Below are 56,795 nucleotides of genomic sequence, written 5' to 3'. Positions count from 1 at the left end.
GCCGTTCGGCGGTCTCGGCGAGGTCGGTCAGCGGGGACGCGAGCCGGTTGGCCTGGCGGATCGCGAGCAGTACCGCGGCCACCACCGCGAGCAGCGCGACCAGGCCGATGATCAGCAGCGTCCGGCCGACCTCGCGGGTGACGGAGGACCGGGGCTCCTCCATGCGCACGGTCTCGCCCTGCTCGCCCTGGGCGGTGGAGTGGATGACGTCGCCGGAGGGCCTGGTGCCGACCTCGATCGGCGGGTGCCCGGGAATGCCGATCACGGCGTACTGGCCCGCGGCCACCTGTTCGCCCAGGATCTCGGCGTTGACGGTCTCGTCGCCGAGCAGCCTGCTGTCGACGATGCTGGCCAGCCGCAGCGCCTCGGAGTCCACCCGCTCCTGCGCGCTGTTGCTGATCGTGCGGGTCTCCACGATCACCAGGGAGAGGCCGAAGACGGCGATCACGACGAGCACCACGGCGAGCGTGGACTGGATCAGTCGACGGCGCATGACCTCTTACCTGACGGTGCCCGGGCCCAGGGGGCCCGCACGGCGGACTCGGCTCTTCCCGGCGGACTCAGCTCTTCTCGAAGCGGAAACCCACGCCCCGCACGGTGGCGATGTAGCGGGGGTTGGCCGCGTCGTCGCCGAGCTTCTTGCGCAGCCAGGAGATGTGCATGTCGAGGGTCTTGGTCGACGACCACCAGGTGGTGTCCCAGACCTCGCGCATCAACTGGTCGCGGGTGACGACCCGGCCCGCGTCCCGGACCAGCACCCTCAGGAGGTCGAACTCCTTGGCGGTGAGCTGGAGTTCCTCGTCGCCCATCCAGGCGCGGTGGGACTCGACGTCGATGCGCACGCCGTGCGTGGCCGGCGGCTGCTGCGGCTCGGCGGCGCCGCGCCGCAGCAGGGCCCGGACCCGGGCGAGGAGTTCGGCGAGCCGGAACGGCTTGGTGACGTAGTCGTCGGCGCCCGCGTCCAGGCCGACGACCGTGTCGACCTCGTCGGCGCGCGCGGTCAGGATCAGGATGGGCACGGTGTGGCCCTCGGCACGCAGCCGGCGGGCGACCTCCAGGCCGTCCATGCCGGGCAGGCCGAGGTCCAGCACGACCAGGTCGACACCGCCCTGCATTCCGGCGTCGAGCGCGGTGGGTCCGTCCTCACGCACCTCGACCTCGTAACCTTCCCGGCGCAGTGCGCGGGCCAGCGGCTCCGAGATGGACGCGTCGTCCTCGGCGAGCAGTACACGGGTCATGGGGTGATGGTAGTCCGCCCGCGGCACCCGCTGGGGTGGCCTGCGGTGTGATCGACGTCCGGCGCTCTTACTTTCCGGCGCTATGGTCGCGCCCTTCCCGCGGTCGCGGTCACGAACCTTTCACCTCATCCGTGTCAGGCCCCTGACCTGGGATGCGATCCCTGAATAAACCTTCGAGAGGGCCTGCGCGGTTCCCTCATTTCCTGTGATCCGCGTCTCAAGTCCTTCCATATCGGGCACTGTCCTGCCGTATGGTGAGTTGAACGCCTGTAGCACGCAGCGGACCTTTGGCGCTCGTTCGACGCTGAGGGTCCCTTTTGCGTGCGGGCCGGTTCTCCCCGGCCTCGAAAGGAATGACCTAGGGCCGGGCCTCACTGGACGCATCGCCGCGTCGCGAGGCGTGGATCCCGGTGGCCGCCGTCCCTCGCTCCGAGACCCGGGGCGTACTCCCCTGGGCGTGGGGTGGACGACAGGTCCTGCCGGTGCCGGCCAGCCCCCCACCGGGCGCGCACCGGCTCGCCGTGGCGCGTCCCGATCAGCAAGGAACGACCATGGCGTCCAGCCTGACGAAGGACTCGGTCCGCCCGGGCACCCCCGGTTCCGAGAAAACCTTCCTCGGCCACCCCCGCGGCCTGGCCACTCTCTTCATGACCGAGATGTGGGAGCGTTTCTCCTACTACGGCATGAAGGCCCTGCTCCCGCTGTACCTGGTGGCACCGGGCGGCCTGCACATGAACGCGGCCACCGCGACCGCGATCTACTCGGTCTACCTGTCCCTGGTGTACCTGCTGGCGATGCCGGGTGGCTGGGTCGCCGACCGGCTCCTCGGCCCGCGCAAGACCGTCGCCGTGGCCGGCGCCGTCATCATGCTGGGACACGTGACCCTGGCGCTGCCCTGGAGCGGCAGCTTCTTCGCCGGGCTCGGTCTCGTCGCCATCGGTTCGGGCCTGCTGAAGTCCAACATCTCCACGATGGTCGGCCACCTCTACAAGGGCGCCGACGACCCGCGCCGTGACGGCGGCTTCACGCTCTTCTACATCGGCATCAACCTGGGTGCCTTCTTCGCCCCGCTGTCCATCGGCACCATCGGCGAGAGGGTCAACTGGCACTTCGGCTTCGCGCTCGCCGCGCTCGGCATGGCGCTGGGCCTGGCCCAGTTCCTGCTCGGCTCGCGCCACCTCAGCTCGCGCTCGGACATCGTGCCCACGCCGATGAGCGCCGAGGAGAAGCGGTCCACGCTGACCAAGGCCGCCGTGTGGGCGGGCGTGGCCATCGTCTTCTACGCGATCGTCGGCTTCTCGGGCGTCTACACCCTGAACTGGCTGATGGTCCCGCTCACGCTCGCCGGTGTGATCATCCCCGTCCTGGTCATCGCCCGCATCAAGCGGGACAAGGACCTCGACCGGGCCGAGCAGTCCAAGATGAGCGCGTACATCTGGTTCTTCGTCGCCGCGGCCGTCTTCTGGATGATCTACGACCAGGGCGGCTCGACGGTGTCGCTGTTCGCCGAGAAGTCGGCGGAGAACAGCGTCTTCGGCTGGCAGTTCCCGGTCTCCTGGTACCAGTCGGTCAACCCGGTCATGATCATGGCGCTGGCGCCGGTCTTCGCCTGGGCGTGGCTGGCGCTGGCCCGGCGGGGCAAGGAGCCGAGCACCGCGGTCAAGTTCGCGATGGGCCTGGTGCTGATCGGCGCGTCCTTCTTCCTCTTCCTCGTCCCGCTGGGCATCGCCGACGGCGGTCACAAGGCGGCGGCGCTGTGGCTGGTGGCGATCTACTTCGTCCAGACCGTCGGTGAGCTGGCCCTCTCCCCGGTCGGCCTGTCGGTCACCACGAAGATGGCGCCCGCCAAGTACGCCTCGCAGATGATGGGCGTCTGGTTCCTGGCCGTCAGCGCCGGTGACGCGACGACCGGTCTGCTCTCCATCGCCAACGTCAACCTCGACAAGACGGGCATCGTCGCGCTGGAGGCGGCGCTCGCGGTCGTCGCCGGTATCGCGGTGTGGATGTACCGCAAGCGGGTCAAGGAACTCATGGGCGACGTCCGCTGACGCCGCCCCCGGTTGACACCGGGAGCCGCCGCATCCGGGAGGGTGCGGCGGCTTTCTGGTTCGCGGGGAGGGTGAGGGAGCGCGGGGCCTCGCCATGCGGGACGCGGCCTCACCGTGTCGGGGGCGACGTCACCGTGCGGGGGAGCGATCTCGCCCGCCGTGCTGGGGGCGGTCTCGCCGTGCGGGGAGAGACCTCGCCGTGCAGGGAGGGATCACCGTGCGGGGCGGGATCTCACCGTGCGGGGAGCGGAGCGGACGACGGAGCGTACGGCGCCTTGGCCCGGGCTGCGGTCGGTGCCACGGCGTTCCGGGGCGGCCGGCGGGAGCCGCGGGAGCGGCCCGCGCGGACGTGCCTCAGCGGTCCCGCCCCGCAGGCGCCCGCCGTTACGCCGGTGCGCCCAGCTCCGCCCAGACCTTCTTGCCGGCGACGCCGGGGACGCGTACCACGCCCCAGTCGAGGCACAGGCGCTGGACGATGAACATGCCGTGGCCGCCGGGGCGGCCCGCGCGGTGCGGGGTCCGCGGGGCCGGCTGGCCGGATCCCCGGTCGGAGACCTCGATGTGGATCACCTTGTTGTCACAGGTGATCTCCATCCGGTCCGGGCCCTCGGCGTGCAGGCAGGCGTTGGTGACCAGCTCGGAGACGACGAGGAGGACGTCCTCGGCGGCGGCGCGCCGGTCGGCGGTCGCGGCGGGCAGCCAGCCCCACGCGTACAGCGCCTGGCGCGCGAAGTCACGGGCGAGCGGCACGACGCCACTCACGTCGTCGAAGCTCAGTCTGCGGACCTGGCGGCCTCCCGACGGGTTCGCCGGCACGGCCGCCGCACCCCCTGCGGGGGCGTCGTCGGCCGGCACGTCCCCCTCGGACGCCCCGGAAGCGCCGCTGGGCTCCGGGCCATGGTCGCCCGGCGAACAAGGCCGGGTGGTGCTCATCAGCGCTTCACCTCACCGATTCACCAGTTCACGATTCAAAAGTCACCACGTTCGTACATGACCGGGACACCATCGGTCGATCCGTTTCAGGATGACTCCTGCCCGACCGATCCCATGGAACACCCCCCGTTTTGCGGCACGCGGTGCGCGGCGCCCGGCGATCCGGCCGGAAGGATTCCGCAGAGTGCCGCGCGGCCGCGCGGAAGGGGTACGGAAGCGGAAGGAGCACGGAAGAAGACACGATGACGGCACAGCCGTCGGTCTCAGCCGTTCTCGTCGGTCGTGCCGGTCCCGCCGGACTGACCGGTCCCCTCGGTCTCGGCGGCCAAGGCGTCCTCGAGCGTGGCGTGCACGGTGAAGACCGCGTCCGCCCCTGTGATCTCGAACACGCGCGCCACCACAGGCAGCATCCCCGCGAGGTGCACACCTCCCCCGGCCGCCTCCGCCTTCAGGCGCGCCCCCAGCAGCACGTTGAGCCCCGTGGAATCGCAGAACTCCAGTCGGGAGCAGTCCACCACCAGGCGCGAGCGCCCCTTGTCCACACATTCTTCGAGCGGCTCGCGCAGCAGGTCGGCCGTGTGGTGGTCCAGTTCGCCCGCCGGTGTCACGACAGCACTGAAGCCCTCTTGCCGCACCTCCACCAGAAGCCGGCCCGACTGTGCGCTGCCGACCGTCCCGCGGTCCATGCCGTCTCTCACTCCCGGAGTCTTGGCTGCTGACTGACGCCCTCGAACACTACGCCTTCCCCGACCTCTCCGACACCCGAACAACCGCACACAAACGGACATATCCCCACAGAACGCACTTGCGATTGCGTCGGGAAAGCGGGTAGGGCTAGTAGGGACACGTAACCGACACGGCCGGCTTTGGAGGCGCCGCACACCGCAGTGCACGAACTGGCTTCGGCAGCCATATGCCGAGAACGATGGAGGACATCATGTCACCCCGGCTCGACGCCTCGCATACCCAGACGGCGACGTCGACACTCCCTCCGGACCACCCGCATCCCCTCGAACCCGTCGACCTCGAAGACGACGTATGCGCCGAGCGGGCCGCCCCGGCCGCCGATCCGTCCGCCGCGCTGGCCGGGCTCCCCGACATCCCCCCGTACGACGAAGTGGCCCCGGACGACGCCCGGGCCCTGTCCAAGACCCTCTTCGAGCGCCTCGAAGTCCTCGAAGAAGGCACCCACGCGTACGCGTACGTGCGCAACACCCTCGTCGAACTCAACCTGGCGCTGGTCAAGTTCGCCGCCTCCCGCTTCCGCTCCCGCAGCGAGCCGATGGAGGACATCATCCAGGTCGGCACCATCGGCCTGATCAAGGCGATCGACCGCTTCGAACTCTCCCGCGGCGTCGAGTTCCCCACCTTCGCGATGCCAACCATCATCGGCGAGATCAAGCGCTTCTTCCGGGACACCTCGTGGTCCGTGCGCGTGCCGCGCCGGCTGCAGGAGCTGCGGCTCGACCTGGCCAAGGCCGGTGACGAACTGGCCCAGCGCCTCGACCGCGCCCCCACCGTGGCGGAGCTGGCCCACCACCTCGGGCTGACCGCGGACGAGGTGGTGGAGGGCATGGCGGCGTCCAACGCGTACACCGCCTCGTCGCTGGACGCCCAGCCGGAGGACGACGACTCCGAGGGTGCCCTCGCGGACCGCATCGGCTACGAGGACCACGGGCTCGAAGGCATCGAGTACGTCGAGTCGTTGAAGCCGCTGATCGCCGAACTCCCCTCGCGGGACCGGAAGATCCTGTCCCTGCGGTTCGTCGCCAACATGACCCAGTCGGAGATCGGCGAGGAGCTGGGCATCTCGCAGATGCACGTGTCACGGCTGCTGTCGCGCACGCTGGTACGGCTGCGCAAGGGGCTGACGGTCGAGGAGTGACCGCCGGCCCGGCCCCCCGCGCGGGGGGCCGGTTCCCCTTGCCCGGCCGTCGCTCGTGTTTTTCGGGCTTCCGCCGTTCAGACCTCGCGTGTTTTTCGGCTTCCGCCGTTCAGACCTCGCGCACGCCGCGTCGCCACACCTGGCTCACCAGGGGTACGCCCGGACGGTAGGCCAGGTGGACGTGGCTCGGCGCGTCCAGGACGAGCAGGTCGGCGCGGGCACCGGGCGTCAGGCGCCCCACGTCGGTGCGGCGCAGGGCCGCCGCCCCGCCCGCCGTCGCCGACCAGACCGCCTCGTCGGGGGTCATGCCCATGTCCCGTACGGCGAGCGCGACGCAGAACGGCACCGAGGACGTGTACGACGAGCCCGGGTTGCAGTCGGTGGACAGGGCGACCGTGGCCCCGGCGTCCAGCAGGCGCCGGGCGTCGGGCCACTGGGCACGGGTGGAGAACTCCGCGCCGGGCAGCAGCGTGGCGACGGTGTCGCTGTGCGCGAGCGCGTCGACGTCGGCGTCCGTCAGGTGGGTGCAGTGGTCGGCGCTGGCCGCGTCCAGTTCGACGGCGAGCTGCACACCGGGGCCGTAGGACAGCTGGTTGGCGTGAATGCGCGGGTGCAGGCCCTTCGCGCGGCCGGCGGTGAGGATCGCGCGGGCCTGGTCGCCGTCGAAGGCGCCCTTCTCGCAGAAGACGTCGATCCAGCGGGCGTGCGGCGCGCAGGCGTCCAGCATCTCGCCGGTGACCAGGGCCACGTAGGCGGCCGGGTCGTCGGCGTAGTCCGGGGAGACGATGTGGGCGCCCAGGTAGGTGACCTCGTCGGTGTGCGCGGCGGCGATGCGCAGGGCGCGGGACTCGTCGGCGACGGTCAGGCCGTACCCGGACTTCGTCTCGAACGTGGTCGTGCCCTGCCGCAGGGCCTCGGCGAGGTGCCGGGCGAGGTTGGCCTCCAGTTCCGCGTCGGTGGCGGCACGGGTGGCCGCGACCGTGGTGCGGATGCCGCCCGCGCTGTAGGCCCGGCCGGACATCCGGGCGTTGAACTCCTCGGTGCGGTCGCCCGCGAAGACCAGGTGGGAGTGGGAGTCCACGAAGCCCGGGAGCACCGCCCGGCCGCCCGCGTCGACCCGGTTGTCAGTGGCGGGTGCTTTGCTTGATTCACCGGTCCACACGACGCGGTCGCCTTCGATGACGACGGCCGCGTCCCGGACCAGTCCGAGAGGGGAGCCGTCGCCGAGGGAGGGGTCGTTGGTGACGAGTACGGCGATGTCGGTGATGACGGTGCTGGTGCCGGTGTTCGTGCTGCTCATGGCGTCCTCGGGGGTGACGGTGGGGTTCAGCCGCGCAGGGCTTCGACGGCCGCGGCCAGCTGCGACGGCACGTCGGGGACGAGTGCGTGGGCCCCGTCGCGTACGACGTGACGTCCGCCCACGACGGTATGGCGCACGTCCGCCGCGCTCGCGGCGAATACGGCCGTCTCGGCGCCCAGCCGGGGCAGCGGGCCCGCTGTCCTGACCGAGTCCAGCGCGATCGTCGTGAAGTCGGCGAGGGCGCCGGTGGTGAGGCTGCCCGCGTCGTCCCAGCCGAGGGCGGCGTGACCGTCCTCGCCGGCCGCGCGCAGCAGGGCCGCCGCGGTCCAGTGGCCCCGGGTGCGGGTGCGCAGCCGTTCGTTCAGCTCCATCGCGCGGGCCTCTTCGAGCAGGTCGACGACGGCGTGGCTGTCGGAGCCGAGGCTGAGGGGCGACCCGGCGCGCTGGAGGGCGGGGGCCGGGCCGATGCCGTCGGCGAGGTCCCGCTCGGTGGTCGGGCACATGCAGGTGCCGGTGCCGGTGGTGCCGAGCAGGGCGATGTCGTCCTCGGTGAGGTGTGTGTTGTGCACGCCGGTGGTGCGCGGGCCGAGGACACCGTGGTCGGCCAGCAGGCGGGTGGGGGTGCAGCCGTGGGCGTGCAGGCAGGCGTCGTTCTCGGCGGTCTGCTCGGAGAGGTGGACGTGGAGCGGGGCCCGCCGCCCCTCGGCCCAGCGGGCCACCGTGGCCAGCTCCCGCGCGGGCACGGCCCGCACCGAGTGGACGGCCGCGCCGATCCGCGCGTGGTCCCGTTCCTTGAGAAGTGAACAGCGTTCGGCCCAGGCCTCGGCGGTCGTGTCCGAGAAGCGGAGCTGGTGTTCGTCGGGCGGCTGCCCGAAGCCGGCGGAGAGATAGCAGGTGTCCAGGAGGGTGATGCGGATCCCGGCTTCGGCGGCGGCCTCGATCAGGGCCTCGCCCATCGCGTTCGGGTCGGTGTAGCGGGCGCCGCCCGGGGCGTGGTGGACGTAGTGGAACTCGCCGACGGCGGTGATCCCGGCGAGCGCCATCTCGGCGTACACCGCGCGGGCCAGCGCGTGGTAGGTGTCCGGAGTGAGCCGGTCGGCGGTGGCGTACATGACCTCGCGCCAGGTCCAGAACGTGCCGGAGCCGACCTGGACGGTGCCGCGCAGGGCCCGGTGGAAGGCGTGGCTGTGCGCGTTGGCGAGGCCGGGGATCGTGAGCCCCCGCAGCGGTTCGGCGCCCGGCGGCGGGGCGGCCACGCCCGTGCGGACGGCCGCGATGCGACCGTCGCGCACGTCGAGTGCCACGCCCGGCTCGACGTGGGTGCCGAGCCAGGCGTGCTCCAGCCAGTACGTCCGTGTCCGCTCGGTGGTGGTCACGTGCGGGCCAGTCCTTCCAGTACGTCGGCGAGGGCACGCACCCCGGCCACGCAGTCGTCCTCGGCGGCGAACTCGGCCGGGGAGTGCGAGACACCGGTGGGGTTGCGCACGAACAGCATGGCGGTCGGAACGCTCCCGGCCAGGATGCCGGCGTCGTGTCCGGCGCCCGTGCCGAGGACGGGCACCTTCAGGTCGGTGTCGTGGCCGAGGATGCGGGCGAGTTCGTCGCGCAGGGCGTGGTCGAACTCGACGACGGGTGTGAAGGACTCACGGACCACGTCGAGGTCGATCCCGTGCGCCCCCGCGTACGCGCGCGCCGCCTTCTCCACGGCGGTGACCACGGTGTCCAGGGTGGCCTGGTCGGCGGCGCGGGAGTCGAGCCAGCCGCGCACCAGGGACGGGATCGCGTTGACACCGTTCGGCTCCACGGCGATCTTGCCGAAGGTGGCGACGGCACCGGCGAGTTCGGCCTCGCGGCGGGCGGCGAGCACCGTCTCGGCGTACGACAGCATCGGGTCGCGCCGGTCGGCCAGCCGGGTGGTGCCCGCGTGGTTGGCCTCGCCCCGGAAGTCGAACCGCCACCGCCCGTGCGGCCAGATCGCGCTGGCCACGCCGACCGGGTCGCCGGTCAGGTCCAGGGCACGGCCCTGTTCGACGTGGAGTTCGACGAAGGCGCCGATGCGGGCGAGGCGCTCCGGGTCCGGGCCGATGGCGTCCGGGTCGTAGCCGGCGGCCTCCATGGCCCTGGGCAGCGTGGTCCCGTCGCCGTCGGTGAGCCGGTGCGCCTGCTCGACGGTGAGCTGCCCGGCGGTCAGCCGCGAGCCGACACAGGCGAGCCCGAACCGGGCGCCCTCCTCGTCGCCGAAGTTGACGACGGCGAGGGGCTTGCCGAACCGGGCTCCCCTGCGGCGCAGTTCGTCGAGCGCGGCGAAGGCCGACACCACCCCGAGGGGCCCGTCGAAGGCGCCGCCGTCGGGCACGGAGTCCAGGTGCGATCCGGCCACGACGGCGTCCCCGGCGGCCGGGTCGCCGAGCCAGGCCCACTGGTTGCCGTTGCGGTCCAGCTCGTAGGAGAGCCCGCGCGAGCGGGCCTGCTCCTCGAACCAGGCCCGGCACTCGGCGTCGGCCGGCGTCCAGGCGAAGCGGCGGTAGCCGCCGGACTCGGCGTGCCGTCCGATGGGGGCGAGATCGCGCCACATCTCGTGGAAGGACTGCCCGGTCCGCATCTCCTGGCAGGACGGCCCGGGTCGCGGGCCGCCGGGCCCGGCCTCCGGCACGGTCACGCGCCCTCACCCTCGCGCATCGGCACGCGCACGCCCCGCTCGGCGGCCACCGACTCGGCGATGTCGTACCCGGCGTCCACATGCCGGATGACACCCATGCCGGGGTCGTTGGTCAGCACCCGGCGGATCTTCTCGCCCGCCAGCGCCGTGCCGTCGGCGACCGTCACCTGACCGGCGTGGATGGACCGCCCCATGCCGACCCCGCCGCCGTGGTGCAGCGAGACCCAGGACGCGCCGGAGGCCACGTTCACCATGGCGTTCAGCAGCGGCCAGTCGGCGATCGCGTCGGAGCCGTCGAGCATGGCCTCGGTCTCGCGGTACGGGGAGGCGACGGAGCCGCAGTCGAGGTGGTCGCGGCCGATGACGATCGGTGCCTGGAGTTCACCGCTCGCGACCATGTCGTTGAAGCGCTCACCGGCCTTGTCGCGCTCGCCGTAGCCGAGCCAGCAGATGCGCGCGGGCAGGCCCTGGAAGTGGACGCGCTCGCCGGCCAACTTGATCCAGCGGGCCAGGGACTCGTTCTCCGGGAAGAGGTCGAGGATCGCCTTGTCGGTCTTGGCGATGTCGGACGCCTCGCCGGACAGCGCGGCCCAGCGGAAGGGGCCCTTGCCCTCGCAGAACAGCGGCCGGATGTAGGCGGGGACGAAGCCGGGGAACGCGAACGCGCGCTCGTACCCGGCGAGTTGGGCCTCGCCGCGGATGGAGTTGCCGTAGTCGAAGACCTCGGCTCCGGCGTCCTGGAAGCCGACCATCGCCTCGACGTGCCGGGCCATGGACTCCCGGGCCCGGGTCGTGAAGCCGGCCGGGTCCTTGGCGGCGGCGTCGGCCATGTCCGCGAAGTCGACGCCGACCGGCAGGTAGGCCAGCGGGTCGTGGGCGGACGTCTGGTCGGTGACGACGTCGATGGGCGCGCTCATGGCGAGGAGCTGCGGGACCAGTTCGGCGGCGTTGCCGAGGACGCCGATGGACAGCGGCCTGCGCTGGTCGCGCGCCTCGGTGGCGAGCTGGAGGGCGTGGTCGAGGGAGTCGGCCCGCACGTCGAGGTAGCGGTGCTCGATGCGGCGGTCGATGGCGCGCGGGTCGCAGTCGATGCAGATCGCCACGCCGTCGTTCATCGTCACGGCGAGCGGCTGGGCGCCGCCCATGCCGCCGAGGCCGGCGGTCAGGGTGATCGTCCCGGCGAGGGTCCCGCCGAACTTCTTCGCGGCGACGGCGGCGAAGGTCTCGTAGGTGCCCTGGAGGATGCCCTGGGTGCCGATGTAGATCCAGGAGCCGGCGGTCATCTGGCCGTACATGGTCAGGCCGAGGGCCTCCAGGCGGCGGAACTCCTCCCAGTTGGCCCAGTCGCCGACGAGGTTGGAGTTGGCGAGCAGGACGCGCGGGGCCCACTCGTGGGTCTGCATGACGCCTACGGGGCGGCCGGACTGGACGAGCATGGTCTCGTCGGCCTTGAGGGTCCGCAGGGTGCGGACCATGGCGTCGAAGGAGCGCCAGTCGCGGGCGGCCTTGCCGGTGCCGCCGTAGACGACGAGCTTGTCGGGGTGCTCGGCGACCTCGGGGTCCAGGTTGTTCTGCAGCATCCGCAGGGCGGCCTCCTGCTGCCATCCCAGGGCGCTCAGTTCCGTACCGCGCGGTGCTCGAACAGGGCGGGGTCCTGACATGGGGCTGCCTCCTGGCGGTTGCTCCCGAGGGATCGTTACGGCTTCTATTCACATCCTGGACCGATGAATAGAGCTAGTCAATACGTTGCCGGGGCGACACGGGTGCGCGGGGATCGGAGACAGGACGGGGGCGAGGGCGAGGGCGGGAGCTGGGGCGAGGGCGGGGCAAAGGGGTGGGTGGAGGCGCGGATGAGGGAGGGGGCGCAGGTGAGGGCGGGGGTGCGGGCGCGGTGTCCGGGAAGGCCGCGTTCTGCGCGGTGCGCGCCGCGGAGGCGCCGGAGGTCCGGTGGCTCACCCCTGAGGGACGCACGGCAGGCTCACCCCTGAGGGACGCACGGCAGGCTCACCCCTGGGGGGAGCTGCGGTGACCCGCGCCCGGGGAACGAGCGGTGCGTCACTCCTGGGGGTCAGCCGACCCACATTAGTTCGTCGGGCGCATGTTCCACCGGAAAATGCCGTAACCCCCATGACCCCCGCACACCGTGCGTAGCGTCGGCATCACTCAGCCGAAACCCCAGGCGGGAGGGGAACGACCGTGCCCGGAATCGACGAGTGCCTACTGGAAGCCATGCGGCTGCCCGGCGCGCGGGGCGCCGCGCTGGTCGACTGGACGAGCGGGCTGGCCCTGGGCGCCGTCGGCGAGCCCCCGGGCGGCGACCACGAGACCACCGCGGCGGAAGCCGCAGAACTGGCCCGGCTGGCGGCGGAACACGGCGCGTTCGCCGCCGCCGAGGGCCCCGACGGCGATGAGCGCCCCCCGGTCGAGGACCTGATCGTCAGCAACCGGGACAGCTACCACCTGCTGCGCTTCGTGGACACCGGCTTCGACAGCAGCGTGTTCCTGCACCTGTGGCTGACCCGCGCGGAAGGCAACCTCGCCCTGGCCCGCATACGCCTAAGCGAGATGGCCGAGCGGCTGGTGCTGGGATGACCGTGGTCGACACCCCCGCACCACCCCCGCACCCCTCCCCGCCCCCGCTGCCGGTGCGGGACAAGGCCGACACCGAACGGGCCTGGGGCGGCGTCTCGCCGATGCTGACCCGCCTCGCCGCCGAGCGTGCCACCGGCCTCCTCGTCCGCGAACGCGGCACACTCCACCTCGACGAGGGCCGCGTGACATACGCCGAGAGCCCGTTGGCCCCGGGCCTGGACGTCCTGCTCACCGCGCACGGCACGCTGCGCCCGGAAGTCTGGCATGACGCCCTCTCACGGGCCGGCGGCCTCCCCGGCGCCGCGCGGCTCCTGCTGGCCGACGGCCGCCTGCCCGAGGGCGCACTGCACCTGTGCCACCTCGGCGCGCTCTACGACGCCGCCTACTTCGTCCTCGCGCCGAGCAGCACCCCGGGCCGTTTCCGCTACGGCACCGCGCACCGGCCCCGCGCCGTCCCGACGGTCGCGGTCGCGGCCTTGGAGCACGAGACCGCGCGCCGGCGTGCCCTGCTGGAGCGCGTCTGGCCCGACGCCCGGCCGGACAGCGCTCCACTGCTGCGGACGCCCGCCACCGCCGCCCCGCGGCTCACCGCTCGCCAGCAGGCCCTGCTGGACCGGGTCGACGGCACCCGCACCGCCACGGACCTGGCCCGGGAGCTGGGGCGGCAGGCGTTCCACACCCTGGTCGACGTGCGGCGCCTGGCCGCCGCGGGCCTGGTCGCGCCCCAGCAGCAGCCGGACCCCCCGCCCGGCCCACCGGCCGCGTACGCCGAGCGGACGCGGCCCGGACCGACTCCGACCGGACCGACTCCGACCGGACCGGCGTACACCGGACCGATGCCCGTGAACCCCGCGGACACCGCCACGACGACCACCGACGCGACGCCCCCCGACGTGACAACCACCGGTCCCACCCAGCCGGTAGTCGCCGTCGACCCCCACATCACGCTGCTGAAGAGGCTCAGGGATGCGCTGGAGGCCCTTTGAGAGGAGACACCGGATGGCAGCCGAGCCCGAGATCCTGGCGGAACTGCAGCGGTTGCGAGCCCGCGTCCCGCAGCTCACCGGCGCACTCGCCGCGAGCGTCGACGGGCTCGTCCTGGCCCACGACACACCGGGCGTGGAACCGGAGGGCCTGGCCGCCCTCACCGCGACCGCGCTCGGCGTGGCCGTGCGCATGGCGGACCTGACCGGCCGCGGCGCACTGCGCGAACTGCTCGTACGGGGTGTGCACGGCTACGTCGCCACCTACGCGGCGGGCCGCGGCGCCGTGCTGACGCTGCTCGCCGAGGACCGCGCCAACGTCGGCCGCCTGCACCTGGAAGGCCGCCGGGCCGGGACGCGCATCGGCGAACTGGTCGACGCCGCGATGGCGGCGGGCGGCCCCGCCGGAGCCCCGGCCAGACCGGCGAAACCGCCCGCGAGGGCCCCCGCCCCGCGGACCAGGACCCCACGCGCCACCCGCACCACAGGAAGCACCACCGGAAGCGCCACCGACAGCTGACAGAAGAAACAGAAGCAGCCAGCAGACAGCAGAAAGAGAGACCGGCCATGGCCAACACCGAGACCTGCCTTAAGGAAGCGCTCGCCTCCATCGAGGGCGCCACCGGGGTCGCGCTCGTCGACTACACCAGCGGCATGGCGCTGGGCACGATGGGCGGCAGCAAGACCTTCGACCTGAACGTCGCCGCCGCCGGCAACACCGATGTCGTACGGGCCAAGATGCGCACCATGGAACACCTCGGCCTCAAGGGGCAGATCGAGGACATCCTGATCACCCTGACCGACCAGTACCACGTGATCCGTCTGATCGCCGGGCGCGGCGGCAACGGCCTCTTCCTCTACCTGGTACTGGACGCGAAGCGGGCCAACCTGGCGATGGCCCGCCACCAGTTGAAGCGGATCGAGGAGGACCTGGAGGTCTGAGCCGTACGGCGCCGTACCGCCCTGCCGCCGGGCCTCCTAGACGAGGGCCGCGGTGCGGCGGCGGGCACCTCCGGGGGCCGCGTCGCCCGCCGCGGTGCCCGTGCTGCGGTAGCCCCTGACCGCCTTGCCCGCGGGGCGCCCGCCGCCGGGGCCGAGCCAGTCCACGCGCACCCACAGCAGGGCGTCCCCGGCCCGCTCGCGCCGCCCGAGCCAGGCGGCCTTGAGCCGCAGCCCGGTCCCGGCGCCCGCCAGCAGCATGCCGCCGGCCGCCGGCAGGACGAAGGAGCTGCCCAGTGCGGCCACGAACGCCAGCAGCAGCCACCAGCGGTGCCCCCGGCGCCAGGCGCGGGCGGTGACCGCCCGGTCCTGGAGCACGTCGTGCCGTCCGGCGCGGGCGGCGCCGTGGGCGAGCACGGTGTAGCGGCGGCGCCGGACGAGGGCCACGACGGCCGCGGTCACGAGGAACAACACGGCTCCCGACAGCACCCCGATCCGCCGCCCGGTCAGCCCCGGCGGCACCGCCCCGGCCCCTGCCGCGACCACCCCGAGCCACCACATCGGTGCCGCCCCGGCCCGTACGACGACGGCCACCCGGGCCAGTCCCCGACCTCCACGGTCCCCGCGCGTTCCGCGTGCCACGTGCTGCCTCCTTCTCGCCCCGGCACACTCGAATCAGTCCGGGCGGGAGGCTAGCGAGCGTTCGTGAGACGAGTCTGAGAGCAGCGGGGAGACCTCTCGGACCCGGGCCCTCCCAGACGCAGAGCGCCTCAGCCCTCTCGGGTCCCTCAGCCCTCTCTGGCCCTTCAGCCCTCTCGGGTCCCTCAGTCCCCAGGGACCCTCAGTCCCCAGGGCCTCTCAGTCCCCAGGGCCTCTCAGTCCTCGAAGAGGCCGCGCGCCGCCGCCTTCGCGTCGAACTCCTCCAGCCGTGCCTGCGCGTCGGGCAGGTCGTCGCACATGGCCTCGAGGAGCACCCGGCCCAGCAGCATCGGCGCGCAGGCGGTGTCGAAGGCGAGTCCGGTGCCGACGGCCGCGGGCAGCAGCAGGTCGGAGTGGCGGGCGACCGGCGCGAACGCCGAGTCCGCGACGGTGACGACGGCCAGGCCGGCTTCCTTGGCGTAGGCGAGGGTGTCCACCACCTCACGCGGGTGGCGCGGCAGCGCGAAGCAGAGCAGCGCCGACGCCCCGGCCCGTACGGCGCCGTCGATACGGTCCTGGATCATCGTGCCGCCCTCGTCGAGCAGCCGTACGTCCGGGTGGACCTTGCGGGCGAAGTACGCGAAGCCGTAGGCCTGGGAGGCCGCGGCCCGCAGCCCGAGGACGGGCAGCGGGCGCGAGGCGGCGAGGAGGCGGCCCGCCTCCCGCACCGGCCCGGGATCGGCGAGCGCCTCGGCCAGGTGCCGCAGGTTCTCGATCTCCGCCTCGACGGCCTGCTGGTACTCGTTGGCCGAGATGGGGCGGTCCGCCGGTTCGGCGGGCGCGACCTCGCGCAGGTGCCGGCGCAGGGCCGGGTAGCCGTCGAAGCCGAGGGCGACCGCGAAGCGGGTGACCGACGGCTGGCTGACCCCGGCGAGTTCGGCCAGCTCGACGCTGGACAGGAACGGCACCTCGGCGGCGCGCCGGACCATGCTGTGCGCGATGCGCCGCTGGGTCGGCGTGAGCCGGTGCCCCTCGAAGAGCGCCTGCAGCCGTGCGGCAGGGCTGTCGGTCACGCTCATGCCGTGCTCCCCCTCCAGAAGTCGTCGACGCCCCGGGAGAGTACTCCCCGACCAGTTCCTATTCAGACACCAAGAACTCTGCATGAGGTCATACAGTCCCGGCAAGGGAACGACCAAGTGTCGCCCAGTCTGCACGGAACGTGATCGATCGTGTGCTAATCGTGAACGGACGCGGTGTGCGCGACCCCTGCGACCGCGGTCCGGCCCCCACCCGGGGCCGTTGTGACGGCCACCGCCGTCGGCGTTCTTGCCGCAGCCGCAGCACGGGCGACGCCGACGGCGGCCGGCCCCCGGCGAGCAGGGGGGCTAGCCCCAGTGCGGCGGGCGGCCGGGCTCCCTAGCCTGGAGCGCATGACGGGAATGGACGCGCGCGACGCCGACCTGAAGAAGGAACTCGACGCCACCCTGCAGGCCCGCAGGGAGCTGGGCGCGGAGTACGAGTCCGAGCTGGTCGAATCGTTCCTGGAGAAGGTCGACCAGCGCATCGACGGCGCCGTCGAGCGGCGGCTGCGGCGTCAGACGGCCGAGCAGCAGATGACGGCGACCCGCAGCGCCCGGTCGCCCCGGGCCACCGACTCCTTCGGCGAGCGCTTCGGCTTCGGCATCGTCTCGCTCGTGCTGGCCGTGCCGCTCTCCGCCATCGGCGCCGGCACCGCTCACCTGCCCGGGCTCATCGTCGCCTGGGCCGGGATCGTCGGCGTCAACGCCGTCCAGGCCGCCCGCACCAACCCGGGCCTCTTCGCCCGGCGCCGCCGCTCCTCCGGGAGCGACGACTGGGACGACTGATCCGAAGGTGCGCGGGGACCGCCGCACCCCCGACACCGGGGGGCGGGACGACGGCGGTCCCCGCGAGGGGCGCGGGCCGGGTCAGGCCGGGCCCTGCGCCCGGGGCGTCCATGGAGGTCCGGGAGCCGCTCCGGAGGTCCTTGACGCCGTATCGGGTCGCCGGCCCAAAGGACGTGCCCTCCCGGAGCGCGTCGTCACGCCCGGGCGGTGGGTCCGCCTCCCCGCCGGCACCCACCACTGTTCCGGACGCGTGTTAAGCGGGTGCTGCGGGCACATGACACGCTCGTAGCGCTTGCGCGACCGCGCCTCGGGCGGAGGTCACCGCCTGTTCTTCGCAGCCGCCCGCCGTTCGACGGGCGTTCGCTACTGCTTCCCGCCCTTCGCGAGGAAGGCCAGCAGGTCCTGCCGGCTGACCACGCCGGTCGGCTTGCCCTCCACCAGGACGATCGCCGCGTCGGCCGTGCCGAGCACCGACATGAGGTCGGCGACCGGCTCACCGGAGCCGACCTGCGGCAGCGGGGCGCACAGGTGCTTCTCCAGCGGGTCCTCCAGGGACGCGCGCTTGGTGAACAGCGCGTCCAGCAGCTCGCGCTCGACGACGGAGCCGACCACCTCGGCGGCCATGACGTCGGGGTGACCGGCGCCCGGCTTCACGATGGGCATCTGCGAGACGCCGTACTCGCGCAGCACCTCGATGGCCTGGCCGACGGTCTCGTCCGGGTGCATGTGCACGAGGGAGGGGATGGAACCGCCCTCCTTGTCGCTGAGCACGTCACCGACGCGGGCGCTCGGGCCCTCGTCCTCCAGGAAGCCGTAGTCGGCCATCCACTCGTCGTTGAAGATCTTCGAGAGGTACCCGCGCCCGCTGTCCGGCAGCAGCACCACGACGACGTCGTCCGGGCCCAGCCGCCCGGCCACCTCCAGCGCCGCGACGACCGCCATGCCGCAGGAGCCGCCGACCAGGAGGCCCTCCTCCTTGGCCAGGCGGCGGGTCATCTGGAAGGAGTCCTTGTCGGAGACGGCCACGATCTCGTCGGCGACGTCCCGGTCGTAGGCGGTGGGCCAGAAGTCCTCGCCGACGCCCTCGACGAGGTACGGCCGCCCGGAGCCGCCGGAGTACACCGAGCCCTCGGGGTCGGCGCCGACGACCTTGACCCGGCCGTCGCTGGCGTCCTTCAGGTAGCGGCCGGTGCCGGAGATGGTGCCGCCGGTGCCGACGCCCGCCACGAAGTGGGTGATCCGCCCCTCCGTCTGCTCCCACAGCTCGGGGCCGGTGGAGTGATAGTGCGAGAGGGGGTTGTTCGGGTTGGAGTACTGGTCGGGCTTCCAGGCGCCGGGCGTCTCACGGACGAGGCGGTCGGAGACGTTGTAGTAGGAGTCCGGGTGCTCGGGCGCCACGGCCGTCGGGCACACCACGACCTCCGCGCCGTACGCGCGCAGCACGTTGATCTTGTCGGTGGAGACCTTGTCCGGGCACACGAAGATGCACTTGTAGCCCTTCTGCTGGGCCACGATGGCCAGGCCGACACCGGTGTTCCCGCTGGTCGGCTCGACGATCGTGCCGCCCGGCTTCAGCTCGCCGCTCTTCTCGGCCGCCTCGATCATGCGCAGGGCGATGCGGTCCTTCACGGAGCCGCCCGGGTTGAAGTACTCGACCTTGGCCAGGACGGTCGCCTTGATGCCCCTGGTGACGCTGTTGAGCCGCACCAGCGGCGTGTTGCCGACGAGGCTGATCATCGAGTCGTGGATTTGCACCGTTGTCTCCGGTTGCTGCAAAAGGTGTGGTCGTGGTGGTTCCGCCAGCCTAGGGCCTGTCCGGCGGATCAAGTCGCAGGAAAGATACGGCGCCCTGTATGCCCACGTGAGCGGGGTGTGGTGCGTGCAGCTGCAAGGCGGAGGAGGGAGTCATGGCGGAGTCATGGCGGAGTCATGGCGACCGACGACGACGCCGCTGGGGGTCCCCCCTGCTCGAAGAGCCTGGGGGAGTGCGTGCCACACCCCGCGTCTGCGGCATGATCCGCCGGACAGGCCCTACAGGCCGGCAATACGCGCGGGGCGGGCGTGCACTCCCTGTCGAGATTGGGCGACGGTCGGTACGGGGCAAGGAGTGGGTGAGGCTATGCGGGAGGTGGCGGCGGCATGACGAGCATGTCGAGGGCGAGGGCGGCCCGGCGGATCGCGGCCGGCGCGGCGTACGGCGGCGGGGGGCTCGGACTGGTCGGGGCCGCCGCCCTGGGGCTGCTGGTGGCCGAGGCGCAGATGGCCCGGCGCCACGTGGGCAACGGCACGGACGACCACGTACCGGTCGCGGCCGGGCTGTACGGACATGTGTACGACGCTCCCGGCGAACCGCCACTGCGGCTGACCATGCTCGGTGACTCCACGGCCGCGGGGCAGGGCGTCCACCGGGCCGGGCAGACACCGGGCGCGCTGCTGGCGTCCGGGCTCGCGGCGGTGGCCGAGCGTCCGGTGCGGCTGCGCAACGTGGCGGTGCCCGGCGCCCGGTCCGACGACCTGGACCGGCAGGTGGCGCTGGTGCTCGCCGACCCGGCCGAGGCACCGGACGTCTGCGTGATCATGATCGGGGCGAACGACGTCACCCACCGGATGCCGCCCACGCGCTCGGTGCGCCACCTGTCGGCGGCGGTACGGCGGCTGCGCACGGCCGGTGCGGAGGTGGTGGTCGGCACCTGTCCCGACCTGGGCACGATCGAGCCGGTGCAGCAGCCGCTGCGCTGGCTGGCCCGCCGGGCCTCACGGCAGCTGGCCGCGGCGCAGACGATCGGGGTGGTGGAGCAGGGGGGCCGCACCGTGTCCCTGGGCGACCTGCTGGGCCCGGAGTTCGCGGCCAACCCGCGGGAGCTGTTCGGCCCCGACAACTACCACCCGTCCGCCGAGGGGTACGCCACGGCGGCGATGGCGGTCCTGCCGACGGTGTGCGCGGCACTGGAACTGTGGCCGGCGGAGGAGGAACGCCCGGACGTGTCGCGCCGCGAGGGGTTCCTGCCGGTGGCCCGGGCGGCGGCGGAGGCGGCCTCCGAGGCCGGTACGGAGGTCACCGCGGCGATGCCCACCGGTCCCCGAGGCCCCTGGGCCCTCCTCAAACGGCGCCGCCGCCGGCGGGTCCCCGAACCCCAGCCGTCCCAGGTCACCCCGTCCGCGTGACCGGGTCGTCACGGAAAGGCACCCCGCTGGCAAAGCAAGCGCTTAGAAAACTGCGGTCAGGGTCACACCGCCATACCCGTGACCAGGACCATACGTACGGGTAACTTCCCATCCAGCCCTGCCCGTCCACTCCCCCTCCCGTGGAGCCGTGATGCCCGAAGCCGTCATCGTCTCGACCGCCCGCTCCCCCATCGGCCGCGCCGGCAAGGGGTCCCTCAAAGACCTGCGCCCCGACGACCTGACCGCGACGATCGTCCAGGCGGCGCTCGCCAAGATCCCCGAGCTGGACCCGCGGGACATCGACGACCTGATGCTCGGCTGCGGTCTGCCCGGCGGCGAGCAGGGCCACAACCTCGGCCGGATCGTCGCCGTGCAGATGGGCATGGACCACCTGCCCGGCTGCACGATCACCCGGTACTGCTCCTCCTCGCTGCAGACCTCCCGCATGGCGCTGCACGCCATCAAGGCGGGCGAGGGCGACGTGTTCGTCTCGGCCGGTGTCGAGATGGTCTCCCGCTTCGGCAAGGGCAGCTCCGACGGGCTCCCGGACACCCACAACCCGCTCTTCGCCGAGGCCGAGGCCCGTACCGCCGCCGTGGCCCGGTCCGAGGGCTCCACCTGGCACGACCCGCGCGAGGACGGCCTGGTCCCGGACGCCTACATCGCGATGGGCCAGACCGCCGAGAACCTGGCCCGCCTCAAGGGCATCACGCGCCAGGACATGGACGAGTTCGGCGTCCGCTCGCAGAACCTGGCCGAGGAGGCCGTCAAGAACGGCTTCTGGGAGCGGGAGATCACCCCGGTGACGCTGCCCGACGGGACGGTCGTCGGCAAGGACGACGGCCCGCGCGCCGGGGTCACCATGGAGGGCGTGGCCGGCCTCAAGCCGGTCTTCCGGCCCGACGGCCTGGTCACCGCCGGCAACTGCTGCCCGCTCAACGACGGCGCCGCCGCGCTCGTCATCATGTCCGACACCAAGGCCCGCGAGCTGGGCCTGACCCCGCTCGCCCGGATCGTCTCCACGGGCGTGTCCGGCCTGTCCCCGGAGATCATGGGCCTCGGCCCGGTCGAGGCCAGCAAGCAGGCGCTGAAGCGGGCCGGCCTGACCATCGACGACATCGACCTGGTCGAGATCAACGAGGCGTTCGCCGCCCAGGTGATCCCCTCCTACCGCGACCTCGGCATCGACCTCGACAAGCTCAACGTCAACGGCGGCGCCATCGCGGTCGGCCACCCCTTCGGCATGACCGGCGCCCGCATCACCGGCACGCTGATCAACTCGCTGCAGTTCCACGACAAGCAGTTCGGCCTGGAGACGATGTGCGTCGGCGGCGGCCAGGGCATGGCGATGGTCGTCGAACGCCTCAGCTGACCCTCGCGCCCCTCCCGCAACACCACTTGATGAACCGTCAGTGGTTGCCATAGCACCGACCGTGAGCAAACGGCCCGGAATCCGGAAAACTCCCGGATTCCGGGCCGTTCCGTGATCCAATCTCCCCCAGAGTGTGACCTATCTCCCTCGGGGAGGAGATCTCCGCAGGTCAGCGATGGCCCCTCAGGCGGCTCAAGCGTCCCGCGCGCCACATTCCTGTCCGTTTCGTGACGTTACGCACTGACAGCTAGATAGTCCGCCCTTCAAGCTGATGTAGGAAGTCGGGGGTCGACCATGAACCCGGGAGTACGTCAGTGAGCGCCATGCCCATCGCCCTGCTGCTCACCACGGCCGCCACCGGCGCCGTGGGCGTCGCCGTCCTGCGCACCTTGTTCGCCCTGCGCCGCCAGGTGACCGCACTGCAGAACCAGCTCGCGGAGAACCACGCCGCCACCGCGCGCGCCCTCCTGCCCGCGGCCCGCGGCCAAACGGACACCGAGCAGATACGCGGCGCCGTGGTCCAGGCGCTCGCGGAGGAGCGGGAGCGGGAACTGGCCGAGGCGCGCGCCTTCTGGGCCGCCCAGGAGGCCCGCGACGCCGCCGACACCCCGTCCCTGCTCGGGCTGCCCGACAGTGAGCTGTTCCTGCCGCGCCAGGCCGATCTGGCCGGCCTGGAGTTCCTGGAGCCGGTGACCGAGTCCGGCGGGGAGGCCGACGAGTTCTCCGGCCTGTCCGGCAAGGACGCCGCGGCGGGCGTCGCGGGCGACTCCCCGGAGCTGGCCGCGGCCCGCCGCCGCCACCCCTCGCATCCGGACTTCACCCCGCACCCGTCCCCGGTCGTCGGCGACCACGAGCGCACGGTCGCCACGCTGGAGGAGCTGGCCGACTCCCGGGTGGAGCTGGCCGACGTCCGCCCGGGCCCGCTGGGCACCCTCGACGTCTACGTCTTCGTCGACGGCACGACGCTGTGCATGACCCCGGGCCACCGCGAGACCGCGGAGCGGCTGGCCGCGGCCCTGCAGGCGGGCGAGTCCCCGGTCCTGCTCGGCGGCTCGGGCGTGTCCGGCGCCTACACCCTGACCTTCGCCTGCGGCGAGGAAAACGTGTACATCCTGGCGGACCGGGTCATCGCCTCACTGTGACCGGCGCCGCCGGCCTGCCGGCGGCCGCGCCGGTGGCCTCGCGCGGGTGTTCACACGCCCGCGCGTTTCTGTGCCTCCTCCACCAGGCGCACCGCCTCCTCGACCTCGGCCTCGCTCGTGAGGACGAGCGCCAGATCGTGTCCGGCGACGGTCACCTGGTCCGCCGCCGCGAACATCCCGGCGTCGGGCATCTGGCGCGGCTCGGCCCCGGGGTCCTCCAGCAGTTGCGCCCGCCGGGCGAACTCCCTGGCCAGTCCCAAGGCCTCGGCGGCGCCCGCCCGCTGCAGCCGGCTCTGCGGCGCCGCCCTCAGACGGTCGGCGAAGTGATCCACTGCCCGGGTCAGAGATGTCGTGTCCACCACGCCGCGAGACTACGCGCCGCACCCGGACTGTTGCCAACGCGCGCACGCTCAGGCACGGTGACGTGAAGGACCGGCTTCGATAGCGTCCGGAGGCGCCGATGTCCCAAGTCTTCTCCGAAGAGACCCACCGCAACCTGCTCGCCCGCATCCCCCAGTGCACCGGTCGTGAGCTGTCCGACTGGCTGCGCACCGTCGAAGAAGGCCCCGCCCTCTGCTTCGAGGAACGGCTCAGCTGGCTCCGTCAGGAGCACAACCTCGCGTACGGCCACGCGAAGGCGATCATCCACGAGTACGACCTGAGGAGGGCGGCGCGCAAACTGCTCTAGCGGGCGCGCATCAGGGTGAACACGTACGCGTCTCCCGTCCCCGCGGGGACCCCGTACGTGCGCGAGGGCCCCGGCCGAAGCCGGGGCCCTCGCGCGTGCCGTGCCCGCTGCGGCGCGGGCGAGGCGCTAGTCGTTGCTGTTGAGGATCGCGATGAGCCGCAGGAACTCCATGTAGATCCACACCAGCGTCAGCGTGAGGCCGAAGGCCGCGAGCCAGGCCTCCTGGCGCGGGGCGCCGTAGGCGACACCGTCCTCGACCTGCTTGAAGTCGAGGGCGAGGAAGCAGGCACCGAGCAGCACGCCGATGACGCCGAAGACGATGCCGAGGCCGCCGCTGCGGAAGCCGAGGCCGTCGCCGCCGCCGAACACGGCGAACAGCGTGTTGACCACCATCAGCAGCACGAAGCCGAGCGCGGCGGCCATCACGAAGCCGTAGAACCGGCGGTTGACGCGGATCCAGCCCGCCTTGTACGCGACCAGGACGGCGGCGAAGACCGCCATCGTGCCGATCACGGCCTGCATGGCCGCACCGCTCGCGATGCGGTTGTCGACCACGCTGGAGAGCACGCCGAGGAAGACACCCTCGAACGCCGCGTAGGCCAGGATCAGCGCGGGCGAGGCCTTGCGCTTGAAGGACTGCACGAAGCCCAGCACCATCGCGATCAGCGCGGCGCCGATCCCGAGGCCGTAGGAACGGCTGATGTGGGCGTCGTCGACCGGCAGCAGCGCCCAGGCGAGCGCGGCCGTGACGACCAGCACGCCGAGGGTGGACGCCGTACGGGTGACGACGTCGTCCATCGTCATCCGGCCGGTGGTGGCCGGCGCCTGCGGGGGCGTGCCGTACTGCACGTCCTGCTGCGCGTAGGGGTTCTGAGCGTAAGGGTTCTGCGCGTAGGGGTTACCGCTCTGCTGGGCGTACGGATTGCCCTGCGCGTACGGATCACCCTGCGTGCCGACTGCGGGGCCCCCGGCCTGCGGCGCGGTGTTGAAGCCCGCGTAGCCGTTGTCGCGGCTGAACCCCCGTCGCGAGAAGACCGGGTTTCTGCTCCTCATCTCACTCCTCCATGGCCGCACGTCGCGGCCTTGGCTCAAGAGTAATGGAACGGCAAAGGATCGACCCTACTACCTGGGAAGGATCTTTCCCTCGTCCTGCTGCGGAACACGCTACGCGGGCGGGTGATTCCCGGCGACGGCCGGGGCCATTCATGACCGATCCGGGACACGGCCGGAATCGGACGGAGATCCACCGGGGTCCGGCACCGGCCGGGGCCGGCCGAGCGGGAAGCCGTGTAGGCCTCGGCGAGGTCCGCCCCGGCGGCCCGGCAGGACGCGATCGGCTCCAGCCGCGCCAGTTGCAGGCGCTCCTCGAAGCCCGTGGGATCCGGCGCCCGGTGCAGCATCGTCGTCATGTCGTAGCTGAACCGCTCCGCCTGCCGGACGCGCCGCAGGCAGGTCGCCGAGTAGGCGTCCGGCAGTTCGTCGGAGCCGGTCCGCCCGCGGTGCGCCAGCGCCCGCGCGAAGGTGACGACGTCGCCGACGGCGAGGTGCAGTCCCTTGGCCCCGGTCGGCGGGACGATGTGGGCGGCGTCCCCGGCGAGGAAGAGCCGGCCGTGGCGCATGGGCTCGCGGACGTAGGACCGCATGGGGGTCACCGACTTCTGGGTGATCGGCCCGCGGTGGCGGCGCCTGGCGAACCGCAGTTCGCAACGTTCGTCAAGTGAAATTCTCTTCACTGCGTTGCCCGAGTTTCCGTCCGCGTCCGTCCGGTGTCAATGGTCCGCGCGCCCGGCCCCGGTGGCACCAGGGCGGCGCGGGCAGGGGCCCCTGGGCGCACCGAGCACTGGGGAGAGTGAATTCGCCCGCGAAGAAGGCGGCGGAGACGGGGAAAAACGGCGCCTTCCGGATAAGGCCGAAGGAAAGGCGCCGTTGAGGCGGTTGTGCCCGGAACCGGACTTGAACCGGTACGCCCGCGAGGGGCAGCGAGGTTTAAGCTCGCCGTGTCTGCATTCCACCATCCGGGCAGGCCATGGGCTCCGCGCTGAGATTCCGAGCCTATCGGGAGGCACCCTTCGGGCACCGGGCAGGCGGACCGATGTTGTCTTATTTTATTGACGTCTGAGGGTGCATCAGCACTCGGTAGAGGCCATCGGCACTTGCCAACAGCCTTGCGGCCGACAGGCGGCCGTGTACGCGAAATGACGGAATTTCACCGTCCGAACAAGGACGCTCCACCTGTTCCTGACCTCCCGCTTCGGGGCGCAGGCGGCCGCGCCGCTCTCAGGGACCGGTCTCATCCCCAGGTATGACACGGACGCCCCCGGTCCGACCCGAGTCGCCCCCCGGAACCGGAACAGCGGCTGACTCCACGCACCGGATCGCCGGGGACGATGGAAGACGTCCCAGAAAACCGGGTACCGCGGACACCGAGCACCGCGTACCGAGACACGTCCTCGTCCCGACAGGAGCACCCACCCGTGACCACCTCTTCCATCGCCGGACGCGCCACCGCCGTGGCCGCGCGCGCCACGGATCTGTCGAAGATCTACGGACAGGGCGAGACCCAGGTGGTCGCCCTCGACCGGGTCTCCGTCGACTTCGCGCAGGCCGAGTTCACCGCGATCATGGGCCCCTCCGGGTCCGGCAAGTCCACGCTGATGCACTGCGTGGCGGGCCTGGACACCTTCTCCTCCGGTTCGGTGCGCATCGGCGACACGGAGCTGGGCTCCCTGAAGGACAAGCAGCTCACCAAGTTGCGCCGGGACAAGATCGGGTTCATCTTCCAGGCGTTCAACCTGCTGCCGACGCTGACGGGGCTGGAGAACATCACGCTGCCCATGGACATCGCGGGCCGCAAGCCGGACAAGCAGTGGCTGGACCGCGTCATCGACATGGTGGGCCTGTCCGGGCGCCTGGGCCACCGGCCCTCGCAGCTCTCCGGCGGCCAGCAGCAGCGCGTCGCCGTCGCGCGGGCCCTGGCGTCCAGGCCGGACATCATCTTCGGCGACGAGCCCACCGGAAACCTCGACTCCCGCTCGGGCGCCGAGGTGCTGGGCTTCCTGCGCAACTCCGTGCGCGAGCTGGGCCAGACCGTGGTGATGGTCACCCACGACCCGGTGGCGGCGGCCTACGCGGACCGCGTGGTGTTCCTCGCGGACGGCCGGATCGTGGACCAGGTGTACGGGCCGACGGCGGACGCCGTCCTGGACCGCATGAAGCAGTTCGACGCCAAGGGCCGCACCAGCTGAACCACCGGCCCGGCACCCACGGGCCGCACCGGCCGAACCGCCGTCCCGGCACCGGAGGCCGCACCGGCCGCCCCGCCTCGCCCCCCACCTCGTACACCTGGACTGAGACAACCCATGTTCCGCACCGCCTTGCGCAACGTTCTCGCGCACAAAGCCCGGCTCCTCATGACCGTGCTCGCCGTGATGCTCGGCGTCGCCTTCGTGTCGGGGACCCTGGTCTTCACCAACACCATCTCCGACGCCTACCAGAACAGTTCCGCCAAGGGCTTCGGCCACGTCGACGTGGCCGTCGAGGCCAAGTACCAGGACAGCGAGGGCGACCGGGTCGGCAGCGCCCCCGACCTGACCCAGGCGCTGCTGGAGCGCAGCTCCCGGGTTCCGGGCGCGGCCTCGGCGCTCGGCGTGGTCAAGGGCTTCACCGCGATCGCCGACAAGGACGGCAAGCTGATCGGCAACGGCTTCCAGTCCCAGGGCGGCAACTACGCGGGCACGAAGGACCCCCGCTACCCGCTGGCCTCCGGCACCGCCCCGCACGGCAAGGACCAGGTGCTCATCGACTCCGAGACCGCCCGCCGGGCCGGTTACCGGGTCGGCGACAAGGTGCGCGTCTCCGTGGACGGCCCGGTCCTCACCCCCACCGTCAGCGGCATCTTCACCACCGACGACGGCAACGTCGCCGCCGGCGGCAGCCTCGCCCTGTTCGACACGGCCACCGCCCAGAAGCTGTTCGGCAAGCCGGGCACGTACGACGAGATCGACGTGAAGGCGAAGCCGGGCGTCGGCCAGGCGGCCCTGAAGGCGCAACTGGACGCGGCGCTGCCCAAGGGCAAGACGGAGACCACCACAGCACAGAAGCTCGCCGACGACCAGGCGAAGGCGATCTCCTCGTCGATGAGCAGCATGAAGCAGGGCCTGCTGGTCTTCGCGGGCATCGCGCTCTTCGTCGGCACGTTCATCATCGCCAACACGTTCACCATGCTGGTCGCCCAGCGCACCAAGGAGCTGGCGCTGCTGCGCGCGGTGGGCGCCTCCCGCCGCCAGGTCACCCGGTCCGTGCTGATCGAGGCCTTCGTGGTGGGCGCGGTCGCCGCCGTGACGGGTCTGCTGGCCGGTATCGGCATCGGTGCCGGGCTCAGGTCGCTGCTGGGGTCGTTCGGGGCGACCGTGCCCGACGGGCCGCTGGTCATCACGCCCGGCACGATCGCCGCCGCGCTCGCCGTCGGCGTCCTCGTGACCATGCTGGCCGCGTGGCTGCCCGGCCGCCGCGCCGCGAAGATCCCGCCGGTCGCGGCGATGAGCAGCCTGCACGCCCAGGCCACCACCAAGTCCCTGGTGCTGCGCAACACCCTGGGCGCCCTGTTCTCGGCGGCCGGCATCGTGGTGGTCCTCGCGGCGACCACGATGGACTCCGACTCCGCCCAGGCCCCGATGGGACTCGGCGCGGTGCTGCTGATCATCGGCGTGTTCATCCTGACCCCGCTGCTGTCGCGCCCGCTGATCGCCGCCGCGGCCCCGGTGCTGCGCCTGTTCGGCGTCTCCGGCAAGCTGGCCCGGCAGAACTCGGTGCGCAACCCGCGCCGTACGGCGGCCACCGCCTCCGCGCTGATGATCGGGCTGACCCTGATCACCGGGATGACGGTGATGGCGGGCAGCCTCCAGCAGGCGATCGACAAGATGGCGTCGTCCGCGATCCGCGCCGACTACGTGGTGTCGATGGCCAACGGCCACGACCTCTCCCCGGACGTCGACAAGAAGCTGAGCGGCGCCGAGGGCGTCACCGCGACCAGCCCGCTGCGCAACGCGCCCTCCCGCATCGGCGGCGAGACCGAGTACCTGACCGGCGTCGACGGCGCGGCGATCGGCAAGCTGACCGACCTGAAGGTGCAGGACGGTTCCTTCACGGTCGGCGGCACCCGGGTCGTGGTCGACGACAAGACCGCGAAGGACCACCACTGGACGGCGGGGTCGGGCTTCACCGTCCACTACGAGGACGGCCGCCGGCAGAAGCTGACGGTCTCCGGGGTCTACGAGGGCAACGAGATGATGCGCGGGATCATGCTCGACAACGCCACCCTCGCCCCGCACCAGACCGACGCGACCGACATGCAGGTCATGGTCAAGACGGCCGACGGCGCCTCCGAGGCCGCCAAGGACAAGCTCGTCAAGGCGCTCGGCTCCAACCCGGCGATCCAGGTCCAGAGCAAGAAGGACATCTCCGACGGCATCGCGAAGGAGTTCACGCTGATGCTGAACATGCTCTACGGCCTGCTCGCCATGGCGGTGATCGTGGCGGTCCTCGGGGTCATCAACACCCTGGCGATGTCGGTCTTCGAGCGTTCGCAGGAGATCGGGATGCTCCGCGCGATCGGCCTGGACCGCAAGGGCATCAAGCGGATGGTCCGCCTGGAGTCCCTGGTGATCGCCCTGTTCGGCGGGGTCCTCGGAATCGGCCTCGGCGTGTTCTTCGGCTGGGCGGTCGGTCAGCTGATCGGCGCCAAGATGCCGACGTACGAACTGATCCTGCCCTGGGGCCGGATGGCGGTCTTCCTGGTGCTGGCGGCGGCGGTCGGTGTCCTGGCCGCCCTGTGGCCGGCCCGCCGCGCCGCCCGCCTGAACATGCTCCAGGCCATCAAGTCGGAGTGACACGGCCGCGGTGACACCGCACGCATGGGCGAGGGGTCCGTTCCGGCCGGAACGGACCCCTCGCGCATCGGTGCGCGCCCCGCCGGCTATGCGCCGGACGCGCCCCATGTGCGGGCGCGCAGCGGCATCCCCGGGTCACCCGATTCGGGCGTCTTCACGGCGAGCACCTGGTTGACGCCGATGCGGTTGCGCTCGAAGGCGAGCGCGGAGGCCGCCATGTACAGCCGCCAGACGCGGGCGCGGCCGGGGCTGGTGAGCCGTACGGCGCGGTCCCAGTCCGCCTCCAGGTTGGCCACCCAGCGGCGCAGGGTGAGCGCGTAGTGCTCGCGGATCGCCTCCACGTCGCGCACCTCGAACCCGGCGCGCTCCAGTTGGGTGACGGTGGTGCCGATCGGGGCGAGTTCGCCGTCCGGGAAGACGTAGGCGTCGATGAACTCGTCCACCCGGTACGCCGACTCGTCGCGCTGCGGGCGGCGGCCGATCTGGTGGTTGAGGAGCCGCCCGCCGGGCTTGAGCAGGGCGTACAGGTCGTTGGTGTACTCCAGGTAGCGGGCGGCGCCGACGTGTTCGGCCATGCCGATGGAGGAGATGGCGTCGTACGGTCCGTCGGAGACGTCCCGGTAGTCCTGGACGCGGATCTCCACCCGGTCGGTCAGCCCCTCGTCGGCGACTCGCTTCCTGGCGTACGCCGCCTGCTCCTGCGAGAGGGTGACGCCGACGACGCTCACGCCGTGCTCGCGGGCCGCGTGGATGGCCATGGAGCCCCAGCCGCAGCCCACGTCGAGCAGTCGCTGACCGGGCTTCAGGTCGAGCTTGCGGCTGATGAGTTCGAGCTTGTCGCGCTGGGCCTCTTCGAGGGTGGCGCCCGGCTCCGGGGCCGGCCAGTAGGCGCAGGAGTACACCATGGAGGGGCCGAGGACGAGTTCGTAGAAGTCGTTGCCGACGTCGTAGTGGTGGCTGATGGCCCGTCTGTCGGTGCGCTTGGTGTGCAGATGGCCGGGGCGGCGGACCTCCTCGGCGGGCGGGGCGGGCGGCAGCGGCGGACCGGCCATCTTCACCAGACCGGCAACCGCGGACCGCACCGACGGGTCGCGCAGCGCCCGGGTGAGGCCGGGGGCGTCCTCGCCGCGTTCCCAGATCAGTCCGGAGAGCAGGCCGAGGGCGGTGTAGAGGTCTCCCTCCACGGTCAGGTCACCGGAGACCCAGGCACGGGCCAGGCCCAGTTCCCCGGGCTTGAACAGCAGCCGGCGCAGGGCACGGCGGTTGCGTACAACGAGTACGGGCGCCCCGGGCGGCCCCGCCTCCGTACCGTCCCAGGCGCGGATGCGCACCGGGATCGGTGTTCCCAGCAACTGTTCGAGCAGTCTCGTGAGCCGCAGCGCGGCGTCGGGCATGGTGCACACCTCCGTGACGGCGAACGCCGGATGTCATCCACCACGTAAACACCACGAGGGCTCCCGCGCAGTCCCGCAAGCGGGTTACGACTGGGCAAAGTAGATGCAGCAACCACGTATTCCGGTGTCCCGGGTCCGGCATCCGGAATGCGGCCCCCGGCGTTCGGGAACCCTCCGGGAACGCCGAAGGGGCCCCCCGCACCACGGATGGCGGGTGGCCCCTTCAGGGAGCGCGGCTCGGGGAGTACGGCTCGGTATGAGCGTCTCCGGGAGTGCGGCTCAGGGACTGCGACGGCCGGGCGTCAGGACGCCTTGGCCTTCTCCTCGGTCTTCGGCGCGGCGGCGACCGGGGCGGGCTTGGCGGCCTCGTAGAACTCCTCGCGGGGGTTCTCCATGGCGCCGAGCGAGACGACCTCGCGCTTGAGGAACATGCCGAGGGTCCAGTCCGCGAAGACGCGGATCTTGCGGTTCCAGGTCGGCATGGCCATGCCGTGGTAGCCGCGGTGCATGTACCAGGCGAGACGGCCCTTGAGCTTGATCTTCATCTTGCCCATGACGATCATCGCGACGCCCTTGTGCAGGCCGAGGCCCGCGACCGCGCCCTTGTTGGCGTGGCTGTAGTCCTTCTGCGGGAAGCCCCGCATACCGGAGACCACGTTGTCGCCGAGGACGCGGGCCTGGCGCAGCGCGTGCTGGGCGTTCGGCGGGCACCAGGCGTTCTCGTTGCCCGCCTTGCGGCCGACGAGGTCCGGGACCTGGGCGTTGTCGCCCGCGGCCCAGATGTAGTCGGTGCCCTGCACCTGGAGGGTCGGCGCGCAGTCGACGTGACCGCGCGGGCCGAGGGGCAGGCCGAAGCGGGAGAGCACCGGGTTGGGCTTGACGCCGGCCGTCCACACGATGGTGTTGGAGTCGACCTCGAGTCCGTTCTTCAACACGACGTGGCCGTCGACGCAGGAGTCCATGGAGGTGGAGAGGTAGATCTCCACACCGCGGCTCTCCAGGTGCTCCTTGCCGTACAGGCCGAGCTTGGGGCCGACCTCGGGGAGGATCTTGTCGGCGGCGTCGACCAGGATGAAGCGCATGTCCTCGCGGGACACGTTGGTGTAGTACTTGGCCGCGTCCCGGGCCATGTCCTCGACCTCACCGATGGTCTCCGCGCCGGCGAAGCCGCCGCCGACGAAGACGAAGGTGAGCGCCTTGCGGCGGATCTCCTCGTCGGTGGTCGAGTCGGCCTTGTCGAGCTGCTCGAGGACGTGGTTGCGCAGGCCGATGGACTCCTCGATGCCCTTCATGCCGATGCCCTGCTCGGCGAGGCCGGGGATCGGGAAGGTGCGGGAGACCGCGCCCATGGCGATGACCAGGTAGTCGAAGGGCAGCTCGTACGCCTCGCCGACCAGCGGGGCGATCGTGGCGACCTTGCGGTCCTGGTCGATGGTGGTGACCCGGCCGGTGAGGACCTCCGCCTTGGGGAGCACGCGTCGCAGCGGGACGACGACGTGACGCGGGGAGATGCTGCCGGCGGCGGCTTCGGGGAGGAAGGGCTGGTAGGTCATGTACGACCGGGGGTCGACGACCGTGACGGTCGCCTCTCCGTAGCGCATCTTCTTGAGAATGCGCCGAGCTGCGTACAGGCCTACGTACCCACCGCCTACTACGAGGATCCTGGGACGCTCCGTGGTGCTCATGGCATCGAGTATCCACCCGTCCCAGGGGGGTACCTCGTGCGCCCCTTCACAAGGTTCGCAAGTGCCTGTGTTAAACTCCGCGGCCCGCGTGACCGAGATCATGGCGGCGGAGGGGAACCGGGATCCGGTTCGGACCGTTGTCAAGGCCGCGTGAGCTGCCGCTCCGGCTCGCCGAGGGCCCGGCGAAGAGCCCTCCCGCCCCCCGTTCGCCACCCCCGTGCGGCGCTCCCCTGAGCACCCTCACCCTCCCGCTGAGCCCCCGTGGGGACCGCCGACACCCCTTGGGCGACGGCCCCGGAGCCAATTCCTTGTGAAGAACTTCACGAAGTTTTCCGACAAGGCGTCAAGGGGGCTACGCCACCGACCAGGCGATCCCGTCCAGGATGTCGTGCTCGCTGACCACGACCTCCTCGGCGCCGATGCGTTCCATGATCGAGAGCAGGACCAGGGCACCCGCTCCGATCACGTCCACCCGGCCCGGGTGCATCGACGGGATCGCCGCGCGCTCCGCGTGCGTGGCGTGCAGCAGGGACGTGGTGATCTCGCGGACGCGGTCGCGGGAGAGGCGGGAGTGGTGGATGCGCGCCGAGTCGTACTCGGGCAGGTCCTGCGCGATCGCCGACACGGTCGTCACCGACCCGGCCAGACCCACCAGCGTGTGCGCCTCGCGCAGCGGGACCGTCTCCTCGGCGAGGTCGAGGGCCGCCTCGATGTCGGCCCTTATGGCCGCGATCTGCTCCTCGGTGGGCGGGTCGCTCACCACGCCGCCCCGGACCAGGTGACGCTCGGTCATCCGGACGCAGCCCACGTCCACCGAGCGGGCGGCGCGCACGCGGTCGCCGCCCACCACGAACTCCGTGGAGCCGCCGCCGATGTCGACCACCAGGAACGGCTTGGCGAGGTCGTCACGCCCCGTCAGTTCCTTCGTCGCACCCGTGAACGAGAACTCCGCCTCCTGGTCGCCGGAGATGACCTCGGGCTCGACACCGAGGATGTCCACCACGCCGCGCACGAACTCGTCCCGGTTCTCGGCGTCGCGGGAGGCCGAGGTGGCCACGAAACGCAGCCGCTCGGCGCCGTACTCCTTGATGACCTGCGCGTACTCACGGCAGGCCGCGAAGGTGCGCGCCAGCGCCTCGGGGGCGAGCCGGCCGGTGCGGTCGACGCCCTGGCCGAGCCGCACGATCGTCATGCGCCGGTCGAGGTCGGTCAGTTCACCCGCTGCCGGATTCGCGTCCGCGACCAGCAGACGGATGGAGTTCGTACCGCAGTCGACGGCGGCGACCCGGGTCACTGGCTCTTCTCCTCGTGATCCTCGTGGTCCTCGTGATCCTCGGGCACCGTCACGCACGGGCCCTTCCGCCACCACTCGGGCAGCATCGCGATGGCCTCGTCGCCCAGCGGGTTCACGCCCGGTCCGGCGGCCAGCGAGTGCGCCACCAGGACGTGCAGGCACTTGACCCGGTCCGGCATGCCGCCCGCGCTCGGAAAGCCCGTCAGCTCCTCGATCGCGTCCCGGCGCCGGACGTAGTCCTCGTGCGCGGCCCGGTAGGCCGCCGCCAGCTCGGGGTCGGCGGCCAGCCGCTCGGTCATCTCCTTCATCACGCCGTCGGCCTCCAGCGTGCCGATCGCCGACGCGGCCCGCGGGCACGTCAGGTAGTACAGCGTCGGGAAGGGTGTGCCGTCGGGCAGCCGCGGGGCCGTCTCCACGACGTCCGGCTGCCCGCACGGGCAGCGGTGCGCGATCGCGCGCAGCCCGCGCGGCGGCCGTCCGAGCTGCTGCTTGAAGGCCTCGACGTCCGCGTCGGTGGGTTCGGTGCGCGGGGTGGGCGGCGGGGGCGTGTCCATGCCTGTGGGGAAATCTCTCTGTCGGTTCACTGGTGGGCGGCGTCGGCCTTGTCGACCCCGTACCAGACGTTGGTGTACCAGGGGCGGCGGGCCGCCCCCTGTTCGGCGCGGGACCGCTTGACCGGCCCCGGCTCGACCATGGTGTAGCCGGTCTCCCCGGGGAGCACGTAGTGCAGCCGCTGCCGGATCTGCTGCTCGGCGTAGGCGTCGTCCCGCCAGCGCGCCTTCAGGTCGCGCAACTGCTCGACCCGCTGCTGGGCCTGCGCCTTCTGCCGCCTGAGGTCGGCGATGTCGGCGCGCTGGGCGACGTACTGGCGCATCGGGTACGCGAGGGCGACCACCAGCGAGCACACGACGAGCGCGAGCAGCGCGGCGCGCCCGGTGAGCCGGGAGCGGCGGGCCTGCCGCCGGGACTGCGAGCGGTAGACACGGGCCGCGGTCTGCTCGCCGAGCACCCTGAGCCTGGTCGCGGTGGAGAACCGGTCCCGGTCCTTCACGGCCATCGTCGCGCCTCCCGTTGGTCACCTCGTACGTGCCGCACACGCGCGTACGTCCCCGGACACGGTACGGGACCGGGTGCGGGGACGTACGGACGACTGGCGAAGCCTCACCCTTTGCGGCTCGGCCCGGCCGTGGCGCGGCTCAGCCCTTCAGGCGTGGTGCGGCTCAGCCCTTCAGGCGTGGTGCGGCTCAGCCCTTCAGGCGTGGTGCGGCTCAGCCCTTGAAGCGCGGGAAGGCGCTGCGGCCGGCGTACACCGCGGCGTCGTCGAGGATCTCCTCGATGCGCAGCAGCTGGTTGTACTTGGCGACGCGCTCGGAGCGGGCCGGGGCGCCGGTCTTGATCTGGCCGCAGTTGGTGGCGACGGCGAGGTCGGCGATGGTGACGTCCTCGGTCTCGCCGGAGCGGTGGGACATCATGCACTTGAAGCCGTTGCGCTGGGCCAGCTCGACGGCGTCCAGGGTCTCGGTCAGCGAACCGATCTGGTTCACCTTCACCAGCAGGGCGTTGGCGGTGCCCTCCTCGATGCCGCGGGCCAGGCGCTCGGGGTTGGTGACGAACAGGTCGTCACCGACGATCTGGACCTTCTCGCCGAGGCGGTCGGTGAGGACCTTCCAGCCGTCCCAGTCGTCCTCGAACAGCGGGTCCTCGATGGAGACCAGCGGGTAGGCCGCGACCAGCTCCTCGTAGTACTCCGTCATCTCGGCGGCGGAGCGCTCCTTGCCCTCGAAGAGGTACTTGCCGTCCTTGTAGAACTCGGAGGCGGCGACGTCGAGGGCCAGGGCGATCTGCTCGCCCGGGGCGTAACCGGCTTCCTTGACGGCCTCGAGGATGAGGTCGAGGGCCTCGCGGTTGGAGCCGAGGTTCGGGGCGAAGCCGCCCTCGTCGCCGAGGCCGGTGGCCAGACCCTTGTTCTTCAGGACCTTCTTGAGGGTGTGGTAGACCTCGGCGCCCCAGCGCAGGGCCTCGGAGAAGGACTCCGCGCCGATCGGGGCGATCATGAACTCCTGGATGTCCACGTTGGAGTCGGCGTGCGAGCCGCCGTTCAGGATGTTCATCATCGGCACCGGAAGCAGGTGCGCGTTGGGGCCGCCCAGGTAGCGGAAGAGCGGGAGGTCGGAGGCCTCGGAGGCGGCGTGGGCGACGGCGAGCGAGACGCCGAGGATGGCGTTGGCGCCGAGCGAGCCCTTGTTGTCGGTGGCGTCCAGGTCGAACATGGCCTGGTCGATCAGGCGCTGCTCGGTGGCGTCGTAGCCGACCAGCTCCGGGCCGATCTGCTCGATCACGGCGAGGACGGCCTTCTCGACGCCCTTGCCCTGGTAGCGGTTCGGGTCACCGTCGCGCAGCTCGATGGCCTCGAAGGCGCCGGTGGATGCGCCGGAGGGGACGGCGGCACGACCCGTGCTGCCGTCGTCGAGGCCGACCTCGACCTCGACCGTGGGGTTGCCTCGGGAGTCCAGGATTTCCCGGGCTACGACGACGTCGATGGACGGCACGAGCATCTCCTTCGTGGATGTGACGCTGAAAGTGCGGGGCGGCTGCCTTGCGGCGGTGCCTTGCGACTAGAGCCTAACCGTCCCGGGCCGCCGACCGGCCGACCGACCGTCCCGTGGACAGGGTGACGGTACACATTGTTCCAGCACGGAACAAAGGGCGTGGGGACGAGGACACGAACGGAAAGTGAAAAAGCCCCGCCCCGGTGCGTACGGGGGAACACGCACCGGGGCGGGGAGCCCGTGGGGACGGGGGGGACCCCACGCGGCCTCCATGATGGGGGCCGCGCCTGGGGAGGGCCTGGGGTCCTGCTAGCGGGCCGCTGTCACTTCAGGTGCAGCTGCTGGCCCGGGTAGATGAGGTCGGCGTCGTCGACGATGTCCTTGTTCAGGTGGAACAGCTTCTCCCAGCCGCCCTGCACGCCGTGCTCGGCGGCGATGGAGCTGAGGGTGTCACCGGCGGCCACCTTGTACTCGCCGTCGCCCTTCTTGACCTTCTTGCCGGTCGGGGTGGTGACGGTCTTCTTCGGGGCCGGACGCGTCTCGGAACGGTCGGCGGCACGCTGCTCGGTCGAACGGGTCGAGGTGCTGCTCTTGGAGCTGCTGGAGCTGCTGCTCGACGAGGACGACGAAGAGGAAGAGGAGGAAGAGGAGGACGACGAGGAGCTGCTGCCGCCGCTGGAGGAGGCGCCGGACAGGCCCTTGCCGCAGACCGGCCAGGCACCCTTGCCCTGGCCCGCGAGCACCTTCTCGGCGACGGAGATCTGCTGCGACTTGCTCGCCAGGTCGGCGCGCGAGGCGTAGGCGGTGCCGCCGTACGCGGCCCAGGTGGAGTTGGTGAACTGCAGGCCGCCGTAGAAGCCGTTGCCGGTGTTGATGGACCAGTTGCCGCCGGACTCGCACTGGGCGACCGCGTCCCACTCGGAGGAGGTGGCGGCGGAGGCGTTGCCGGCCGCCATCAGCGGGCCGGCGACGGCGACGCCGGTGACACCGGCGAGTGCGATGGCGCGGGTGGCCTTGGACGGACGACGATGCTTGCCCTTGCCGGAAAACAGCATGGAAGGATCCCCTCACCGACGCCTGCGAGGTGAGCTGTCGGGTTCGGGCCGGTTGAGTTGCCCGGCCGTGCCTTTGGGGAGGCACGGCTTCACCCCCAGCCGCTCCGGTCGACTTCCCGGCGCGGCACTTACCTTGGGTCCCCCGCTCCTGCCTACGGCGCTCGAAGCGACGACTGTTCCCGTACGGCCGCTGGCAGGATTCGGCGTTGCGGCAGCCGGGGCTCGCGGTGGCGAGCGGTCATGACCGTAGACAGGTGATCCGCCGGATTTCAAAGACGATCAGGGCTTCTGAGACTCATCCCACACTTTCATCGAATGGGACATTCGGCGCGAAGTGTGACCTGAACTCGCCTTATTTTTGGGCGTTTTCGGTGGGGACATCCAGGCTCTGACCGGCGACGATGTGGTCGGGGTCGGCGCCGACGGCGCCCTTGTTCGCGTCGTAGAGGGCGTGCCATCCGCCGTGGAGGTCAAGGGAGTCGGCGATGGACGTGAGGGAGTCACCGGTGCGGACGGTGTAGGAGGCGGCGGAGGCGGTGTGCGCGGCGCCTCCGTCACGGGAGGCGTGCCGGCCGCCCGTCGCGCCCGTACGGCCCTCCGTGGCCCCTTCGTCGGCGCTGCCGCCGCGATGCCGGCCGCCGCCGAGCGCACCGGTGTCGACTAGGGCCGAGGAGCCGGCGGTCTGCCTGTAGTCGTCAGCGGAACCGGAGTTGTCGTGACCGACGGTGTCACCGGCACCCGCCGAGGGGGTGCCCTCGGGCGTCCCGTCAGCGTGGGACGTGTCGGACTTGGACCAGTTGCCCTGATTCGGAGATGAAGGGTCCGAAGAATCCGAGGAGCCCGAAGAGTCTGAAGAGTCCGAAGGGGAAGGCTTCGTGGTGGAGTCGCCCGGGGCACCGGTCCCGTGCGACGAGCCGGCGGTCCCGCGGGGGTTCGCCGAGGAGTCGGACGAACCGGACGAGTCGTCCGTACCGCTCTGCGTATCGTCGGACAGCCCGGGGTCGTTCACGCCGGAGCTGCCGGAACCGCCCGAGCCGTCGGAGTCGCCGGTTCGGCCGGTGTCGTCGGAGGAGCCGGACGAGCCCGACGTGCCGGATGTCCCGGTCGATCCGGTCGATCCGGTGGAGTGCGACGAACCGGAAGACCCGGTGGAGCCGTTCGAGCCGGACTTCGAGTTCGAGGACGACGAGTCGCCGCCCACGCCCGTGTCGACATCGGCCGCACCGGAGCTCTTGGTGAGCCCGGTGAGCAGACCGCAGGTGTGCCAGGCGCCGGGCCCGCGGTCGGCGAGGATCTTCTCGGCCACGGCTATCTGCTGGGAGCGGCTGGCCTGGTCGGCGCTCGACGCGTAGGAGAGGCCGCCGTACTTCTCCCAGTCGTCCTGGGTCAGCAGCAGGCCGCCGGAGTAGCCGTTGCCGTTGTCGGCGCTCCAGGAGCCGCCGGTCTCGCACTGGGCCACCTTGTCCCACGTGGTGCCGTCGGCCGCGCTCGCGCCACTGGCGGCGACCAGCGGGATGGCGATGGCCGATCCGGTCACTCCGGCGGCGACGATGAGGGCCGGAGCCTGACGGGGGCGACGGTGACGACCGTTCCCGGAGAGCATGCGGAGACCTTTCGCGCGACAGCAGTGACCGCGCGGCGGCGGGGCGGGGACGCCCCGGCGTCACGCTGATGGGTGAAAGTATCGGGTGACGATCACTTGTCACAAGTTAATGCCGCGCAGATCACGTGAACATCACATAGTTGAGCGTGTGTCATCTTTACTGCTGCCGACACGGGGTGTAGAGCCCCACGGGGATCTTTTTCCGGCCACTGTCAGGCGGGCGGTGCCGGGGTGAAACGGACAGGCAGGGTCCGCAGTCCGCGCATGATGAGCCCGCCGCGCCAGCGCAAGTCGGCAGGGTCCGCGTCGAGTTGCAGGTCGGGCAGCCGGGTGAGGAGGGTGGCCAGCGCGGTCTGGCCCTCCAGGCGGGCGAGCGGGGCGCCCAGGCAGTAGTGGATGCCGTGGCCGTAGCCCAGGTGCTGGTTGTCGCGGCGGCCGAGGTCCAGGGTGTCGGGGTGGGCGAACCGCTCCGGGTCGCGGTCGGCGGCGGCGAGGACCACCAGCACCGGATCGCCCGCGGCGACGTCCTGCCCGCCCAGGGTGAGCGGCCGGGTGGCGAACCGCCAGGTGGCCAGTTCCACCGGCCCGTCGAAGCGCAGCAGCTCCTCCACGCCGGTCTCCAGGAGGCCGCTGTCGCCGCCGGCCAGGGACGTCTGCAGCCGCTCCCGCTGGCCGGGGTGGGTGAGCAGGGCGTACGTGCCGTTGCCGATGAGGTTGACGGTCGTCTCGAAACCGGCGAACAGGAGGATGAAGGCCATCGCGGCGGCCTCGTTCTCCGTGAGGTGCTCGCCGTGGTCGGAGGCGCGGATGAGGCCGGAGATGAGGTCCTCGCCCGGGGTGGCCTCGGCGGGCAGGGCCTCGCGCTTGCGGTGGATCAGCTCGGCCAGGTAGCCGCGCATCTTCTTCACCGAACGGGCCACCCCGCCCCGGGGCCCCTTGCCGTGCCGGATCATCATGCCCGCCCAGTCCCGGAAGTCGTCCTGGTCCTCGCGCGGGACGCCGAGCAGGTCGCAGATGGCGTAGATGGGCAGCGGGAAGGCGAACTCGTGGATGAGGTCGGCGGTGCCGCGCGCCGCGAAGGAGGCGATGAGACCGTCGGCCAGCTCCTGCACGCGCGGCGCGAACTCGGCGACCCTGCGGGGCGTGAACGCCTTGCTGACCAGGCGGCGCAGCCGGGTGTGGTCCGGCGGGTCGATGTTGAGCAGATGCGTCATCAGCTCGGCCTTGCGCTCGCCCGGGATGCCCGTCTTGCCCTTGGCGTGCGCGGGCTCGTCGTGGTGGGCGGGGTTCTTGGACAACCGGGAGTCGGCCAGGGCCTGCCGGGCGTCGGCGTACCGGGTGACCAGCCAGGCCTCCACTCCGCTGGGCAGCCGGGTCCGGTGCACGGGGGCGTGCTCGCGCAGCCAGGCGTACGCGGGGTAGGGGTCGCTCGCGAATTCCCAGGTGAAGAGAGGGGGCGGGGTAGTGGCGGAGGAGGGGGTGTCCGGCTGGTCGTGCATGGGGCGACAGTAGTCGCCGGGGGTGCAAGGGCGCAGAGGTGGCGTTGTCGGGTGCGGGCCGTGGGGGGAGCCGGCCGCGCGGTTCCCCGCGCCCCTTCGGGGGCGCTTCAGGCCTCCTCTTCCTTCTCCTCCTCCATCACCTTCCCCGTCCCCTTCTGCTTCGCCATCTCCTTCTGCTTGATCGCGTCTCTGTAGGCGCGGGCCGCCGCTCGCAGGGCTGTTTCCGGGTCGGGGCCCTCCGCCTCGGCGCGGGCGGCCAGGGCCAGCAGTTCGTAGCCGATGCCCTCGCCCTGGGGCAGCGGTACGTCCAGCCCCGCCGTGCGCGCCCGGGACGCGAGTTTCGCCGCGAGGGCGAGGCCGGGCTGGTGGAGGGGTACGCCGTCCGTGACGGACGCGCGCTGCTTCTCCTCGGCCTTGGTGCGCCGCCAGTGCTCCTTGACCTCCTCCGGTGTCGCGGCGCTCTCCTCGCCGAAGACGTGCGGATGGCGGTGGATCAGCTTGGCGACGATGCCGGCGGCGACGTCGTCGACGGAGAACGGGGCCTCGGAGTCGTCCTCGGCGATCCGGGAGTGGAAGACGACCTGGAGCAGGACGTCCCCCAGCTCCTCGCGCAGTGCTTCCCGGTCGCCGTCCTCGATCGCCTCGACCAGTTCGTACGCCTCCTCGATGCCGTACTTCGCCAGGCCCTGGTGGGTCTGCCGGGACGACCACGGGCATTCGGCGCGGATGCGGTCCATGACCTGCACCAGGTCGAGCAGGCGTGCGCCGGGCAGGTCGTAGGAGGCGGGGAGCAGTTCCAGTTCCGGCATGTCGACGCGGCCGGAGCCGGCGAGCCGGGCGAGGCCGTCGGTGAGTGCGGGCTCGCCCTCACCCGTCGCCACGACCACGACCGTACGACCGCCGGCGCAGGCGCCGACCAGTTCCTCGGCGCTGGGCGAGGCCTGGGCCACGGTGACGCCCGCCTCGCGCAGATACGGCAGCTGCGGGTGCGCCCCGTCCGCGCACAGCACCCGGTCGGCCGTGCGCAGCGCCTGCCAGGCGGGCCAGGACAGCAGTCCGGGGGCGACCCGGTGGCTGGTGGTGAGCAGGACGATGCGTCCGGCGGGGGCGGTCCCGGTGGCCCCGGTGGTGTGGGCGGAGGTCGTGTTCACGCTTCGAACGTAACGCACGCCGCCGACGGCCCGAGGAGTTGTCCACAGGCCGGGGCCCGCGTACGCCGCCGGTCGGCAGGCTGTCCGCCCGGAGGCGGGGTGCGACAGGCCGTCCGCTGCGTCGCGGGCGCGCGACAGGCCGTCCCCTGCGCGGCGGGTGACGTCAGGCCGTCCGCTGCGTCGCGGGCGCGCGACAGGCCGTCCCCTGCGCGGCGGGTGACGTCAGGCCGTCCGCTGCGGCGCGGGCGCGCGACAGGCCGTCCGCTGCGCGGCGGCGTGCGTCAGGCCGTCCGCTGCGCGGCGGGTGGCGTCGAGACGTCCCGCAGCCACGGTGTCTTCGCCGCGACGCCGCCCTTCTGCACGTCCCATGCGCCGTAGCGCGGGTTCACGTCGACGTGGAGTTCGCGGGAGGCGGCGGACAGGGCGTTCCAGAAGGCCGGCCGGCTGGGGTCCGTGTGCAGTTTCGCCGCGAGCTTCTGCGCCTCGACCTGGAGGCGGAGGTTGTCGTCCAGGCGCTGCGGCGCCACCCCGTACTGCTGCAACCAGGCCGTCTCCAGCGCCTTGGCGCCGCCCGCCTGCTGTTCGAGTCCGGAGCGCATCGTCTGCACCTCCCGGCGGTCGGCGGTGACGCCGGCGTCCCGGGCGGCCCGGTCCAGGACCCGGTCGAGCACCATCTGGTGCAGGGTGTCCCGGTTCAGCGTGCCGGTCCGGGCGACGGCCTGCTGGTACTGGCTCTCGTCGGCCACCGCCGCCCGCTGTGCGCGGCGCACCTCGTCCACCCGGCTCTCCAGTTGCGCGACGGTGATCCGCTCTTTGCCCACGACGGCCGCGGCGCCGGGATGCGCCTGGCCTCCGCAGGCGGTGAGGACGGGGGCCGCGGCGACGATCGCGGCGGACAGGACGAGCGCGGTGCGACGGCGGCGGTGCAAGTGAACCTCCCGATTGGAGATTGTGCGACGGTGCACAAAGTCTTGCGGTGATCGATGGTAGGCAGCGGCCGTGCTCCGGCCAAGCCATTGGACCAACGATTCACCGCGACTTCGGGCACCGTCGCGTCACTCTCCGCCGCGCGCGAGCCCGTGCGTCGCGCCGCGAGGGGTCAGCCGACGATCGCCACCGGAGCGTCCCACGCGTCGCGGTCGACGGTGAGGGTGTAGCCGCGGCGCGTCTCCTTGCTGTTCACCAGGTACTGGTGGGCCCGGCTGTGGTCGGTGAACTGGGTCCTGCCGAAGGGCCAGTCCGCGGTGGTGGTCTCCTTCTTGTCCCACAGCGCGTACCAGAGGTTGCCGGGCAGGTCGGTCTTGTCGCCCGCGGTGGCGATGGCCTTCGCGCTGGAACTGGTGAAACCGTAGTAGCCCGCGCGGTAGGTCTTGGCCCGCAGTTGCTTGCCGAAGGCCCGGACGTAGGTCAGCACCGCGTCGTTGCACGACTTGTTCGTGACGTCGTACGGCTCCATGTCGAGGTAGATCGGGCTGCCGGCCTTCATGCCGAGCGCGGAGGCCTTGGCCACGGCGTCCTTGGCGTCGGCGGTGCCGAGGGAGCCCGCGTTCGAGGTGGTGAGCTTCTCCGGGCCGGCGCTCTTCTGGCAGGGCGGCTGGGCGCCGACGTAGAGCGGGACGAGCTTCCAGCCCGCGGAGCTGACCGACTTCACCCAGGAGGAGGTGAGGTTGGGCTGGGCGCAGCCGCGGTTCCTGCCGCCGACGTAGACGGCGGCGGCGCCGTAGTAGCCGTCGGTGCGCCAGGCCTTCATGGCGCTGAGCGAGGGCGCGGCGCAGGTGTCGAAGGCGCGGCCGGTGAACGTCTTCTGCGCGGGCCAGCCGGTGGCGGCCATCGAGGTCTGCGCGGCGATGCCGCCGCCCGCGACGACCGCGGCCCCTGCCACCGCCCAGGTGATGTACCTGCGCTTCTTGGACTGCCGGTGCTCGGCCATCCCCACCCCTGTGTTCAGTGCGTGCGCGTGTACTACACGGGCGCACGCGTGTGCTGGAGCGCGTACGGCGGTGGTCACGCGACGTACGTCCGCTGGAAGTGTCTTCAGGTCCCCTGGCGTGGCGCGCACGGTCGGTCCGCCGCTGCTTCCCCGCGCCTGAAGCGGATCGCACGGTAGCCGACGCCGGTTGCGCGAACGGGAAACGGGCCCCCTCGAACGCCCCACGTTTTCACCAAGCGTGTGCAAAATCGACCGTGTTGCCGATGCGCGGCACGGGGCTTCCAGCCGACTCGCCGGTCTTGACCGAGCGTTGATCCACTTCTGACCTGTCCATGATCTCCGGGTCCGACGGGCGTCATATGGTCCGGTGGCCACCCCCATGGCTCGTTCAGAAGGACTCCGATGCACCTCCCCTCCCGCGCTGCCCGCGTTCTCACGGTGGCCGCGCTCCCCCTGGTCCTGGCCGCCTGCGGCTCCTCCGGGGACACCAAGGCCACGTCGTCCTCCTCGGACACGTCGGCCGCCTCCCCGGCGTCCGCGGCCAAGGACCCCGATGCCGGACTGCTCACCGGCACCAAGCTGAAGAAGGCCCTCGCCCCGGCGTCCTTCTTCCCGTCCGGTTTCAGCTCCGACCCGTCGAGCACGCGGGACACCGGAGACACGTTCACGCCGCCGGCCACCAAGAGCCCGGCGAAGCCCGACTGCGCGCACCTGGACGCCACCGGCTGGGTCGATGTCACCGGTGTCACCGGGGTGTCGTTCGCGCAGAGCGACTACGTCGACAAGAACACGTCCGAGGAGATCTCCCAGGAGATCGACGCCTACCGCGGCACGACCGCCGCGAGTGTGCTGAAGGCCGTCCGGAAGACCGCCGCCTCCTGCGCGTCCTTCACCGACTCCGCCACCCACAGCACGGTGAAGACCGAGGGCCGGACCACGGCGGGACTCGGTGACGAGGCCTACACCATCACGCTGACCGACAGCGCCTGGGAGAACGGCACCACCCTCATCGCCGCCCGCCAGGGCACCAACCTGGTCACCGTGCTCTCCACCGACGGCCACGACAACGGTGCCGCCACGGCGAAGAAGCTGGCGCAGCGGATCGTCACGTCCCTGAAGACGGCTTCCTGACCGCTGGGACTCACGGGGGCCGTGCCCCTCGCCCCGTGGCTTAATCTTGCCCCCTGCTGTGTCCGTGCCCGACCGGGGCGGGCCGTGTGGGGGGATGAGATCGACGTGGAGAAACGCCTCGAAGCCGGCTGGTTCCAGCGGATCGCCTGGGTGGTCCTCGCCTGGGGCTCGCTGGGCATGCTGATGTGGGTGCCCTTCCTGTACGTGGCGATCCGCCGGGGGCGGGGCTCGGACTGGGGGGCGTTCGTCTCGTTCCTGCTGTACGAGTGCGTGACGGTGGCCTGGATCGCCCTCATGCCCGATCAGGGGCGGGACGACCTCTTGTTCGGCTTCGTCATCATCGGCTGCATGCTCGTGGCCGCGCTGATGCTGCTGTTCGCCGTGTTCGACAAGCGGTCGCCGCAGGGGGCTCCGCCCTCCTACGGGCCCGCGCGGGCGGCGGCGCCGGGGCCGTACGGGTATCCGTACGGTCGTTAGGCCGCGTTCAGTTCGCACCAGACGACCTTGCCGCGGTTGCCCTCCCTGGCCAGCGACTGCCACCCCCACAGGTCCGCGCAGGCCTTGACCAGCGCCAGCCCGCGCCCTTCCTCCGACTCGGCGACCTCCTCCAACGGCACCGGCGGCTCCGGCGGGGCGGGGTCCGCGTCCCAGGCCCCGATCCGCGGCACGCCCGCCGCCCAGCGCACCCGCAGGGCGGCGGGCCCCTTCGTGTGCCGCACGGCGTTGGAGACCAGCTCGGTCGCGAGCAGCTCGGCCACGTCCACGAGCCGGATCAGACCGTGCATGGTGAGGATGAGGCGGAGGGTGCGGCGGCTGACGGCGACGGCGCGGAGGTCGTTGGGAAGGTAGAGGCAGTACTCCCAGGGGTCGTTGGGGGCTTGGCTGTTTTCGGGCATGGGGCGACTCCGTTCGTCGGGTGAGGGGTGCGGTTCCTGGATTCCGCAGCGGTGTTCGGGCGGTGGCATTGCCGCAGCCGTCATGGCAGGACGGAGCGGTGCGCTTCCGGTGCCCCGGGGTTTCGCAGGGTGTGCGTCGCGTCACCGACGGTAGGTCTAAATCTAGGGACGAAGCAACCCGGTCGCGTAATCTGACCCCGAACGAGTCACGTCTGCCAACGCGTTAGGGGTCCAGTCGATGGGGAAGAGGGCCGAACCAACGGCACGCCAGTTGCGGCTCGCGACCGAACTGCGCAGGCTCCGCGAGGCCGCGGGCCTCAACTCCCGTCAGGCGGCGGCACTGCTCGGCGTGAACCCTGCCCAGATCACGCACATCGAGTCCGCACTCGCGGGCGTGAGCGAGCAGCGGATCCGACGTATGGCGTCCCATTACGCCTGCACGGACACCGAGTTCATCGACGCACTGGTGGCGATGGCCACGGATCGGACACGCGGCTGGTGGGAGGAGTACCGGGGACTGCTGCCCACGTCATTCCTCGACCTGTCGGAGCTGGACCATCACAGCTCGTTTCTGCGGGAGGTGTCTATCCTGTTCGTACCCGGCCTCTTGCAGACGGAGGACTACGCACGTGCCGTCTTCTCCTCCCGGGTGCCGGACCTCACGCCCGAGGAACTTGAGCTGCGCGTCCGCTACCGCATGGAGCGCCAGGCGATCAGCACCCCCTACGAGGTGATCGTCCACGAGGCGGCACTGCGCATCAGAGTCAGCGACCGCGCCACATCGAGGACCCAGCTCAGCCGACTCCTCGATCTCTCCGAAGCGGACCACGTCACCCTGCGCGTCATCCCTTTCGATCTGGACGGCTTCTCCAGGGCCTCAAGCACCATGACGTACGCAGGTGGCTCGGTGCCCAAGCTCGACACAGTGGTACGCGACGCGCCCCACGGCTCAGTCTTCGTCGATTCCGAAGCCCAACTGGACGCCTATCGAACGCGTTTCCGTAAAGTGAGGGATGTATCGCTCGAACCCGAGCGGTCCCGCGACTTGATCCACAGGCTGACGAAGGAGCTTTGAGGCACCTATGGCCACTCACGACAACTGGCGGAAGTCGTCCTACTCCGGCGAGGGCGACGGCAACGCCTGCGTGGAGATCGCCGCCTCGCCCACCCACACAGCCATCCGCGACTCGAAAGCCCCCGCCCGAGCCACCCTCACCTTCGCCGCCCCCGCCTTCAGCACCTTCCTCGACGCCCTCAAGCGCCAGGCGCGCTGAACCGGGCCGGCGGCCGGCTCAGCCGCCGCACTGCTTCAGCATCATCTGCTTGTCCGCCGTCGTCACCGGCAGCTCGTACTTCAGCGAGACCTGCGCGAACCGCACGCTGTACGCGCACCGGATGCCCTTGTTCGGCGGCAGCCAGGTCGCCGGGCCTGAGTCGCTCTTGGAGCCGTTGGCGGGGCCGTCGACCGGGAGCAGGTTGAGGGGGTCGTTGGCGATCTGCTCGCGCTTCTCCTTGGGCCAGTGCGCGGCGCCCATCTGCCAGTCGTAGGACAGCGGCATCACATGGTCGATCTGGACGGTGGTCGCGTGCGCCTTCGTCCACTGGATCGTCTTTCCGGTGTACGGGTCGTGCAGGGTCAGCGCCACGAGCACGCAGTTCGATCCCTTGCGGAAGCTGACGTCCTGCCCGTCGCGCTTGAGTACGTCGTCGCGCGTGTCGCAGCCGTTGTGCGCGAACGGCACGCCGTCCACGGAGTCCATCCAGGCGTAGCCGAACTCGTCCCGCTTGTACCCCGTCTTGGGCCCGCGGCCCTTCGTGGCCACCGTGCCTATGAGCTTGCGGGCGGCGGACAGGTCCGAGTCACTGGCCAGCGGTGCCAGGCCCGGCTTCGTACCGTCCGGGTTGGCCAGCGGGCTGACGGAGTGTCCGTCCGAGGCCGGGGCCGGTGCGCCGCTGCGCGTGGCCGGTCCGGCGCTGTGCGCGTCGTCGCTCTTGCATCCGGCGACGAGGGTGAGGGCCACGGCGGCGCACGCCGCCAGGCCACCACGCACGAGCGGACGCCTCACCGCACGGCCGCCCACCCGCTCCCCGGCACCCCGACACACCTCTACGCCCATGAGCCCTCCCCTTGCCTTGCCTTGCGTGACCCGCCCCTGGTGCGTGCGGGCCTGACTTACCTGTGCCCACGGTAACCAGTAAGTTGCGCGCCCCAGTTGGGGCGCACAGAGGCAAAAGGAGCGAAAAGGGCGTATCGCGTGTGTTACGACCCGAGCACCGAGGCCAGGAACTCCCCTACCCAGCCCAGCAGTTCCCGGCCGACCAGCGGCTTGCCGCCGACCTTCGCGGTCTTCGGGCGGGGCACGAGCACCTGGTGGGTGGCCGGCTTGAGCAGCGAGCCCGGGTAGAGCCGCTTGAGGCGCAGCTCCTGGGACTCGCGCAGCTCCACCGGGGCGAAGCGGATGTTGGCTCCCTGGAGGACGATCTCGCCGACCCCGCAGGCGCGGGCGAGCATGCGCAGCCCGGCCACCAGCAGCAGGTTCTCCACCGGTTCGGGCAACTTGCCGTAGCGGTCGGTCAGTTCCTCGCGGACGGCCTTGATGTCCTCCTCGCTGTTGGCGGATGCGATGGAGCGGTAGGCCTGGAGGCGCAGGCGCTCGCCGGGGGCGTAGTCGTGCGGGACGTGCGCGTCGACCGGCAGCTCGATCTTGACCTCCAGCGGCGGCTCCTCCTCGATCCCGCCGGTCTCCAGCTGGCGCCGGTAGTCCGCGACCGCCTCGCCGACCATGCGGACGTACAGGTCGAAACCGACGCCGGCGATGTGGCCGGACTGCTCGCCGCCCAGCAGGTTTCCGGCGCCGCGGATCTCCAGGTCCTTCATCGCCACGTACATGCCCGCGCCCATCTCGGTGTGCTGGGCGATCGTGGCCAGGCGCTCGTGGGCCGTCTCCGTGAGCGGCTTCTCCGGCGGGTACAGGAAGTAGGCGTAACCGCGCTCGCGGCCACGGCCGACCCGGCCGCGCAGCTGGTGCAGCTGGGAGAGACCGAAGTTGTCGCCGCGTTCCACGATGAGGGTGTTGGCGTTGGAGATGTCGATGCCGGACTCGACGATCGTCGTGGAGACCAGCACGTCGAACTTCTTCTCCCAGAAGTCCACGACGACCTGCTCCAGCGCCTGTTCCGACATCTGGCCGTGGGCGGTGGCGATGCGCGCCTCGGGCACGATCTCGCGCAGCCGGGCCGCCGCCCGGTCGATGGACTCCACCCGGTTGTGGATGTAGAAGACCTGGCCCTCGCGCAGCAGCTCACGGCGGACGGCCGCGCCGATCTGCTTCTCCTCGTACGGTCCGACGAAGGTGAGCACCGGGTGGCGCTCCTCGGGCGGGGTGGTGATCGTGGACATCTCGCGGATGCCCGTCACGGCCATTTCCAGGGTGCGCGGGATCGGGGTCGCGGACATCGTCAGCACGTCCACGTTGGCGCGCAGCTTCTTCAGCTGCTCCTTGTGCTCGACGCCGAAGCGCTGTTCCTCGTCGACGACGACCAGGCCCAGGTCCTTGAACTTCGTCTCGGAGGAGAACAGCCGGTGGGTGCCGATGACGACGTCCACCGAGCCCTCGCGCAGCCCTTCGAGGACCGCCTTCGCCTCGGTGTCGGTCTGGAAGCGGGAGAGCGCCCTCACGTTCACCGGGAACTGCGCGTAGCGCTCGGAGAACGTGCCGAAGTGCTGCTGCACCAGCAGTGTGGTCGGGACCAGCACCGCGACCTGCTTGCCGTCCTGGACGGCCTTGAAGGCGGCGCGGACCGCGATCTCCGTCTTGCCGTAGCCCACGTCGCCGCAGATCAGGCGGTCCATCGGGACCGTCTTCTCCATGTCCTCCTTGACCTCGGCGATCGTGGTCAGCTGGTCGGGCGTCTCCGCGTACGGGAAGGCGTCCTCCAGCTCGCGCTGCCAGGGCGTGTCGGCGCCGAAGGAGTGCCCGGGGGCCGCCATGCGGGCCGAGTACAGCCTGATCAGGTCGGCGGCGATCTCCTTGACCGCCTTCTTCGCGCGCGCCTTGGTCTTGGTCCAGTCGGCGCCGCCGAGGCGGTGCAGGGTGGGCGCCTCGCCGCCGACGTACTTGGTGATCTGCTCCAGCTGGTCGGTGGGGATGTACAGACGGTCGCCGGGCTGGCCGCGCTTGGCGGGGGCGTACTCCACCACCAGGTACTCGCGGGTCGCGCCCTGCACGGTGCGCTGCACCATCTCGATGTAGCGGCCCACGCCGTGCTGCTCGTGGACGATGTAGTCGCCCGCCTCCAGGGTGAGCGGGTCGATGGTCTTGCGGCGGCGGGCCGGCATGCGGGCGCCGTCCCGGCTCGCGGTGCGCTGGCCGGACAGGTCGGTCTCGGTGAGCACCGCCAGCTTCAGGGCCGCGTCGACGAAGCCGTTGTCGATGCAGCCGCACGCCACGTGCACCACGGAGGGGGACACCTCACCGAGGTCCGCGTCCAGGCGGGCCGCGATGCCCTCGCCGCCCAGCACCTCGACCGTGCGGGCGGCCGGGCCGTGGCCCTCGGTGACGTAGACCGTGCGCCAGCCGTCGGCGAGCCAGCCCTTGGTGTCGGCGAGCGCCTTGGCGGTGTCGCCGCGATACGTCTCCGGGGCGTGCATGCCCAGCTTCAGCGTGTCGGTGTCCTCGGCCGCCTCGTCGGCGGCGAACGGCGACACCGACCACCACATCATGTCCAGCTCGCGCGCCCGCTCCCGGACGTCCGCGATGGACCACAGGGAGGCCGCGCCGACGTCGATGGGCGCCTCGCCTCCCACCCGTCGCCCACCACCGCCCTTGCCGGAGCGGACTTCGTCCGCGCTGGACATCGCCGTGGCCGCCCAGGACGCCTGGAGGAACTCCTGCGAGGTGGCCACCAGGTCCGCCGCGCGCGTGCGCACCCGCTCCGGGTCGCACACCACGGCCATCGCGCCCTTGGGCAGCACGTCGAGCAGCAGCTCCATGTCGTCGACGAGGACCGGCGCCAGGGACTCCATGCCCTCCACCGCGATGCCCTCGGCGATCTTGCCGAGCAGTTCGCCCAGCTCCGGGTGGCGCTCGGCCAGGGCACGCGCACGCGTGCGGACGTCCTCGGTGAGCAGCAGCTCACGGCAGGGCGCGGCCCACAGGCCGTGCTCGGCGACCTCCAGGGAGCGCTGGTCGGCCACCTTGAAGTAGCGGATCTCCTCTACGTCGTCGCCCCAGAACTCGATGCGCAGGGGGTGTTCCTCGGTGGGCGGGAACACGTCGAGGATGCCGCCGCGCACGGCGAACTCGCCGCGCTTCTCCACCAGCTCCACGCGCGCGTAGGCGGCGGCCGCCAGGGCCTTGACGATGTCGTTCAGGTCGGCGGTCTGCCCGGTGCGCAAGGACACGGGTTCCAGATCGCCCAGCCCCTTGACCTGCGGCTGGAGCACCGAGCGGATGGGTGCGACGACGACGGAGACCGGGCCGGTCTCGGGGTCGTCGAATCGCGGGTGCGCCAGGCGGCGCAGCACGGCGAGGCGGCGGCCCACCGTGTCGCTGCGCGGGCTGAGCCGCTCGTGCGGCAGCGTCTCCCAGGAGGGGTACTCCACGACGCCCTGCTGCGGCAGCAGCGAGCGCAGGGCGGCTGCCAGGTCCTCGGCCTCGCGGCCGGTCGCCGTCACCGCGAGCACGGGGCGGGCGCTCTCGCGGGCCAGGGCGGCGATCGCGAAGGGGCGGGCGGCGGGCGGGCCGACGAGGTCGACGTGCGTCCGATTGCCGTCCGTGGCCGCGGTGATCGCTTCCGCGAGGGCGGGGTCCTTGACGACGGCGTCGAGCAGACCGTGCAGGCTCATGGAGGGGCTTTCCGTCCGGGGGTGGGCAACGCGAAGGGCCCGGCTCGGGATGCGGGCCGGGGGTTCCTTCAGCGTACGACGCCGGGTGCGGGAGTGGTGGGGCTGTGGACAACGTGGTGGCGTCGAACGGGTGTCCGGCGCGGGGTGGCTGGGCCTTGGGGTTTTCGTCCCCGCCGCCCCCTTCCCTCCCCTCCCCTCCCCTCCCCTCCCCTTCCCTTCCCCCCTTCCCGACCCGACCCGACCCGTGCCCGGGGGCTGCCGCCCCCGGACCCCCGCTTCAGCCTGGGCGGCCTCGTCCTCAAACGCCGGACGGGCTCGATGTACGCACCCGGGGGGCGGGAAGCCCCCATGGCTTCCCGCCCCCCGGGCGGCTTTCCCCGTGACCCCCGTGCACGAGGGGTCCTGTCGCGGTCGCTAGTCGGTCGCGATCGCGTTGAGTACGTTCATCCGGCCGGCCCGGAAGGCCGGGATCAGCGCGGCGAACAGGCCCACGAAGGCCGAGCCGACGAAGACGCCGGTGATCGTCGGCCAGGGGATGTCCAGGACGCCCAGGCCCTCCAGGGCGAGCAGCTTCTGCGCGGTGGCGCCCCAGCCCATGCCCAGGCCGAGGCCGAGCAGCGCGCCGAACAGGGCGATCACCACGGACTCCATGCGGATCATGCGCCGCAGCTGCCGGCGGGACAGGCCGATCGCCCGCATCAGGCCGATCTCCCGGGTCCGCTCGACCACCGAGAGGGCCAGGGTGTTCACCACACCGAGCACCGCGACGATGATCGCGAGGGCGAGCAGGCCGTAGACCATGTTCAGGAGCTGGCCGATCTGGTCCTTGAGCTCCTGCTTGTAGTCGGTCTGGTCACGCACCTGGTACTGCGGGTACTCCGCCAGGGACTTCTTCAGGGCCGCGTACGCCTCCTTCTGCCGGCCGTCCTTGGCCTTGGCGAACATGATCACGTTCGCGGGGACGCGGTTCTTGGGGACGTACTTCTCCATGGTGGTGATGGACAGGTAGCGGGCGCCCTTGTCGAGGGCGGTGTCGTCGCTGGTGATGGCGGCGACCTTGATCCGGGCCGTCCTCCCGCCCTTGAAGGCGACGCCGATGGTGTCTCCGACGTGGACTCCGTGCGCCTTGGCGTAGTCCGAGCCGACCGACATGGCGTCGGGGCCGTAGGCGTTCTTCAGGGTGCCCTCGGTGACCGTGCGGCGCACGTCGTCGGCGTAGGACGGGTCGGCGGCGGTGACGTTGTCGTCGACGCGCTTGCCGTCCGGCGAGGTCAGGGTCGCGTCGACCACCTTGTAGCGGGTGACGTGGTCCAGGCCCGGCGTCTGCCGCATGGCCCGCTCGGCCTGCGGGACGATCCGCTGGTTGCCCTCGACGATGAAGTCCGCGCCGACCGACTTGTCCAGCTGGTCGGTGGCCGAGGCCACCATCGAGGAGCCGACGACCGACAGGCAGGCGACCAGCGCGAGACCGATCATCAGGGCCGCGCCGGTGGCGCCGGTGCGGCGCGGGTTGCGCAGCGCGTTGCGCTCGGCCATGCGGCCCACCGGGCCGAAGGCCCGCAGCAGCACCGCGCTCATCACCCGGACCACCCCGGCCGCCAGCAGCGGACCGATGACGACGAACCCGATCAGGGTCAGGACCACCCCGAGGCCGAGGACCGCCGAGCCGTCGCTCGCCTTGTCCGCGGTGGCCGCCGCGTACAGGGAGGCCGCACCGGCGCCGGTGAGGACCAGCCCGATCACGGCGCGCACCCAGCCCGCCCTGCCGTCGGCCGGCGTACCGGCGTCGCGCAGCGCGGCCATCGGGGAGACCTTGCCGGCGCGGCGGGCCGGGAGGTAGGCGGCCAGGACGGTGACGACGATGCCGAGGACCAGACCGGCCACCGGGGTGGTCGCCTTGATCGTCAGGTCGTCGGTGGACAGCTCCATGCCCGCCGCGCCCATCAGCTTCATCAGCCCGATCGCGATGCCGACGCCCGCGCCGACCCCGAGGACCGAGCCGACGAAGCCGAGCAGCAGCGCCTCGACGAGCACCGAACGGTTGACCTGCTTGCGGGAGGAGCCGATCGCCCGCATCAGGCCGATCTCCCGGGTGCGCTGGGCGACCAGCATGCTGAACGTGTTGATGATCAGGAAGATGCCGACCAGGAAGGCGATCCCGGCGAAGCCGAGCATGGCGTACTTGATGACGTCCATGAACGAGCCGAGGCTCTTGCGGTTCTCGTCGGCGTTCTCCTTGGCCGTCTGGATCTTGTACGCGGCGGCCCCGGCCCGGGCGGCGCCCAGCGTCCGCGTCACGTTCTGCTTGAGCTGCTCGTCCGAGACGCCGGAGGCCGCGCTGACCTCGATCTGGGTGAACCGGCCGGCGGTGCCGAGCAGTCCGCCCTGGGCGGTGGCGGTGTCGAAGTAGACGACGGAGGCGCCCGGGTTGGTCACCTTGAACGTGGCGATGCCGACGATCCGCGCCCTGAGGTCACCGGTCTGCGCGATGGTGCGCAGCTCGTCGCCGAGCTTCAGGTCGTGCTTGTCGGCGGTGTCGGCGTCCACCATCATCTCGCCCGGCCCGTGCGGGGCGTGCCCGGAGGTGATCTCCATCGACTTCAGGCTGCCTGCGGACCAGTTGCCCGCGATCGTCGGACCGCCGTTCGAGGAGCCCATGTTCTTGTTGTGGCTGTCGACGACGGTCACGTTCGACGAACTGACCCCGCCCTCGGCCGACTTGACGCCCTCGGCGTGCCGGACCCGGTCCACCGCGGCGGCCGGCAGCGTCTCGGGCACCCCGTTCGGCGGGCTCTCGTCGCTCTTCGCGGTCTTCGGCGAGACGGTCACATCGGCCGCCGTCACCGCGAACAGCTTGTCGAACGTCGTGTTCATGGTGTCGGTGAACACCAGCGTCCCGCAGACGAACGCCACCGACAGCAGCACGGCGACCGCGGAGAGCGCCATGCGTCCCTTGTGCGCGAAGAAGTTGCGCAGGGAGGTCCTCAGGACGGTCATGACGTACGCCCCCGGGCGTCGAAGTCCTTCATGCGGTCCAGGACCTGGTCGGCCGTCGGCTGGTACATCTCGTCGACGATCCGGCCGTCGGCGAGGTACAGCACCCGGTCGGCGTAGGAGGCGGCCACCGGGTCGTGCGTGACCATCACGATCGTCTGGCCCAGCTCGTCGACGGACCGGCGCAGGAAGCCCAGCACCTCGGCGCCCGCCCGGGAGTCCAGGTTCCCGGTCGGCTCGTCACCGAAGATGATCTCGGGGCGCGCCGCCAGTGCGCGGGCCACGGCGACCCGCTGCTGCTGACCGCCGGAGAGCTGGTTCGGCCGGTGCTTGAGCCGGCCGGCCAGACCCACCGTCTCCACCACCCTCTCCAGCCAGGCCCGGTCCGGCCTGCGTCCGGCGATGTCCATCGGCAGGGTGATGTTCTCGATCGCGCTCAGCGTCGGCAGCAGGTTGAACGCCTGGAAGATGAAGCCGATCCGGTCCCGGCGCAGCTGCGTGAGCTTCTTGTCCTTCAGGCCGGTTATCTCGGTCTCGTCGAGGTAGATCTGACCGCCCGTCACGGTGTCGAGTCCGGCGAGGCAGTGCATCAACGTGGACTTGCCGGACCCCGAAGGGCCCATGATCGCGGTGAACTGGCCGCGGGCGATGTCCACGTCGACGTGGTCGAGGGCGACGACCCGGGTCTCCCCGGACCCGTACGCCTTCACGACCTGCCGCGCCCGTGCGGCGACGGCCGTGGGCCTTCCAGTACCCCCGTGCCTGGGAATGGTCACAGCCGATGTCACGGTAAGTCTCCTATGTCGTCTTGCTTCGAGCAGGGCGGTGCGCGTCGATGGGTCGTGAGCTGGGGGCGGGGCCGGCCGCCCCGCGCGGTGTGCGGGACGTGCGCCGGACACGACGACGAGTCTGCTGTGCGCATGCCCCCCGGCGCGCTGGTGCTCAGCGCAGTCTTCCGCTGGGGAAAACCCCACCCCCGTCGGTGCGGTCCGCCGCCCCCCAGCGGCGTAAAGCCAGATTAAGGACGGCGCCCGGCCGTCTCGTCCTCCGTCGGTACGAACCCTCCCCGACCCGAAGTACGGACCTCCCCCTAGGGGCTCTCCCCCGGCAGGCGGAGTCCGTCTCAGGGTTGTCTCCACCCACCGGCCCGCCGAGTCTCCACCCTCCCGCCGCGTGAGGGGCAAGGACGGGAGGGGGGAGACTCGGCGGGCCGGTGGGACGTCTGTGACCGTGGGTCGCGGCCTACTCCGCCCGCGCACGCCCCGTCAGCGCGGTGATGTCGCTCTGCACGGTGTCCATCTGCGCCCGTACGTCGTCCCAGAGTTCACCGTGCTCGCGCAGCACCTCCTCCGTCTCCCGGGCGATCCGCTCCGCCCGCAGCCGTGCCTCGTCCAGCACCTCCGCGGCGTGCGCCCGCGCCTCCTCCGGCGCCCGGCGCGCCGCCTCCCGGGCCTGAGCGAACGCCTGCTCCGCCGCGGCCAGTGCCGCCTCGGCGGCCGACAGCCGCCGGGCGTGGTCGGCCTCCAGCGCGGCCAGGCGCGCGCTCCCCTCCCGCTCCGCCTCGGCCAGCCGGGCGCAGTGCTCACGGGACTGCTCGGTGAGCATCCCGGTGGTGCGCCGCCGCACCTCCCGCAGCGCGGCCAGCGCTTCGCCGCGACGCGCCTTCACCTCACGGCGGACCGCGATCCGCAGCGCGTCGGCCTCGGCCCGCGCCGCGAGGAGCCGCTGCCGGGCCCGTTCGTCCGCCTCACCGCGTACGGCGTCGGCGTACGCCCGCGCGTCCCGGAGCAGTCCCTCCGCGTACGTGCGCGCCGCCTCCACCGTCTCGTGCGCCTCGCGCCGCGCCCGCTCGCGCACCGCGCGCGCCTCCTGCTGCCCCTGCTCGTGCAGCCGCCGGGCACCCTGGCCCAGGGACTCGTAGGTCTGCTCGCCGAGGCCGGCGGCGGTCTCCCGCAGGGCCGCCAGCTCGGCCTCCATGTCCTTGGCCAGGACGGTCAGCCGCGCCGCCCGCTCCCAGGCGGCGTCCCGGTCGCCGAAGAGAGCGTCCGCGTAGGCGTTCACCTGCTCGGGACGGTAACCGCGCCCCCGTGGTGCGACCGCAAAACCGTGGAGCGAGACCGATGACGCCGCGCTGCCCATCCTGAACCCCTCTCCGTTGTGCACCGCCGGACACCGCCGAATGGATGCGACACGATGACTGCGCGCACATCCTCAGCTATAGGGACGAAATGTTCATAACGCGACACTCCGGATGCACGTCCGGCCGAAGGTGAACAGAGAAGTGAAAAAGGAGAAGGGAAGCGGACAGAGAAGGGAAGTGCACACAGAAGGGCCGGGGGGGGGGGGGGGGGCCGGGCCCCCCCCCCCCCCCCCCCCCCCCCCCCCCCCCCCCCCCCCCCCCCCCCCCCCCCCCCAAAAAAAAAAACAAAA

The 56,795-nt window shown here is 71.7% G+C and carries 49 protein-coding genes, 1 tRNA gene and 1 riboswitch (1 of these 51 running past the window's edge); of the genes, 17 read left to right on the top strand and 33 right to left on the bottom strand.

Annotated elements, in window-relative coordinates:
* Together AB0G56_RS33040 and AB0G56_RS33035 are read right to left on the bottom strand one after the other, a co-directional pair.
* Positions 1 to 493, bottom strand: the 5' portion of a protein-coding gene (locus AB0G56_RS33040) for an ATP-binding protein (protein WP_360976852.1). Its footprint begins 779 nt before the window's first position; the window shows 493 of its 1,272 coding nt (coding positions 1-493); it begins with the start codon at positions 491 to 493; the stop codon falls past the left edge of the window.
* Between the two features lie 67 nt (positions 494 to 560).
* A complete protein-coding gene (locus AB0G56_RS33035; RefSeq protein ID WP_018566970.1) occupies positions 561 to 1,238 on the bottom strand; it encodes a response regulator transcription factor in 678 nt (225 codons plus the stop codon).
* Positions 1,239 to 1,789: 551 nt separating this feature from the next.
* On the opposite strand from AB0G56_RS33035, the gene AB0G56_RS33030 reads away from it, so the two are divergent.
* Positions 1,790 to 3,286: an oligopeptide:H+ symporter gene (locus AB0G56_RS33030; protein WP_360976849.1), complete on the top strand. Its 1,497-nt coding sequence runs from the start codon at positions 1,790 to 1,792 to the stop codon at positions 3,284 to 3,286.
* Positions 3,287 to 3,670: 384 nt separating this feature from the next.
* On the opposite strand, the gene AB0G56_RS33025 is transcribed toward AB0G56_RS33030, so the two are convergent.
* Positions 3,671 to 4,219, bottom strand: coding sequence for an ATP-binding protein (locus AB0G56_RS33025; RefSeq protein WP_360976846.1), 549 nt, complete (start codon positions 4,217 to 4,219; stop codon positions 3,671 to 3,673).
* Between the two features lie 263 nt (positions 4,220 to 4,482).
* Positions 4,483 to 4,905, bottom strand: a complete 423-nt coding sequence (locus AB0G56_RS33020) for an STAS domain-containing protein (RefSeq protein ID WP_360976843.1) — start codon at positions 4,903 to 4,905, stop codon at positions 4,483 to 4,485.
* A gap of 239 nt (positions 4,906 to 5,144) precedes the next feature.
* On the opposite strand from AB0G56_RS33020, the gene AB0G56_RS33015 reads away from it, so the two are divergent.
* A complete protein-coding gene (locus tag AB0G56_RS33015) occupies positions 5,145 to 6,104 on the top strand; it encodes an RNA polymerase sigma factor SigF (protein ID WP_360976840.1) in 960 nt (319 codons plus the stop codon).
* Between the two features lie 109 nt (positions 6,105 to 6,213).
* Here AB0G56_RS33015 and hutI read toward each other — a convergent pair whose 3' ends face one another.
* From hutI to hutU, 4 genes are read right to left on the bottom strand one after another with little or no spacing between them, the layout of a single operon-like run.
* Positions 6,214 to 7,404, bottom strand: coding sequence for an imidazolonepropionase (gene hutI, locus AB0G56_RS33010; protein WP_360976837.1), 1,191 nt, complete (start codon positions 7,402 to 7,404; stop codon positions 6,214 to 6,216).
* 26 nt (positions 7,405 to 7,430) lie between these two features.
* Positions 7,431 to 8,780 (bottom strand): formimidoylglutamate deiminase, encoded by a 1,350-nt coding sequence (locus tag AB0G56_RS33005; protein WP_360976834.1) that lies wholly within the window; start codon positions 8,778 to 8,780, stop codon positions 7,431 to 7,433.
* The gene (locus AB0G56_RS33000) at positions 8,777 to 10,006 is read right to left on the bottom strand and encodes an allantoate amidohydrolase (RefSeq protein WP_360976962.1); all 1,230 of its coding nucleotides are present in this window, start codon (positions 10,004 to 10,006) and stop codon (positions 8,777 to 8,779) included. Before AB0G56_RS33000 ends, AB0G56_RS33005 begins: the two co-directional genes overlap by 4 nt.
* Positions 10,007 to 10,059: 53 nt before the next feature.
* A complete protein-coding gene (gene hutU / locus AB0G56_RS32995) occupies positions 10,060 to 11,724 on the bottom strand; it encodes a urocanate hydratase (protein ID WP_360976832.1) in 1,665 nt (554 codons plus the stop codon).
* A gap of 535 nt (positions 11,725 to 12,259) precedes the next feature.
* On the opposite strand from hutU, the gene AB0G56_RS32990 reads away from it, so the two are divergent.
* Genes AB0G56_RS32990 through AB0G56_RS32975 form a run of 4 tightly spaced genes read left to right on the top strand, consistent with a single transcriptional unit; the run spans position 12,260 to position 14,580 of the window.
* A complete protein-coding gene (locus tag AB0G56_RS32990) occupies positions 12,260 to 12,655 on the top strand; it encodes a hypothetical protein (RefSeq protein ID WP_360976829.1) in 396 nt (131 codons plus the stop codon).
* Positions 12,652 to 13,641, top strand: a complete 990-nt coding sequence (locus AB0G56_RS32985; RefSeq protein ID WP_360976827.1) for a hypothetical protein — start codon at positions 12,652 to 12,654, stop codon at positions 13,639 to 13,641. Before AB0G56_RS32990 ends, AB0G56_RS32985 begins: the two co-directional genes overlap by 4 nt.
* Positions 13,642 to 13,654: 13 nt before the next feature.
* Positions 13,655 to 14,158, top strand: coding sequence for a roadblock/LC7 domain-containing protein (locus AB0G56_RS32980; protein WP_360976824.1), 504 nt, complete (start codon positions 13,655 to 13,657; stop codon positions 14,156 to 14,158).
* Positions 14,159 to 14,205: 47 nt separating this feature from the next.
* Positions 14,206 to 14,580 carry a hypothetical protein gene (locus AB0G56_RS32975; RefSeq protein ID WP_360976821.1) on the top strand — a complete coding sequence of 125 codons (375 nt, stop codon included), beginning with the start codon at positions 14,206 to 14,208 and terminating at the stop codon, positions 14,578 to 14,580.
* Positions 14,581 to 14,616: 36 nt separating this feature from the next.
* Here AB0G56_RS32975 and AB0G56_RS32970 read toward each other — a convergent pair whose 3' ends face one another.
* Both AB0G56_RS32970 and AB0G56_RS32965 read right to left on the bottom strand, forming a co-directional pair.
* Positions 14,617 to 15,138: a hypothetical protein gene (locus AB0G56_RS32970; RefSeq protein WP_360976960.1), complete on the bottom strand. Its 522-nt coding sequence runs from the start codon at positions 15,136 to 15,138 to the stop codon at positions 14,617 to 14,619.
* Between the two features lie 314 nt (positions 15,139 to 15,452).
* Positions 15,453 to 16,295, bottom strand: a complete 843-nt coding sequence (locus AB0G56_RS32965) for a MurR/RpiR family transcriptional regulator (protein ID WP_360976818.1) — start codon at positions 16,293 to 16,295, stop codon at positions 15,453 to 15,455.
* Positions 16,296 to 16,655: 360 nt separating this feature from the next.
* Between AB0G56_RS32965 and AB0G56_RS32960 the strand changes: the two genes are divergently transcribed.
* Positions 16,656 to 17,081, top strand: a complete 426-nt coding sequence (locus tag AB0G56_RS32960; RefSeq protein WP_360976957.1) for a hypothetical protein — start codon at positions 16,656 to 16,658, stop codon at positions 17,079 to 17,081.
* A 363-nt stretch (positions 17,082 to 17,444) separates the two neighbouring features.
* Here the strand turns inward: AB0G56_RS32960 and AB0G56_RS32955 are convergent, their stop codons facing one another.
* Entirely contained in the window at positions 17,445 to 18,836 is a 1,392-nt protein-coding gene (locus tag AB0G56_RS32955) for a cystathionine beta-synthase (RefSeq protein ID WP_360976815.1), read from the bottom strand.
* Between the two features lie 384 nt (positions 18,837 to 19,220).
* Between AB0G56_RS32955 and AB0G56_RS32950 the strand changes: the two genes are divergently transcribed.
* From AB0G56_RS32950 to AB0G56_RS32940, 3 genes are all read left to right on the top strand, one after another.
* On the top strand, positions 19,221 to 20,246 hold the full coding sequence (locus AB0G56_RS32950) for an SGNH/GDSL hydrolase family protein (RefSeq protein ID WP_360976812.1): 1,026 nt from the start codon (positions 19,221 to 19,223) through the stop codon (positions 20,244 to 20,246).
* 151 nt (positions 20,247 to 20,397) lie between these two features.
* Entirely contained in the window at positions 20,398 to 21,618 is a 1,221-nt protein-coding gene (locus AB0G56_RS32945) for an acetyl-CoA C-acetyltransferase (protein WP_360976810.1), read from the top strand.
* Between the two features lie 314 nt (positions 21,619 to 21,932).
* Complete coding sequence (locus AB0G56_RS32940; RefSeq protein WP_360976807.1) at positions 21,933 to 22,760, top strand: hypothetical protein; 828 nt, start codon at positions 21,933 to 21,935, stop codon at positions 22,758 to 22,760.
* Positions 22,761 to 22,810: 50 nt separating this feature from the next.
* Here the strand turns inward: AB0G56_RS32940 and AB0G56_RS32935 are convergent, their stop codons facing one another.
* Positions 22,811 to 23,122: a hypothetical protein gene (locus AB0G56_RS32935; RefSeq protein WP_360976804.1), complete on the bottom strand. Its 312-nt coding sequence runs from the start codon at positions 23,120 to 23,122 to the stop codon at positions 22,811 to 22,813.
* A 98-nt stretch (positions 23,123 to 23,220) separates the two neighbouring features.
* On the opposite strand from AB0G56_RS32935, the gene AB0G56_RS32930 reads away from it, so the two are divergent.
* Positions 23,221 to 23,448: a DUF4287 domain-containing protein gene (locus AB0G56_RS32930; RefSeq protein ID WP_360976801.1), complete on the top strand. Its 228-nt coding sequence runs from the start codon at positions 23,221 to 23,223 to the stop codon at positions 23,446 to 23,448.
* A gap of 126 nt (positions 23,449 to 23,574) precedes the next feature.
* Here AB0G56_RS32930 and AB0G56_RS32925 read toward each other — a convergent pair whose 3' ends face one another.
* The 3 genes from AB0G56_RS32925 to AB0G56_RS32915 form a co-directional block, all read right to left on the bottom strand.
* The gene (locus AB0G56_RS32925; RefSeq protein WP_360976798.1) at positions 23,575 to 24,501 is read right to left on the bottom strand and encodes a Bax inhibitor-1/YccA family protein; all 927 of its coding nucleotides are present in this window, start codon (positions 24,499 to 24,501) and stop codon (positions 23,575 to 23,577) included.
* 35 nt (positions 24,502 to 24,536) lie between these two features.
* Positions 24,537 to 25,181, bottom strand: coding sequence for an FAD-dependent monooxygenase (locus tag AB0G56_RS32920; protein WP_360976795.1), 645 nt, complete (start codon positions 25,179 to 25,181; stop codon positions 24,537 to 24,539).
* Between the two features lie 205 nt (positions 25,182 to 25,386).
* A tRNA-Leu gene (locus AB0G56_RS32915) sits at positions 25,387 to 25,469 on the bottom strand.
* Positions 25,470 to 25,922: 453 nt separating this feature from the next.
* Here AB0G56_RS32915 and AB0G56_RS32910 point away from each other — a divergent pair.
* Both AB0G56_RS32910 and AB0G56_RS32905 read left to right on the top strand, forming a co-directional pair.
* Positions 25,923 to 26,693 (top strand): ABC transporter ATP-binding protein, encoded by a 771-nt coding sequence (locus AB0G56_RS32910; protein ID WP_360976792.1) that lies wholly within the window; start codon positions 25,923 to 25,925, stop codon positions 26,691 to 26,693.
* 114 nt (positions 26,694 to 26,807) lie between these two features.
* Complete coding sequence (locus AB0G56_RS32905) at positions 26,808 to 29,336, top strand: FtsX-like permease family protein (protein ID WP_360976789.1); 2,529 nt, start codon at positions 26,808 to 26,810, stop codon at positions 29,334 to 29,336.
* 86 nt (positions 29,337 to 29,422) lie between these two features.
* Here AB0G56_RS32905 and AB0G56_RS32900 read toward each other — a convergent pair whose 3' ends face one another.
* From AB0G56_RS32900 to AB0G56_RS32845, 12 genes are all read right to left on the bottom strand, one after another.
* On the bottom strand, positions 29,423 to 30,730 hold the full coding sequence (locus tag AB0G56_RS32900; protein WP_360976786.1) for a cyclopropane-fatty-acyl-phospholipid synthase family protein: 1,308 nt from the start codon (positions 30,728 to 30,730) through the stop codon (positions 29,423 to 29,425).
* A 302-nt stretch (positions 30,731 to 31,032) separates the two neighbouring features.
* Complete coding sequence (locus AB0G56_RS32895; RefSeq protein ID WP_360976783.1) at positions 31,033 to 32,415, bottom strand: NAD(P)/FAD-dependent oxidoreductase; 1,383 nt, start codon at positions 32,413 to 32,415, stop codon at positions 31,033 to 31,035.
* 352 nt (positions 32,416 to 32,767) lie between these two features.
* Positions 32,768 to 33,709 (bottom strand): Ppx/GppA phosphatase family protein, encoded by a 942-nt coding sequence (locus tag AB0G56_RS32890; protein WP_360976780.1) that lies wholly within the window; start codon positions 33,707 to 33,709, stop codon positions 32,768 to 32,770.
* Entirely contained in the window at positions 33,706 to 34,263 is a 558-nt protein-coding gene (locus AB0G56_RS32885; RefSeq protein WP_360976777.1) for a DUF501 domain-containing protein, read from the bottom strand. Before AB0G56_RS32885 ends, AB0G56_RS32890 begins: the two co-directional genes overlap by 4 nt.
* Positions 34,264 to 34,289: 26 nt before the next feature.
* On the bottom strand, positions 34,290 to 34,766 hold the full coding sequence (locus AB0G56_RS32880; RefSeq protein WP_360976774.1) for a septum formation initiator family protein: 477 nt from the start codon (positions 34,764 to 34,766) through the stop codon (positions 34,290 to 34,292).
* Between the two features lie 211 nt (positions 34,767 to 34,977).
* Positions 34,978 to 36,258, bottom strand: a complete 1,281-nt coding sequence (gene eno, locus AB0G56_RS32875; RefSeq protein ID WP_360976771.1) for a phosphopyruvate hydratase — start codon at positions 36,256 to 36,258, stop codon at positions 34,978 to 34,980.
* A gap of 323 nt (positions 36,259 to 36,581) precedes the next feature.
* On the bottom strand, positions 36,582 to 37,313 hold the full coding sequence (locus AB0G56_RS32870; RefSeq protein ID WP_360976768.1) for a transglycosylase family protein: 732 nt from the start codon (positions 37,311 to 37,313) through the stop codon (positions 36,582 to 36,584).
* Positions 37,314 to 37,317: 4 nt separating this feature from the next.
* Positions 37,318 to 37,483: riboswitch (cyclic di-AMP (ydaO/yuaA leader) on the bottom strand.
* Between the two features lie 182 nt (positions 37,484 to 37,665).
* Positions 37,666 to 38,916 (bottom strand): transglycosylase family protein, encoded by a 1,251-nt coding sequence (locus tag AB0G56_RS32865; protein ID WP_360976766.1) that lies wholly within the window; start codon positions 38,914 to 38,916, stop codon positions 37,666 to 37,668.
* 212 nt (positions 38,917 to 39,128) lie between these two features.
* Complete coding sequence (locus AB0G56_RS32860) at positions 39,129 to 40,415, bottom strand: cytochrome P450 (RefSeq protein WP_360976763.1); 1,287 nt, start codon at positions 40,413 to 40,415, stop codon at positions 39,129 to 39,131.
* 107 nt (positions 40,416 to 40,522) lie between these two features.
* Complete coding sequence (locus tag AB0G56_RS32855; RefSeq protein WP_360976760.1) at positions 40,523 to 41,566, bottom strand: nucleoside triphosphate pyrophosphohydrolase; 1,044 nt, start codon at positions 41,564 to 41,566, stop codon at positions 40,523 to 40,525.
* A gap of 281 nt (positions 41,567 to 41,847) precedes the next feature.
* On the bottom strand, positions 41,848 to 42,495 hold the full coding sequence (locus tag AB0G56_RS32850; protein ID WP_360976758.1) for a SurA N-terminal domain-containing protein: 648 nt from the start codon (positions 42,493 to 42,495) through the stop codon (positions 41,848 to 41,850).
* Between the two features lie 170 nt (positions 42,496 to 42,665).
* Complete coding sequence (locus tag AB0G56_RS32845) at positions 42,666 to 43,496, bottom strand: glycoside hydrolase domain-containing protein (RefSeq protein WP_360976754.1); 831 nt, start codon at positions 43,494 to 43,496, stop codon at positions 42,666 to 42,668.
* A 402-nt stretch (positions 43,497 to 43,898) separates the two neighbouring features.
* Between AB0G56_RS32845 and AB0G56_RS32840 the strand changes: the two genes are divergently transcribed.
* Positions 43,899 to 44,627, top strand: coding sequence for a hypothetical protein (locus AB0G56_RS32840; protein ID WP_360976751.1), 729 nt, complete (start codon positions 43,899 to 43,901; stop codon positions 44,625 to 44,627).
* A 105-nt stretch (positions 44,628 to 44,732) separates the two neighbouring features.
* Positions 44,733 to 45,104, top strand: a complete 372-nt coding sequence (locus tag AB0G56_RS32835; RefSeq protein WP_360976748.1) for a hypothetical protein — start codon at positions 44,733 to 44,735, stop codon at positions 45,102 to 45,104.
* Here AB0G56_RS32835 and AB0G56_RS32830 read toward each other — a convergent pair.
* Positions 45,101 to 45,523: an ATP-binding protein gene (locus tag AB0G56_RS32830; RefSeq protein ID WP_360976745.1), complete on the bottom strand. Its 423-nt coding sequence runs from the start codon at positions 45,521 to 45,523 to the stop codon at positions 45,101 to 45,103. The genes AB0G56_RS32835 and AB0G56_RS32830 overlap by 4 nt on opposite strands.
* A 238-nt stretch (positions 45,524 to 45,761) precedes the next feature.
* Between AB0G56_RS32830 and AB0G56_RS32825 the strand changes: the two genes are divergently transcribed.
* Positions 45,762 to 46,598 (top strand): helix-turn-helix transcriptional regulator, encoded by an 837-nt coding sequence (locus AB0G56_RS32825; protein WP_360976742.1) that lies wholly within the window; start codon positions 45,762 to 45,764, stop codon positions 46,596 to 46,598.
* A gap of 7 nt (positions 46,599 to 46,605) precedes the next feature.
* Positions 46,606 to 46,797 carry a DUF397 domain-containing protein gene (locus AB0G56_RS32820; RefSeq protein ID WP_360976739.1) on the top strand — a complete coding sequence of 64 codons (192 nt, stop codon included), beginning with the start codon at positions 46,606 to 46,608 and terminating at the stop codon, positions 46,795 to 46,797.
* 18 nt (positions 46,798 to 46,815) lie between these two features.
* Here AB0G56_RS32820 and AB0G56_RS32815 read toward each other — a convergent pair whose 3' ends face one another.
* From AB0G56_RS32815 to AB0G56_RS32795, 5 genes are all read right to left on the bottom strand, one after another.
* The gene (locus AB0G56_RS32815) at positions 46,816 to 47,589 is read right to left on the bottom strand and encodes an HNH endonuclease family protein (protein WP_360976736.1); all 774 of its coding nucleotides are present in this window, start codon (positions 47,587 to 47,589) and stop codon (positions 46,816 to 46,818) included.
* A gap of 194 nt (positions 47,590 to 47,783) precedes the next feature.
* Positions 47,784 to 51,371, bottom strand: a complete 3,588-nt coding sequence (mfd, locus tag AB0G56_RS32810) for a transcription-repair coupling factor (protein ID WP_360976733.1) — start codon at positions 51,369 to 51,371, stop codon at positions 47,784 to 47,786.
* A 414-nt stretch (positions 51,372 to 51,785) separates the two neighbouring features.
* Complete coding sequence (locus AB0G56_RS32805) at positions 51,786 to 54,368, bottom strand: FtsX-like permease family protein (RefSeq protein ID WP_360976730.1); 2,583 nt, start codon at positions 54,366 to 54,368, stop codon at positions 51,786 to 51,788.
* Entirely contained in the window at positions 54,365 to 55,153 is a 789-nt protein-coding gene (locus tag AB0G56_RS32800) for an ABC transporter ATP-binding protein (protein ID WP_360976727.1), read from the bottom strand. The genes AB0G56_RS32805 and AB0G56_RS32800 overlap by 4 nt, the downstream gene beginning before the upstream one ends.
* A gap of 454 nt (positions 55,154 to 55,607) precedes the next feature.
* Positions 55,608 to 56,504 (bottom strand): cellulose-binding protein, encoded by an 897-nt coding sequence (locus AB0G56_RS32795; protein ID WP_360976724.1) that lies wholly within the window; start codon positions 56,502 to 56,504, stop codon positions 55,608 to 55,610.
* Between the last annotated feature and the right edge of the window lie 291 nt (positions 56,505 to 56,795).

Source organism: Streptomyces sp. NPDC021356, from assembly GCF_040641015.1.
Taxonomy (GTDB): domain Bacteria; phylum Actinomycetota; class Actinomycetes; order Streptomycetales; family Streptomycetaceae; genus Streptomyces.
Note: the sequence above shows the minus strand (reverse complement) of the source record. Positions and strands in the feature narration are given on the sequence as shown.

Coding starts and splice junctions, on each gene's coding strand:
- AB0G56_RS33035 (WP_018566970.1), bottom strand. CDS start 1,238: ATGACCCGTGTACTGCTCGCCGAGGACGACGCGTCCATCTCGGAGCCG.
- AB0G56_RS33030 (WP_360976849.1), top strand. CDS start 1,790: ATGGCGTCCAGCCTGACGAAGGACTCGGTCCGCCCGGGCACCCCCGGT.
- AB0G56_RS33025 (WP_360976846.1), bottom strand. CDS start 4,219: ATGAGCACCACCCGGCCTTGTTCGCCGGGCGACCATGGCCCGGAGCCC.
- AB0G56_RS33020 (WP_360976843.1), bottom strand. CDS start 4,905: ATGGACCGCGGGACGGTCGGCAGCGCACAGTCGGGCCGGCTTCTGGTG.
- AB0G56_RS33015 (WP_360976840.1), top strand. CDS start 5,145: ATGGAGGACATCATGTCACCCCGGCTCGACGCCTCGCATACCCAGACG.
- hutI (WP_360976837.1), bottom strand. CDS start 7,404: ATGAGCAGCACGAACACCGGCACCAGCACCGTCATCACCGACATCGCC.
- AB0G56_RS33000 (WP_360976962.1), bottom strand. CDS start 10,006: ATGCGGACCGGGCAGTCCTTCCACGAGATGTGGCGCGATCTCGCCCCC.
- hutU (WP_360976832.1), bottom strand. CDS start 11,724: ATGTCAGGACCCCGCCCTGTTCGAGCACCGCGCGGTACGGAACTGAGC.
- AB0G56_RS32985 (WP_360976827.1), top strand. CDS start 12,652: ATGACCGTGGTCGACACCCCCGCACCACCCCCGCACCCCTCCCCGCCC.
- AB0G56_RS32980 (WP_360976824.1), top strand. CDS start 13,655: ATGGCAGCCGAGCCCGAGATCCTGGCGGAACTGCAGCGGTTGCGAGCC.
- AB0G56_RS32975 (WP_360976821.1), top strand. CDS start 14,206: ATGGCCAACACCGAGACCTGCCTTAAGGAAGCGCTCGCCTCCATCGAG.
- AB0G56_RS32970 (WP_360976960.1), bottom strand. CDS start 15,138: ATGTGGTGGCTCGGGGTGGTCGCGGCAGGGGCCGGGGCGGTGCCGCCG.
- AB0G56_RS32965 (WP_360976818.1), bottom strand. CDS start 16,295: ATGAGCGTGACCGACAGCCCTGCCGCACGGCTGCAGGCGCTCTTCGAG.
- AB0G56_RS32960 (WP_360976957.1), top strand. CDS start 16,656: ATGGACGCGCGCGACGCCGACCTGAAGAAGGAACTCGACGCCACCCTG.
- AB0G56_RS32950 (WP_360976812.1), top strand. CDS start 19,221: ATGACGAGCATGTCGAGGGCGAGGGCGGCCCGGCGGATCGCGGCCGGC.
- AB0G56_RS32945 (WP_360976810.1), top strand. CDS start 20,398: ATGCCCGAAGCCGTCATCGTCTCGACCGCCCGCTCCCCCATCGGCCGC.
- AB0G56_RS32930 (WP_360976801.1), top strand. CDS start 23,221: ATGTCCCAAGTCTTCTCCGAAGAGACCCACCGCAACCTGCTCGCCCGC.
- AB0G56_RS32925 (WP_360976798.1), bottom strand. CDS start 24,501: ATGAGGAGCAGAAACCCGGTCTTCTCGCGACGGGGGTTCAGCCGCGAC.
- AB0G56_RS32905 (WP_360976789.1), top strand. CDS start 26,808: ATGTTCCGCACCGCCTTGCGCAACGTTCTCGCGCACAAAGCCCGGCTC.
- AB0G56_RS32900 (WP_360976786.1), bottom strand. CDS start 30,730: ATGCCCGACGCCGCGCTGCGGCTCACGAGACTGCTCGAACAGTTGCTG.
- AB0G56_RS32895 (WP_360976783.1), bottom strand. CDS start 32,415: ATGAGCACCACGGAGCGTCCCAGGATCCTCGTAGTAGGCGGTGGGTAC.
- AB0G56_RS32885 (WP_360976777.1), bottom strand. CDS start 34,263: ATGGACACGCCCCCGCCGCCCACCCCGCGCACCGAACCCACCGACGCG.
- AB0G56_RS32880 (WP_360976774.1), bottom strand. CDS start 34,766: ATGGCCGTGAAGGACCGGGACCGGTTCTCCACCGCGACCAGGCTCAGG.
- AB0G56_RS32870 (WP_360976768.1), bottom strand. CDS start 37,313: ATGCTGTTTTCCGGCAAGGGCAAGCATCGTCGTCCGTCCAAGGCCACC.
- AB0G56_RS32865 (WP_360976766.1), bottom strand. CDS start 38,916: ATGCTCTCCGGGAACGGTCGTCACCGTCGCCCCCGTCAGGCTCCGGCC.
- AB0G56_RS32860 (WP_360976763.1), bottom strand. CDS start 40,415: ATGCACGACCAGCCGGACACCCCCTCCTCCGCCACTACCCCGCCCCCT.
- AB0G56_RS32845 (WP_360976754.1), bottom strand. CDS start 43,496: ATGGCCGAGCACCGGCAGTCCAAGAAGCGCAGGTACATCACCTGGGCG.
- AB0G56_RS32840 (WP_360976751.1), top strand. CDS start 43,899: ATGCACCTCCCCTCCCGCGCTGCCCGCGTTCTCACGGTGGCCGCGCTC.
- AB0G56_RS32830 (WP_360976745.1), bottom strand. CDS start 45,523: ATGCCCGAAAACAGCCAAGCCCCCAACGACCCCTGGGAGTACTGCCTC.
- AB0G56_RS32825 (WP_360976742.1), top strand. CDS start 45,762: ATGGGGAAGAGGGCCGAACCAACGGCACGCCAGTTGCGGCTCGCGACC.
- AB0G56_RS32820 (WP_360976739.1), top strand. CDS start 46,606: ATGGCCACTCACGACAACTGGCGGAAGTCGTCCTACTCCGGCGAGGGC.
- mfd (WP_360976733.1), bottom strand. CDS start 51,371: ATGAGCCTGCACGGTCTGCTCGACGCCGTCGTCAAGGACCCCGCCCTC.
- AB0G56_RS32805 (WP_360976730.1), bottom strand. CDS start 54,368: ATGACCGTCCTGAGGACCTCCCTGCGCAACTTCTTCGCGCACAAGGGA.
- AB0G56_RS32795 (WP_360976724.1), bottom strand. CDS start 56,504: ATGGGCAGCGCGGCGTCATCGGTCTCGCTCCACGGTTTTGCGGTCGCA.